At 44.5% G+C, this 57,671-nt stretch carries 40 protein-coding genes and 18 pseudogenes (1 of these 58 only partly in view); 24 read left to right on the top strand and 34 right to left on the bottom strand.

All coding sequences use genetic code 11. The features are described 5' to 3' along the window. Positions 1-559 precede the first annotated feature (559 nt). The 18 genes and pseudogenes from AC51G0_RS30345 to AC51G0_RS30260 all read right to left on the bottom strand — a co-directional run bounded on the left by AC51G0_RS30345 (position 560) and on the right by AC51G0_RS30260 (position 22,151). Positions 560-952 carry an NUDIX hydrolase gene (locus AC51G0_RS30345; protein WP_496304425.1) on the bottom strand — a complete coding sequence of 131 codons (393 nt, stop codon included), beginning with the start codon at positions 950-952 and terminating at the stop codon, positions 560-562. Between the two features lie 494 nt (positions 953-1,446). After that, positions 1,447-2,313: a replication initiation protein gene (locus AC51G0_RS30340; RefSeq protein ID WP_496304424.1), complete on the bottom strand. Its 867-nt coding sequence runs from the start codon at positions 2,311-2,313 to the stop codon at positions 1,447-1,449. A 9-nt stretch (positions 2,314-2,322) separates the two neighbouring features. Then, entirely contained in the window at positions 2,323-3,840 is a 1,518-nt protein-coding gene (locus AC51G0_RS30335) for a site-specific integrase (protein WP_496304423.1), read from the bottom strand. Then, positions 3,837-4,970: a tyrosine-type recombinase/integrase gene (locus tag AC51G0_RS30330; protein ID WP_496304422.1), complete on the bottom strand. Its 1,134-nt coding sequence runs from the start codon at positions 4,968-4,970 to the stop codon at positions 3,837-3,839. Before AC51G0_RS30330 ends, AC51G0_RS30335 begins: the two co-directional genes overlap by 4 nt. 958 nt (positions 4,971-5,928) lie before the next feature. After that, the gene (locus AC51G0_RS30325) at positions 5,929-6,444 is read right to left on the bottom strand and encodes a hypothetical protein (protein WP_496304421.1); all 516 of its coding nucleotides are present in this window, start codon (positions 6,442-6,444) and stop codon (positions 5,929-5,931) included. 237 nt (positions 6,445-6,681) lie between these two features. Beyond that, the gene (locus tag AC51G0_RS30320; RefSeq protein WP_496304420.1) at positions 6,682-6,924 is read right to left on the bottom strand and encodes a DUF8626 domain-containing protein; all 243 of its coding nucleotides are present in this window, start codon (positions 6,922-6,924) and stop codon (positions 6,682-6,684) included. Positions 6,925-6,942: 18 nt separating this feature from the next. Further along, positions 6,943-8,379: a DUF3560 domain-containing protein gene (locus AC51G0_RS30315; protein ID WP_496304419.1), complete on the bottom strand. Its 1,437-nt coding sequence runs from the start codon at positions 8,377-8,379 to the stop codon at positions 6,943-6,945. 833 nt (positions 8,380-9,212) lie between these two features. Beyond that, positions 9,213-9,389 (bottom strand): hypothetical protein, encoded by a 177-nt coding sequence (locus AC51G0_RS30310; protein ID WP_496304418.1) that lies wholly within the window; start codon positions 9,387-9,389, stop codon positions 9,213-9,215. A gap of 162 nt (positions 9,390-9,551) precedes the next feature. Then, positions 9,552-10,520, bottom strand: a complete 969-nt coding sequence (locus AC51G0_RS30305; RefSeq protein ID WP_496304417.1) for a hypothetical protein — start codon at positions 10,518-10,520, stop codon at positions 9,552-9,554. Further along, positions 10,520-11,773: a ParA family protein gene (locus AC51G0_RS30300; protein ID WP_496304416.1), complete on the bottom strand. Its 1,254-nt coding sequence runs from the start codon at positions 11,771-11,773 to the stop codon at positions 10,520-10,522. Before AC51G0_RS30300 ends, AC51G0_RS30305 begins: the two co-directional genes overlap by 1 nt. A gap of 781 nt (positions 11,774-12,554) precedes the next feature. Then, positions 12,555-12,962, bottom strand: coding sequence for an IS6 family transposase (locus AC51G0_RS30295; protein ID WP_496304415.1), 408 nt, complete (start codon positions 12,960-12,962; stop codon positions 12,555-12,557). A 151-nt stretch (positions 12,963-13,113) separates the two neighbouring features. Then, entirely contained in the window at positions 13,114-14,901 is a 1,788-nt protein-coding gene (locus AC51G0_RS30290) for a reverse transcriptase/maturase family protein (protein WP_496302168.1), read from the bottom strand. 558 nt (positions 14,902-15,459) lie between these two features. Continuing rightward, a pseudogene (gene ltrA / locus AC51G0_RS30285) lies at positions 15,460-16,985 on the bottom strand (group II intron reverse transcriptase/maturase). Between the two features lie 664 nt (positions 16,986-17,649). Beyond that, positions 17,650-17,895: pseudogene (locus AC51G0_RS30280) on the bottom strand (transposase domain-containing protein); the annotation flags it as partial. A 271-nt stretch (positions 17,896-18,166) separates the two neighbouring features. Next, positions 18,167-18,847 (bottom strand): annotated as a pseudogene (locus tag AC51G0_RS30275) (Gfo/Idh/MocA family protein); the annotation flags it as partial. 529 nt (positions 18,848-19,376) lie between these two features. After that, positions 19,377-19,774 (bottom strand): annotated as a pseudogene (locus tag AC51G0_RS30270) (H-NS family histone-like protein). A gap of 558 nt (positions 19,775-20,332) precedes the next feature. Further along, on the bottom strand, positions 20,333-21,676 hold the full coding sequence (locus tag AC51G0_RS30265; protein ID WP_496304414.1) for an IS4 family transposase: 1,344 nt from the start codon (positions 21,674-21,676) through the stop codon (positions 20,333-20,335). A 157-nt stretch (positions 21,677-21,833) separates the two neighbouring features. Beyond that, the gene (locus AC51G0_RS30260) at positions 21,834-22,151 is read right to left on the bottom strand and encodes a hypothetical protein (protein ID WP_496304413.1); all 318 of its coding nucleotides are present in this window, start codon (positions 22,149-22,151) and stop codon (positions 21,834-21,836) included. Positions 22,152-22,299: 148 nt separating this feature from the next. Here AC51G0_RS30260 and AC51G0_RS30255 point away from each other — a divergent pair, with 148 nt between their 5' ends. Together AC51G0_RS30255 and AC51G0_RS30250 are read left to right on the top strand one after the other, a co-directional pair. Next, on the top strand, positions 22,300-22,866 hold the full coding sequence (locus AC51G0_RS30255) for a TetR/AcrR family transcriptional regulator (protein WP_496304412.1): 567 nt from the start codon (positions 22,300-22,302) through the stop codon (positions 22,864-22,866). Positions 22,867-23,050: 184 nt separating this feature from the next. Next, positions 23,051-23,827, top strand: coding sequence for an IS110 family RNA-guided transposase (locus tag AC51G0_RS30250; protein ID WP_496304451.1), 777 nt, complete (start codon positions 23,051-23,053; stop codon positions 23,825-23,827). 470 nt (positions 23,828-24,297) lie between these two features. Here the strand turns inward: AC51G0_RS30250 and AC51G0_RS30245 are convergent, their stop codons facing one another. Next, positions 24,298-25,035: an IS6 family transposase gene (locus AC51G0_RS30245; protein WP_496304411.1), complete on the bottom strand. Its 738-nt coding sequence runs from the start codon at positions 25,033-25,035 to the stop codon at positions 24,298-24,300. Positions 25,036-25,089: 54 nt separating this feature from the next. Between AC51G0_RS30245 and AC51G0_RS30240 the strand changes: the two are divergent. Next, positions 25,090-26,039 (top strand): annotated as a pseudogene (locus tag AC51G0_RS30240) (IS91 family transposase); the annotation flags it as partial. Between the two features lie 247 nt (positions 26,040-26,286). On the opposite strand, the gene AC51G0_RS30235 reads toward AC51G0_RS30240, so the two are convergent. The 7 genes and pseudogenes from AC51G0_RS30235 to AC51G0_RS30205 all read right to left on the bottom strand — a co-directional run bounded on the left by AC51G0_RS30235 (position 26,287) and on the right by AC51G0_RS30205 (position 35,618). Continuing rightward, positions 26,287-27,204, bottom strand: coding sequence for an IS5 family transposase (locus AC51G0_RS30235; protein ID WP_496304405.1), 918 nt, complete (start codon positions 27,202-27,204; stop codon positions 26,287-26,289). A gap of 114 nt (positions 27,205-27,318) precedes the next feature. Beyond that, entirely contained in the window at positions 27,319-29,292 is a 1,974-nt protein-coding gene (locus tag AC51G0_RS30230) for a replication initiator protein RctB domain-containing protein (protein ID WP_496304410.1), read from the bottom strand. 496 nt (positions 29,293-29,788) lie between these two features. Beyond that, positions 29,789-30,004 carry a hypothetical protein gene (locus tag AC51G0_RS30225; RefSeq protein ID WP_496304409.1) on the bottom strand — a complete coding sequence of 72 codons (216 nt, stop codon included), beginning with the start codon at positions 30,002-30,004 and terminating at the stop codon, positions 29,789-29,791. Positions 30,005-30,953: 949 nt separating this feature from the next. Continuing rightward, positions 30,954-31,220: a transposase gene (locus AC51G0_RS30220; protein WP_496304408.1), complete on the bottom strand. Its 267-nt coding sequence runs from the start codon at positions 31,218-31,220 to the stop codon at positions 30,954-30,956. Positions 31,221-31,598: 378 nt separating this feature from the next. After that, on the bottom strand, positions 31,599-33,386 hold the full coding sequence (locus tag AC51G0_RS30215) for a reverse transcriptase/maturase family protein (RefSeq protein WP_496302168.1): 1,788 nt from the start codon (positions 33,384-33,386) through the stop codon (positions 31,599-31,601). 1,296 nt (positions 33,387-34,682) lie between these two features. After that, a pseudogene (locus AC51G0_RS30210) lies at positions 34,683-34,883 on the bottom strand (IS6 family transposase); the annotation flags it as partial. Between the two features lie 123 nt (positions 34,884-35,006). Continuing rightward, positions 35,007-35,618 (bottom strand): TetR/AcrR family transcriptional regulator, encoded by a 612-nt coding sequence (locus tag AC51G0_RS30205; protein WP_496304407.1) that lies wholly within the window; start codon positions 35,616-35,618, stop codon positions 35,007-35,009. Positions 35,619-35,764: 146 nt separating this feature from the next. Between AC51G0_RS30205 and AC51G0_RS30200 the strand changes: the two are divergent. Together AC51G0_RS30200 and AC51G0_RS30195 are read left to right on the top strand one after the other, a co-directional pair. Further along, positions 35,765-36,341, top strand: a pseudogene (locus AC51G0_RS30200) (IS6 family transposase). A gap of 88 nt (positions 36,342-36,429) precedes the next feature. Beyond that, a pseudogene (locus AC51G0_RS30195) lies at positions 36,430-37,016 on the top strand (IS3 family transposase); the annotation flags it as partial. A 64-nt stretch (positions 37,017-37,080) separates the two neighbouring features. Here AC51G0_RS30195 and AC51G0_RS30190 read toward each other — a convergent pair. After that, a complete protein-coding gene (locus AC51G0_RS30190; RefSeq protein ID WP_496304406.1) occupies positions 37,081-38,100 on the bottom strand; it encodes a replication initiation protein in 1,020 nt (339 codons plus the stop codon). 494 nt (positions 38,101-38,594) lie between these two features. On the opposite strand from AC51G0_RS30190, the pseudogene AC51G0_RS30185 reads away from it, so the two are divergent. Both AC51G0_RS30185 and AC51G0_RS30180 read left to right on the top strand, forming a co-directional pair. Continuing rightward, a pseudogene (locus AC51G0_RS30185) lies at positions 38,595-39,274 on the top strand (IS6 family transposase). Between the two features lie 452 nt (positions 39,275-39,726). After that, positions 39,727-40,594 (top strand): annotated as a pseudogene (locus AC51G0_RS30180) (cysteine hydrolase family protein). 70 nt (positions 40,595-40,664) lie between these two features. Here AC51G0_RS30180 and AC51G0_RS30175 read toward each other — a convergent pair. Continuing rightward, positions 40,665-41,582 (bottom strand): IS5 family transposase, encoded by a 918-nt coding sequence (locus AC51G0_RS30175; RefSeq protein ID WP_496304405.1) that lies wholly within the window; start codon positions 41,580-41,582, stop codon positions 40,665-40,667. 363 nt (positions 41,583-41,945) lie between these two features. On the opposite strand from AC51G0_RS30175, the pseudogene AC51G0_RS30170 reads away from it, so the two are divergent. The 3 genes and pseudogenes from AC51G0_RS30170 (at position 41,946) to AC51G0_RS30160 (ending at position 45,038) form a co-directional block, all read left to right on the top strand. Continuing rightward, a pseudogene (locus AC51G0_RS30170) lies at positions 41,946-42,680 on the top strand (IS6 family transposase). A 537-nt stretch (positions 42,681-43,217) separates the two neighbouring features. Further along, positions 43,218-43,901 (top strand): annotated as a pseudogene (locus AC51G0_RS30165) (IS1 family transposase). A gap of 222 nt (positions 43,902-44,123) precedes the next feature. Further along, positions 44,124-45,038 carry a LysR family transcriptional regulator gene (locus AC51G0_RS30160; protein WP_496304404.1) on the top strand — a complete coding sequence of 305 codons (915 nt, stop codon included), beginning with the start codon at positions 44,124-44,126 and terminating at the stop codon, positions 45,036-45,038. A 203-nt stretch (positions 45,039-45,241) separates the two neighbouring features. Here the strand turns inward: AC51G0_RS30160 and AC51G0_RS30155 are convergent. Further along, positions 45,242-45,562, bottom strand: a pseudogene (locus AC51G0_RS30155) (DDE-type integrase/transposase/recombinase); the annotation flags it as partial. Positions 45,563-45,737: 175 nt separating this feature from the next. On the opposite strand from AC51G0_RS30155, the gene istA reads away from it, so the two are divergent. Then, positions 45,738-47,279: an IS21 family transposase gene (gene istA / locus AC51G0_RS30150; RefSeq protein WP_496304403.1), complete on the top strand. Its 1,542-nt coding sequence runs from the start codon at positions 45,738-45,740 to the stop codon at positions 47,277-47,279. Between the two features lie 9 nt (positions 47,280-47,288). Beyond that, complete coding sequence (istB, locus tag AC51G0_RS30145; RefSeq protein ID WP_496304402.1) at positions 47,289-48,044, top strand: IS21-like element helper ATPase IstB; 756 nt, start codon at positions 47,289-47,291, stop codon at positions 48,042-48,044. 42 nt (positions 48,045-48,086) lie between these two features. Here the strand turns inward: istB and AC51G0_RS30140 are convergent, their stop codons facing one another. Continuing rightward, a complete protein-coding gene (locus tag AC51G0_RS30140) occupies positions 48,087-48,452 on the bottom strand; it encodes an IS6 family transposase (RefSeq protein ID WP_496304401.1) in 366 nt (121 codons plus the stop codon). Between the two features lie 473 nt (positions 48,453-48,925). Here AC51G0_RS30140 and AC51G0_RS30135 point away from each other — a divergent pair, with 473 nt between their 5' ends. Next, positions 48,926-49,129, top strand: a complete 204-nt coding sequence (locus AC51G0_RS30135; RefSeq protein WP_496304400.1) for a hypothetical protein — start codon at positions 48,926-48,928, stop codon at positions 49,127-49,129. Positions 49,130-49,551: 422 nt separating this feature from the next. On the opposite strand, the gene AC51G0_RS30130 is transcribed toward AC51G0_RS30135, so the two are convergent. From AC51G0_RS30130 to ohr, 4 genes are all read right to left on the bottom strand, one after another. Continuing rightward, the gene (locus AC51G0_RS30130) at positions 49,552-49,743 is read right to left on the bottom strand and encodes a transposase (protein WP_496304399.1); all 192 of its coding nucleotides are present in this window, start codon (positions 49,741-49,743) and stop codon (positions 49,552-49,554) included. A 309-nt stretch (positions 49,744-50,052) separates the two neighbouring features. After that, positions 50,053-50,955, bottom strand: coding sequence for a homocysteine S-methyltransferase family protein (locus tag AC51G0_RS30125; RefSeq protein WP_496304398.1), 903 nt, complete (start codon positions 50,953-50,955; stop codon positions 50,053-50,055). 278 nt (positions 50,956-51,233) lie between these two features. After that, positions 51,234-52,163: an NADP-dependent oxidoreductase gene (locus AC51G0_RS30120; RefSeq protein ID WP_496304397.1), complete on the bottom strand. Its 930-nt coding sequence runs from the start codon at positions 52,161-52,163 to the stop codon at positions 51,234-51,236. Between the two features lie 67 nt (positions 52,164-52,230). Next, on the bottom strand, positions 52,231-52,653 hold the full coding sequence (gene ohr, locus AC51G0_RS30115; protein ID WP_496304396.1) for an organic hydroperoxide reductase Ohr: 423 nt from the start codon (positions 52,651-52,653) through the stop codon (positions 52,231-52,233). A 130-nt stretch (positions 52,654-52,783) separates the two neighbouring features. Here ohr and ohrR point away from each other — a divergent pair, with 130 nt between their 5' ends. The 11 genes and pseudogenes from ohrR to AC51G0_RS30060 form a co-directional block, all read left to right on the top strand. Beyond that, positions 52,784-53,221 carry a transcriptional regulator OhrR gene (ohrR, locus tag AC51G0_RS30110; RefSeq protein ID WP_496304395.1) on the top strand — a complete coding sequence of 146 codons (438 nt, stop codon included), beginning with the start codon at positions 52,784-52,786 and terminating at the stop codon, positions 53,219-53,221. Positions 53,222-53,800: 579 nt separating this feature from the next. Next, entirely contained in the window at positions 53,801-54,097 is a 297-nt protein-coding gene (tnpA, locus tag AC51G0_RS30105; protein WP_496304394.1) for an IS66 family insertion sequence element accessory protein TnpA, read from the top strand. After that, complete coding sequence (gene tnpB, locus AC51G0_RS30100; RefSeq protein WP_496304393.1) at positions 54,094-54,444, top strand: IS66 family insertion sequence element accessory protein TnpB; 351 nt, start codon at positions 54,094-54,096, stop codon at positions 54,442-54,444. The genes tnpA and tnpB overlap by 4 nt, the downstream gene beginning before the upstream one ends. A 49-nt stretch (positions 54,445-54,493) precedes the next feature. Beyond that, positions 54,494-54,715, top strand: a complete 222-nt coding sequence (locus AC51G0_RS30095; RefSeq protein ID WP_496304392.1) for a hypothetical protein — start codon at positions 54,494-54,496, stop codon at positions 54,713-54,715. 147 nt (positions 54,716-54,862) lie between these two features. Then, positions 54,863-55,027 (top strand): annotated as a pseudogene (locus AC51G0_RS30090) (hypothetical protein); the annotation flags it as partial. Further along, a pseudogene (locus AC51G0_RS30085) lies at positions 54,948-55,534 on the top strand (IS66 family transposase). The pseudogenes AC51G0_RS30090 and AC51G0_RS30085, both read left to right, overlap by 80 nt. Beyond that, positions 55,498-55,719: pseudogene (locus AC51G0_RS30080) on the top strand (IS66 family transposase); the annotation flags it as partial. The pseudogenes AC51G0_RS30085 and AC51G0_RS30080, both read left to right, overlap by 37 nt. 23 nt (positions 55,720-55,742) lie before the next feature. Continuing rightward, positions 55,743-55,967, top strand: a pseudogene (locus AC51G0_RS30075) (DDE-type integrase/transposase/recombinase); the annotation flags it as partial. Positions 55,968-56,021: 54 nt separating this feature from the next. After that, positions 56,022-56,114: pseudogene (locus AC51G0_RS30070) on the top strand (IS6 family transposase); the annotation flags it as partial. Between the two features lie 234 nt (positions 56,115-56,348). Further along, positions 56,349-56,756, top strand: a complete 408-nt coding sequence (locus AC51G0_RS30065; protein ID WP_496304450.1) for a VOC family protein — start codon at positions 56,349-56,351, stop codon at positions 56,754-56,756. Between the two features lie 41 nt (positions 56,757-56,797). Then, positions 56,798-57,671 carry the 5' end (the start) of a pyridoxamine 5'-phosphate oxidase family protein gene (locus AC51G0_RS30060; protein WP_496304391.1) on the top strand. It continues 1,220 nt past the right edge of the window, so the window shows 874 of its 2,094 coding nt (coding positions 1-874); it begins with the start codon at positions 56,798-56,800; its stop codon lies beyond the right edge, outside the window.

Raw genomic sequence — 57,671 nt, 5'->3', positions numbered from 1 at the left:
GGCAACAGCATCAATCACCACGCACTCTACCGCTTAAGGATGTCCGGCTCTTGAACGAATATCATAACCATTTTGGAAAATAGTTAAAGTGAACGCCAGTTAACCTGCTGAATTACGTCCTAAATCAGAGTTTAATTGAACTCGAACAGCTCTTTTCTCAAAGAGCGAATCAGCGTCACAGAGCACAGCCGCAATAACCACATACAATGAAGTTAACGGGCAAAATTTACATGATGATGAGCTGAACGTTGGAGAAGTAGCAAGCTCGGAATAAAAATCGAGCGTGCTGCGAACAGAACCAGTCAATCTACCAGTTCGTGATACAAGACAAGCGTTCAGGTATATCGCCTGAGAAGATCGACTTCGTAGCTGCTAAGCACGACCCGCCGACCATAAATCGAATGCCATGTTGTCTGTGCACCTAGCGCCATAACGCCAAATTAAGTAGTGAGCAACGCCACCACCTTACCTAAAGCATTGTGCCGTAAACACTAAAGTTGATTCAAACCGAAAATGCCAAGCGTTGCGAATCTGCTTAAATTTATTGTTAGAACTGTACTCAAAGATAGCGACTAACCCGCTCTACTTCTTTCAGAGCAATACTGTCAGCAGCAATTCCGACTTGATTCGCATTCAATGAATACCACTTAACTTCGTCAGCCTCTTGAGCCGTAATATCTCCTGTCCAAGCGCTAACAATGAAATAATGGATCAACTGCAGTTCTTTCGTTGGGTGGTAAAGGGAGCATAAATATTTGTATTCAGTTGGAACAACATTGAGCTCTTCATTTAACTCGCGGAACAACGCCTGAACTTGAGTTTCACCATATTCAATATGACCACCAGGTAAAGTGATCAAACCGGGATCCGTTTCCTTTTGCTCACTGCGTTTTTCTAGCAGTACCTGTGAACCATTAAGCATGATAAAGGAAATACATTCATTTACTTCCATCTATATGTTCCCTTGAAAGTTCTAACATTTTATTCAACGAACTCACTTCGTATATCTTCTGTTTTCGGAAGATATACGAATGAAATATGCGAACTAAGTTCGTATATCTCACCATTTCCTTTTTTTAAAAGACCTACTTCGAAGGGGGTAAACTGAGTATGCAGAGAAAATGGCTGAAAAATGCCATACTACCGCCCTTGAGCACAACAGAGCTTACTCACTGTCTTTAAAAGCAGGCAATACTATCATCATATGCATGGTTTTTTTTATGGTAGCTCAAACTTCTACGAATCAAAGTGTAAATAAGTAAACAAATTGAAGTTTCCGATTCTGAAAAGTGAGTGACATTTCCGAGGCGGATTTATGAAGGGGGACACCTTAAACGTGAAGGCTCGGTCACTTGGCTATCAATCCACTATTCACCAGAAACCAAACGCTGCCCTTCTTACACATCTAAAAAGGGCTGTTATCTGATATGGTTGTTTAGTGCCAAATCAGAGCAAGCCAGCTTTCTTCTTCCTAAAATACGTTCTTCGACTAATCCCTAACTCCGCCCACGGCTCACCCAAGCTTGGCCGCCCTCCTCCTTTGCTCTTTCGTCCTTTCCTTGCCTGTGATTCCGAAAACTTCGCTGGGGTAAAATGCTTCATCGTCCATTTCGCAATGCTCATGGCGATCGATTTCACTTCTGAATACTGCATTGGCGTGTTGTACCCCATGTTAATCGCCTCACAGCGCGCTAAGACGACATCTTCCCATGATGCGGCATAGTCAGGACGCCAATAGTCTCTAATCGCCTTATACGCCCAATGACGAACAGTATCGAAGGTGTCACAGTTGCGCCCAAGTCCGCTCGCTGCCCTACCCGTTTTCGGGTGGTTGCGGATATCAACAAAATCCGCCAGATAATCGAGGCTGTAGCCTTCCTCCGTCCAGCACTCGGTTTGCCAATGGGGATGCAGGGGATTTTTCGTGAGCAACCCTGCATAGCTTTCATCGGCCTGTAACCGCTCCATGAATGCCGATTGAATCGCGGCGGCATAGCGTATCGGCTCAAGGTGCGCCGCTTCTGAGGTCGGAAACGGGATCAGCAGTTTGTAGCAGATATGCGCGTGACCGTTGCGGGGATTTTTCGCCGTCCAGTAGGGCGGCGGCAGGTGCGCGTCAGTCCATGCCAGTGTCGCTCCCGCGCGATCGATGTCAAACACCAAGTACGTCACCATGTTATGGCGATTAACCTGCACGTATCGGCGAGAAATGGCTGACAAGCGACCGCGAATGTACAGACTACCTAGTTCATCGGTGCAATACGGCTTATACGGCAAGCTCTCAATGAGTGCCGCTTTCGATGGCATGGCCATGACTGCGCCCTACCCGTGACCGCCCCCCTTATCAAGCAACTTGATACGGCTCCACGCCATAACCCCTAACTGGGCGTCTTTGGCCAAAGAGTGGTAATAACCGTGCTCCGCTTTGGGTAAGTAAATAACCAAGGAGGCATGCCGCTTGCTTTGGCGATATTGCCGGTGCTTGGCACTCAGTTGTTGGTGACGGGTAAAACTGTCCAGCTTTCTGTCATGCCGCGCGCCCTCACGCAATACCGCTAACGCCCATTCTTCCAGCGATTGGTTGTCGGCCTCCGCCCCTTGCCACAACGCCCGCAATTCTTCGTCAGTGAGCGTAATAGTTAATCGCTTGGTGGTCGCGCCCTGCTGGGGCGGTAACGTGGTCGGTGGCAGTGTTTTGGGTTTTTCATTGGTAACAATACGGCGGAAGGTATTGCCGACCTGCTCGGCGGCCTGCTCTACGGCCTTGTCGCTGACATGGGTATAACGCAATGTCATGGATAGCCGCTTATGACCAAGTAGTTTTGCGACCATCGGCAAGGTATGCCCGTCCATCACCGCATAGCTGGCGAAGGTATGGCGCAAGTCATGAATTCTAACATCGGCGATATCGGCCTTAATACGCAGTTTGACCCACAGGTTCGACACGGCGCGCACCGATGCGCCTTTTTTCATGGGAAAAACTTCACCGTCTTGGCTGCGAACATGGCGCGCCAGCACATCGACCGCCGCCTGGCCGATATGCACCATCCTTGCCCCTGTTTTACTGTCCGGCAAATGGATTTCATTGCCGTGAAGGTATTCCCCTTTCAAATGGGTGATTTCCGAGACCCGACACCCTGTGAGCATGAGCAGACGAAGAATGTCACAGCACTGAAACGCCACCTCACTGCGCGCCCCTTCCTCGTCGAGCACCGCCGATAAACGGTGCAGTTCCGGTATGCTTAAAAAACGGTTTAGTACCCGCCGTTTGTTGGGCTTGATGCCCATAGCCGGATTTATTGTGCAATGCCCCTGCATCACCGCCAGCTTGAATACCGATTGCAGCACCTCAAGGTTGCGGTTCGCCGCCCCCTTGGTTTGCTGGCTGACCGTATCAAACCACTGTTGCACCGCCGCATGGGTAATGGTGTGCAGCGGAAAACGGCCGAAGGTCGGTAACAGGCGCTTGTTCAATGCACTGCGTGACGTGGCCTGTGTGCCCGTTTTCCATTGCTCAAAAACCAGCGGGGTCCATGTATCACGGACAAACACATCAAAACGCGGCGAGGACGTCACGGGGGGCGTGTCTTTTTCTTCCCGCCATGTTTGGATTTGCTTGTGCGCCATGACACGCGCCTCTTTGGTGGTCAAGGCACTGACAGGCGCAATGAGCCGCGACCGCAAACGCCCGTCAACGGTCGCTTTCACCACGTACATGCGCCGTTTGTCAGGGTATACTTTGACCCCGAAACCTTTTAGCACGGTATCCCACGTGGTATAGGCACGCGATTTTGGCTGCATAGAGACAATGGCTTTCTTGGTAATGCGTAATCGGCTCATGACTGCATGCCCCCTGCAATCACATTGGCCACGTTGTTGGCGGCATTTTGAATATCCCCTTTGGCGAGGTGCGCATATTTCAGGGTGGTTTCAGGCAGCGTATGCCCCAACAGCCGCCCGATGGTCAGCAAACTCACTTTGTCTTGCAGGGCGATACTGGCATAGGTATGGCGCAGATCATGCAGCCGCACATCGGTTAACCGTGCCTCTTCCCGTACCTGATACCACACGGTCACTAAACGGGAATACTCGAAAGGCTCGCCGGATCGCTTGCCCGCAAACAGGTACACGCCGGATGAAGGCCAGTCGTCCAGCAACTCACGGACAAACGAAGACAGGAACACGGTTTTCGCCCCTGTCTTACTGTCATGCAGATACCAATGCCCTTGGCGATAGTGCATCCATTCCACGGTACGCACTTCATTGCACCGACACCCTGTGAGCATTAACAGGCGCAGTATCATCACCGCCGTGGGTGAGTCCGTCTGATGGGTATCGAGGGTCGCCCATAGGCGGCGTAATTCTTCGGGGGTTAAATACCGCTCACACGCGGCCAGCTTGTAACGCTTGAACGATTTGCACGGGTTGCTTTGTGGCTCTCGGTAGCCATACGCCTCGGCTTGCTGCATCATCACGGACAATAACGGCAACATCGTATTGGCCATGCCTTTGGTGGCTGACATTCCACTGAACCACTGTTCAACCTGCTGGCGGGTTAAGGTCGAGACATTGACCCTGCCCAATACGGGCTCAATGTGGTGTTCGAAGCCCCGACGGTTGTTTTTCAGGGTGGAAGGTTTCCAGTGGCGCGCATAACGGGGAAAGAATTCCTCGGCAAAGGCCGACAAGGTCAGCTCGGATAACCCTGCCTCTTTCTCCACCCCATAGCGTACTTTCTCAATCATGGCTTTCGCGGCAGCGCGCGCCTCACTGACTGACATATCTGCCGCATCACCAAGACGGTGCAACTGGCGCAACCCCTGATGCTGGAAACGGACGTTAAACACGCGCTTTCCTGATGGGTAGACCCGCAGGAAAAAAGCAGGGAATTTTTTATCGTAATACGCCTCCATTTTCTTCGACGGGGGCATGGTATCGACCATTTCTTGCTGTAATGTGACCTTTGGCATTATCGGCTCTCACGTGATAGCGTGGCATTTCACGCTGTCTCTGTACTGCTCTCGCGGATACTGAAACGCGGAAGACCACGGAAAAACACCGTGATAACGAAAGAACTAAACACCTTACTTTCAACCACTTACCCCACAAACAACAACCATCTCGATTTATCGAGATAGCGTGGTGTGTAGTGGACTCTAATTGTAATACTGACCTTGACCTGGTCGTCGTTCGTCTTTCTTTTGCTTTTGGGATTTTCTTGTTCAAGCCTGACAATCAGGCCGACTGATTGCCGCTTGAAATCAGGGTCATTGATGGTCATGGCCACGAGTGAGAAACACAACAGAGAGGGAGGAAAACAGCAGTAGAAAACCACAGGGTGACAACGTCACAATGCTAATTAACTTTTTCGAGAAAATAAAAAAAGGCCGCACAACGTGCAGCCTTTATAATAAGACAACTTTAACGATAACTTTATTTTATCAGTTCACCATAATGCGGCTATTGCCGCGGTTTATATTCAGCGAAAATGATGACAGTCGATAGATACCTTTAGACGAAACATAAAACGTCAACGCTGGTAAAATGTGATGGTAAGGTGAGTATATCCAGGCCCCACCATTAAACAATTCTACCGACCATGACAATGATAACGACAACGGACAAACCTTATTAAGTGATTTAGCAAGCTCGACCATTTCAGCATAATTAAAATATCGCTTTTCGCCAACGACCTGACAAACAACTCGACTCAATACCATGTCGCGTAATTGCTGTTTATCCTGTTCGCACTGAAAACAATATTGATGGTTCGCGGCCACCTTACGGCTAATCCTATTTTTTGCATTCAATAATGCACGTGCCTGACAACTCAATTTCACCTGATTAACTTTTGCATCATGAATGTGTTTTTTTAATGACAGCAAGTGTATTGACGTATTCATCATAACCTCACAAAAAATGACACAGTTAAACCAATGACTGCCTATAATTACATTCAGACGGTAACAATAAGGTGGTGAATGTTCTATCGGCTTCGGTCACAACCCAGAAATAGTTATTCTGATAACGATACGATGACAGAATTTTATCACCTTTAACTGTCGCGACATTATTTAACGCGGCATCATGAATACCGACGTTACCCCAATCACATGAAGCATGACGTGCAATAAACGACAGCGCACACTCTTGCATGTTATCAAATACCGTTAATGCACCAGTCGTAATCAACACGTTACCTAGTGAAAAGGGTTTTGGGTCAACCATTTCTACATAACAAATACAGTCACAATAAGTGCTCATGAATTTCTCAAAACAATTTTTATTATCACACAGACAAACACCGGTAAAATCATTACCTTTGATGGTGACATTTTTGATAATAACCTCATCGCGCAACACTATATATTGTTCGCCCTGGTGGTCTATGAATAACTTATGTGATGGTAATTGATCGCATTGACCTGAGATTAAATAGTTCATACGTTCGCCCCCGTTGCTTGCTGAAGCGACTGACAAAATCGCGTAAAATCTTGCCATGAACGTGTTTTACAATGAATTGATAACAGCAGGCTGTCAGCCAGTATAATTTTTTTCTTGCTGTTAGCTGTGTTATGAGTATTATTTGAATTTGTACGCATAGTTAATTCCCTTTAGTTTTGGCTTGTAGTGCATGCCACTTTCTAGCAGCAACTAGAAAGTGGCTCTCTTCATTGACAGTTATTCTTTATGACTTAATTTTTCAGCCAGTCTTTCAGCGGCGGCAATGGCGTTAGGGGTAATTTTTCTAACCCAAGCCGTACTATATCGAGACCACTTAAACCCGTTCGATTTAATCAGCGTGCGAACCTCTACCGAAGGCTTACCGCCAAACTTGAATTTGACTCGGCCATCTTCCTCATAAAGTGTCCATTCGAGCCCCTCAACGCTCCCTGTAGCCTCTAACGGCTTTTGGTTATGCAATGCCTCAAGTTCTTTGATTCATTCGCGTGTGGTGCGAATGGTGGCGTTATTGTTCTGTAAGGAGTAGCTAGCAAACCCAATCCGCCCGACGTGATCCGGTTTTAATAATTCTTGGGCTTGGCTGTCAGTGAAATGATGGGTATTAACCATGTACTCGACTTTGTCGGCGTCTGTCATATGCTTGGAGCGAATGACTTTGTTAACGGCCTTCATGGTCTCTTGTGATTGTTCTAGGTTAGCCAGTTTTTCTTTTAGTTTTTGTACGGCTTCGGGATCGTCTGAGGCGATGCCATTTGTCCCCACACTGGCGGCCCTGGCTCCCAATCTCTCCGCTTTATCCGCAGCGGCCACCGATTTACCCATATCATTGAAAATCCGCTCAGCATCCCGACGGGCGCGTTTTTCTGAGTGGTGGCCAACAAGGATAGGCTGACCGAATGGGATCATATCTGCCCGATCTTTAGAAGCTTGATAATACTGATTAGACTGTTGGACAGCTTTTTCTGCTCTCGCTTCTAAACGGTCTTTTTTAGCCTCGATGCGGCCTTGATAATCGCCCAGACTAACCACATTGCGTGTATTCTCAGGCTCTGGATCCGGATTTTTCCCCGCTTCTAACCAGGCGTAATAATCAGCGGAATAGGCACGGATAACGGTTTTAGTCTCGACAACGTCAACCGCTTCAACCGCCGCGACAGCTTTATAACCTTTAACGGCTAAATCAATGGTGAGTGTTGGAAAGTTAGCATCAATATCATGGCGTAACTCGTGACGTTCGCCATTGGCAAAGTGCATCATCACTTGAGTTTTGTAGTAACCGCCATCTCGTCCGATTTCTAGCGCGGCACGGCAGGCCCTCTCGTCATACTGCTCAAGTGTTAATACTTCGTCATCACTAAACGCGCCGGACTCGCTCCAAAGCACCTGTACTGATGTAATGACAACCTCTTCGGCGTTGGTCAGGTCGATATCATCCAAGGTAGCGAGTTGCACCGGTTCGTGCTTCTTGGGTTGGGGTTGGGGTTGGGGCTCGTATTCGCCACGGCGTAAATTTGGAAGTGCTTCAACAGGCGCAAATGACACGCGGATAGTGTCACAAAAATAATAGGGGCCTTCGATACGTAGCAGCTTAGGCTGGTCGTTATCGTCACACTCAAGGCGTACACACATATCATAATAATTGTTGTCGTTAGCCATCCATTCGTTGACACGCGCCACATCAATTTCAAATTCACCGTTAGAACGCGAACAGTCATCTAATCCCATGCTGTATGTTTCCATGGTGATGCGTGTGGCCATCGCCAGCAGTGATGCAATTTTTTTGGTGGCATTTTTGCGAATTTTGCCGCTCTTAAACCCTTTCATTTTTGTAGAGCCTGACTGCTCCAGCGGGGATACGCTGGTCGCTTCTGACGGGTTAGTGATTGTTGGGGTGTGGGTGTTTGAGTGTGTCATGGCGGACTCTCCTGCTTAGTGTGTTTTTCATTCCCGTTTCGCCTGACTGTCCGGCCTCTTGCCATCGTTCTGCTTCACAAGGGCGCGAAGCGTTCATATACCCTTGTGAATCAGGTTGTGGTGAGAGACGGTTAACAGGCAGTTGCGAGACGAGAGTGAACAAACACGCAGGAGAGCACCATGATGCACGAGGACAGACGCAGCCCTTACAAGCACTTAGCCGGTAGGAGTGAAAGTCTTTGTTCTGGATCTGGCTGTTGCTTTGGATTTTTGCTCTTTAGCCCTGACCGTTACCTTCTGGCGAAGACAACGTGTTGGCTGAGTTTCACTAGCGAGACAAGAGATGGAACAGCTCGCCGGGGAGCGTGTGAAATAGGGCAAAGACAGCTTGCTGGCTGAGGTTGCCCCGCAAGGGGGGCTTCTGCTTTAGCACCTTGAAAAATGCCACCGAAAAACAGATATATTACCCCTTTCATTCAAACCGTTGTAGAAGACCATTCGATAGCGACCCAATCACTCTATAACCCGCAATGAGTTGTCCGGCTGTTCTGTTACTTAGGTATACTGGCTACTCTGTTAACCCGGCACCAAACTTGTCTTTATATCGGCAGTGTCGCTGAGGATGATGGACTTGGCGACGTGTTTGATTGGTGCATACCTGCCGTCATGTTCGATTGTGACCTTGTCCTTTACCGCACCATAAGCCAGCCTTCGGACGCAACCAGTAAAATGTGTACGGGGAAGATCTATTGTTGATTGCTGACCATTTCCAGGAGATTGAGGATGACGATAAGGTATTTGGTGGCCTCCTGAGAAATTGTATCAATGATCTCTCATCGTCGACTAAAGGCTGATAAAGGACGGAGATCGCAGAGATCTTTACTTACCTTTTTGTCGATCAAGTCAATATTATCGAGGATACGGACTTTCTGGGTAAAGACGACGTCATACAATTTATCGGTGACTGTTTTAATTTGAGTGTTGCCACACATCTTCTCCAGTATATCCATTGCGTGTCAGTGAAGACTGCCACGATGATGAGAGCTTTGTCCCCCTGATATTCCCCCCTCACGGACACTGATTAGGCACGTCATAGTGGTGGCATAACGTCAGGCAAGGGTTTACTTCTCACCATAAAATAACGCTGCACAATGTGCAGCGTTGATACCCTCTTAAGACAGGACCTCAACAACTGCCTGTTTGATTTTAGCTTGCAGTGCTTCATCCAGGCCGGCAAGGTTGATAACGGCGCTCTTGCTATTCTTTTGCTTCCACTCGACTTTCTGTTTCGCGGTACTGCCATTCCATAGCGTCTCTGCTTCAACTTTCTTGCTTACCGAGCGTTTCTTAGCATTTAGCTGATTGAAACTGCGGTTTAGCAGATCAAAGCGCTCGTTGGTCGTGAGGCTGTCCGGGGCTGCACTGCCGGTATTCTCCAGGTATTTCTCATGTAATTTTTCAGGATCGACATTGTTTCCACTTATCGCATTATTAAGTGTGACCATTTTGTTCATCACGCGGGCACTGATCTCATTACTGCCCATTACCGACCAGAAAACAGGAGCCAGGGTGATGGCGTTGAGGTAGCGTGACATCAATGTCTTATCAACACTTTCGTCTTCAGCAAATTGGTTTTGCGTCAGCTCAGGGGTCTCTTTCCTTAATGTTTCCAGCTTGCTGGAGAAATAATAGCCCCAGTCGAGGTAGCTGAACGCCTTTCGCTTGTCTGACTGCAGGACGATAAATTCGGCATCTTTCGGGTCAATTTTGGTATCACTGACATCAATGCGAAGGGGAGTGTTGGCCATAGCCGCACAGGCCATTCGTCGTGAGCCGTCAACGACATATATCAGGCCATCTTCGCCAAGGTAGCCGATGGCATTAGTGATTTGGTTGCCGTTGGCAATTCCATCGTATATATCAGCCAGTTTCTCGCGGGTTAGCTCTTCCGGGCGGCGGATATTGCGGGGATCAACCCGAACATGCCTTTGGATCTCTTCACTGCTTTTATAGGTGTGAAGCCTTAGCATAATTTCTTTGCCTGACGGTAGCTTTATCCTGTTTGTTACAGGTTTCGCCTGGGGCTTTATCCCTGACGTTCCACGATTGATACCATTAAAGCCGGTAGCTTTTTTATTCATTAGTTAACCCGTCCGGAAATTTTCTTGATATTGGCCATGACTTCTTCATAAACAGCCCTTGTCGATACCACAGCATTGTCGTAGGCCAACGCAGAAGCATATTTGTTGTCGCGAGCTTCGGTTTTTTGGATATCAAAAATGCTACGGTTTAAATTATCCGCGGACAGAAACAGCTCAGATTGCTTGATCGAATTCGAGCACAAGTGTTCCACAAACGACCGGATAATCATGTTTGACGTCTGTTCGACCTGCGGGCTATTAGAATCCACATTGACTCGTAGGCACTTGAACATTTTCAACTTAGCACCACCACTCGGGAGCTGGCGGATACGATCCTTGATAAAGGTAATAAAGTTCTTTGTCGATAAGTAGTCCAACTTGTGCGGTGTGACTGGAAGCAACAGGAAGTCTGCTGCTTCAAGGGCTGACCAACAGATCGGGCTATCCTGTGGCGGAGTATCGATAAAGATAATGTCATACTGGGTTTTCAGGATTGGCAGGATAAAATTACGGAGCTCCTGTAACAGTTCTGCCTTGCCTTCTTCATCGAGCTCGGCGTAGATATCGCTGAAGACTTCATCTTCAGGAAAGGCTGAGAATACATCGAGGTTTGGCAAGTGCGTATTGAATGCCGCTCCCAGTACAACCTCCTCTTCCGTCAGGCCGTAGTTTTCTACATATTCGTTGAAAGACGGAGTGTATTTTCGCAATGCGATATCAGCGATCGTCAAGTAAATACCGTCGTCATCTTTAGGCTGTGCCTGCAGGCCTGCTGAGCCCTGTGGGTCAAGGTCAAGAATGCACACCCGAGCATTGAGGTTAAGATCCAATGCAGCGGCAGTCGCCAGTGACTTTGTGGTCGTCGACTTACCCGTCCCCCCTTTGTGGTTCTGGACAGAGATAACACTGGATGTGAAGTCGTCACTGTATTTGCGATGGCCCAGGTTATCGAGGATAACTTGTACATCGAATCGGTTATACAGAAAGGACTTACCTTGTTCGATAGGCTCACCAATCACCCCTTCTTCTTCCAGCGCCGCAACGCGCTTATTGAACGTCTTGGTTGATAGGTTTACGATTTCGCGGATCTTTGTTTTGTTTAATGAATGGTTGTAAATCAGACGGTCTACGCCCTCATCAAGTTCGCTGTCAGTTACATTGATACGAGATTTTTCATTGATTATGTCTTTCAAACGGACATCTTCATTTTTCATGCGAATAGCGCAGTCATCCAATGCTAGCAATACATCCATTTTTTATCATCCAGTCAACTAAAGAATACGTAATGCCATGACAATAATGGCATTTCCACGTTAAATCAATGGCTTTTGTGTTTTATTGTGGAGCTTTACTGTCATTGATTGACTGTAAGGGATGAATTAGCATTTTTTTGTTATTTCCTGTTTTTTTTATAACTTGTTGATTTTAAACCGTTGTACCCGTACAACACCATGCATGCGGATCCACATAGAGCGTTTCCCAAACAATGCACGGTGAGTTATTTATTTTTCATCCCGAGCTCAAGGCAAATAAGTTGGTGAGACTGAGTATACCCGCCCACTCACTACCTAATGGCGGTTTTAATGCAATGAACCAAAATAATATACAAGCAATCAAGGTGATCCTTTACACTCGGAGTTTTGGTTTGGAGTTCAGTGCGCTTGGTGGGTTCATCGTGGCGCACCTTATGGTTGTAATGTAATGAACCATCACACTCCATAACGTACCGCGAGGCTATGATTATGGTGAAAATCAAATCAGTCATTGATTGATGAGTGGGAGATAGAGTGATGATCATCGACTTACTTGGTATTGATATTGCGAAGAGTGTTTTTCAATTGCATGGCGTTGATTGTAATGGAAAAGCTGTTTTAAAAAAGCGATTATCAAGAGGTAAACTGGCTGAATATAGGCTCCGTTGCAAAGTTCAATGAAAGCCCGATGTCTCAGTAGTTTTGCGGCCTAAAAGGTGAAAGCCCCTTCGATTAGACGCATTTCGGCCAGAGGACCACAACCATATAGCCAGATATCAAATTACCCTTTTCTAAACATTCGCATTACTTCGAATCCTCTGATTGTGGCAAACGCTGTTTTCAGGGATTGAAACCCTCGAACAGGCTTGATAAGCCGCTTCAACTTTCCATGATCGGACTCTATCCGGTTGTTCAGATATTTGATCTGTCGTTGAACGGTACCTTCGGCGCACACCTTAATTTTCTTTAATGCCGCTAGTGCCGGTGTATACGATTTATCTTTATCGGTGTTGACTGTTTTCGGGTGGTCATGAGACTTGATACTGCGTAAGGCCTTACCCAGAAAGCACTTCGCCGCCTTTTGATTTCGAGTGCGAGAGAGATAAACATCGACAGTATGACCTTCTTTGGTAATAGCTCGATACAAGTACATCCAGGTACCACCTACTCGCAGTAGAGTAAGAGGCAAAGCGTAGTCGAACTATTTCTCTACCTCTCCTCTCCGAACCGTACGTGCAGTAGGGTAGGCAACCAGCGAGTTACCAACGACACTTTTCCAATTGCCCCCCACCGAACCCCGCGTGACCGATTTCCGTGTCACGAGGCTCTCCAGTAATTGATTACATTAGAGCTTTCCCATCATATCTACCCGTATGAATGTTTTGGTGGCAGCTTTCACAAACGACTAATGTTTTACGCCGACGCGCTGCCATTATTTTCATCCATTCGGGACGAACTTTGCAGCCCTTTTTCTCCAAGTCAGCCAGTTTGCGTATATGGTGTACTTCAACGCGATCTGTGGATTCACAGAGTTCACATTTTTGAGCTAATAAGCGCTCAACCACTTCACTTCTCTGGTTCCATATATTCACTATTACAGAGTCATTTAACGATGCCCATCTATTCCACTTTAAAGAGACCGCACCAAAGTGCGCCTTTAATGGTGGTTTATCTGGGCGAGGAACAACAACTTCTAATGCCTTGAAAGTTCCATTTTCAGTTTCCAGCGTTGTGCCGTACTTCTTGTAAATTTTAGGGCAAGTTGTTTTGTACTTCTTTGCCAGAGTCTTCACGAGTGACAACTCTGCATTCCTCTTTAAGTAACCCATAGTGTGGAGGTTGTATGCCATCTGATAGTATTGCACTATCCCGCAATACTCTGCTTGATACTGTCTAACAATACTGTACGGATGATCATTGACCCGTTGAGTTAAGTGAATCGCATTACCTCTGCGCCGGTATTTGGCACTTTGGTTTTTAACTACTGTTTTTGGCACCCGAAGACCTACACTACCGTTGATGTTGCGTTGACCTCTGTGGTCATGTTTTTCGTCAGCATGTAGGATGTGGATCTCATAACCTAAAAATTTTGCTCTTTCATTGCGCGCATGAGTGATTAAGGTTTTCTCGTCACTAAGCTGAAATTTCAGATCATGCTCTAAATAGTGAGCAATTTTTTGCTTGATTTCCATTGATTCGGATTTGGGACCACTTAGTCCCAACAACCAGTCATCCGCGTATCGGACATACCAAAGGCGTCGATAGTCTGGATCATTTGGATCTTTAGACGGCAATTTCTGAGCCTGTTGGTTCAGTGTTTTTGCCAGATCCCTATCACCATTTTTTCGAGCTTTGGATGCCGCCAGAGTGATGGCGCGATATTTTGGGTTTGTTTTTCTTCGTTGCCCACAGGTATATGCCGGTACGATTTGGTCTTCGATATATTGGTCCAGTTTTCCGAGAATGATATTTGAAAGTATCGGCCCAACCAGTGATCCTTGCGGTACACCGCTGAATGTGGCGTTGAACTTCCAATTCTCCAAATACCCCGCTTCCAACAGATTTTCGATTAGACGAATTAAACGATTATCGTGAATCTTTTCACGCAGAATATTCAATAATATGGCATGATCTATTGAATCATAGCAGGCGCTAATGTCTCCCTCGATAAACCATTTTGTTCCTCTGCCTTTCTGCATAACACGTCGTAATGCAGTATGACAGCCACGCCTTGGGCGAAAACCATGTGAACAATCAGAAAACTGTGGCTCGTAGTACGCTTCCAAAATTGATCGAATAACTTCTTGAAGTAATTTATCCGACCAACTTGGTAAACCTAACGGCCTAGATTTTCCATTCTTCTTTGGAATATAGACTCTTCTAACAGGTGTCCATCTATATCGTTCTTGCCTCAGAGTATCAATAATACAATCGATTTTCTCTAGAGACATTCCGTCTACTGTTTCTTCCGTACTACCCGAAGTCATGGCACCATCATTTCGATAGATTTTGCCATAGGCTTTTAGGTAAAAGTCCCGATTATACAGTAGCCGATATACCTTCTGTAACGGTAAGGCCTGTTGGCCACGCTTATGTATGATATCTAGTATTACTTCGGCGCTTCGCATCACGCGTACCTCATAATGCCTCTTTATCCAATTACCTGTTCCACTTTGCCCTGTAAACAGCTTTCCTGTTCTCCCCGGAGGGGCGTTACTCCCTCGACTACTATTGAAACTCCGTCACCATAGGGCTCTCGCCCGTTAGGCAATCCCGTGTTCCGTCACCAATAAACGTCTCTAGAATGACTTAGGTTCCCCACTCATAGCCTTAAATGAATTCATTATTCATCGTTTATCAACCAGAGGGTATCACCAGCGTAAGGTGAACTGATGACTGTTGATAACTTCGGCGTACAAGTGTGCTACCGAAGAGTGTGCGCACCACCACTGGCTATTAGGGTTCAGGCAGTTTAGCTTTAACCATATCATTCAGGCGTTGCAGGGCCACAACATACACACTTTCTGTTATTCCCCGCTTTACAAACATGCTCTTGTCCCTTCATTCTTTCGAATTCGGGTAAGTTGTTCACCTCGGAGACATTTCCTCTGACCTCCGGCCAACTTAGTTGGCTATTTATTTAGTGCGTACCACGGCGCACCCTTTCAGCGCATATGGCTCTCCGTTTAATCTTGGCCAACTGCCATTGCAACATCACTGTAGCGAGATGTGATAGTCTTTCTCACTTCTTCTCTAAGGTATGGATTCATTTCTGGTAAACGCCAACGAAATGGTAACTTACGGCTGTTCACAAGCCTGAGTAGCGATATGCCGCCAAACTAACCATTGTTAGTTTTACCAAATAAAACCCATGTTTTTGCCTTATGAGGCTCAGGGTGCTTTATCTATTTCATCATGAGTGACTTAATGGATGTACGGTATTTCCGAGTCAACCATTTAGCGAGTTTCCAGAAAACGATACGATCAATTTTGCTGTACACCATGGCTGTGAAGTCAGTATGACGATAGAATTGTGCCCAACCTTTGAGTTTACGATTGAGCTGCTCTACTTTATCAATCTTGCTACAGTTGTAATCTCCCGATAAAGCTTCGCTCAATGAATGAGCAAAGGCTTTAGCTTTGTCTTTTGGAATACCAGACACAACACGCATGCTGCCTTTCGGCCCTCGTTTTCGGATTATCCTGTGACCTAGAAAAAGAAAACCATCATTTACGTGAGTTACATGAGTTTTATCCATGTTTAGCGTAAGTTTTAGTTTGCCTTCCAAGAAATCACGGCATTCATCACGAATCGCTTCAGCTTGCTGTTTACTACCTTTGACTATCACTATAAAGTCATCGGCATAGCGGCAATATAAAACTGCGGGTTTCCATTGCCTGTTTTCTTTTAGGGCAATATTACACCTGTCTTGAATGGTACGATTCCAGTACCAGCGATCTTTACGCGCTTTCTTGCTGAGGTATCACTTGTTCAAGTACTGGTCGAACTCATTAGCATGATATTCGACAGCAGTGGAGAGATGACGCCTCCTTGGGGAACGCCTTCACTGGTTGCACAAAATAGATTACGATCAACATGACCCGCTTTAACAAACCGCCAAAGCAGTTCGTTAAAACGTTGGCAGTTAATACGTTTACGCACACATTTCATCAACATACGGTGATGGACAGTATCAAAAAAGCTCGATAGGTCGCCTTCAACGATCCACCGACCTTTCGAGAGGCCTTTCGATTCTGTCAGCTGTATTTTAACCGTTCGGATAGCATGATGAACACTGCGCTCAGGCCTGAAGCCATAGGAGAAAGAGTGAAAATCATTTTCCCATATAGGCTCCATGGCCATAAGCATAGCGCGCTGTACTATTCTGTCTTGCAGGGTTGGGATACCAAGAGGACGCTGTTTGCCGTTTGCTTTGGGGATATAAATTCTTCTTGCAGGCATAGGTTGATAGTTGCCTGACAGTAAATCATTTCTGATCTTATATAGGTGCTCATCAAATTTAGCCTGGAATTGAATCTTGGTTATCCCGTCTACACCTGGCGTTTTTGCTCCTTTAGAAGAGAGTGTTATTTCAGCTGCTGTGTAAAGCCATTGAGGGTGACTGATCAGTCGCAGCAATCGATTTACTCGCCGAGTTTTATCGGTTGCTGTCCATATTGCTAATTTGCGTTGTTTTTCACTGATTATCAAAGGCCTTCACCTTGTTAAGGTCAGGTAATTTGCATCCGCAAATCAATAAAACTGCGCCCCTTCGCCATGTAATGGGCTTTCCCCATCTCAGACTACTACGAACGCTCCGCCAGCTTGCCTGTCATTTGGGTCATGCTCCTTTAACATCCAGAACAAGCCTTCCCCGGTTTACCTATCTGAACTCAAACATACTGGGGTGGATGCCGCTCGCAATCTTTAACCTTATCGTACTGTAAGGTGATGACGCTCAAACGCTGAATTGTGTTAGCACGTTTTCCCCTTGGTAAGCACATAAATTGCTTTCCAAGTCGGTAATATAGCCCATACGTGTAGCCTTCCTCCTGCGTCATACTGCCTGATAACTCGTGTAGACAGTGGCGACGATTCAGCCCATAGATACAGATTAATCGGTTCATGTTCTTTATCCGTCCAATACTTAGTCTAGAGAAGCATCTTGGCTTAACGAATTCGTCTCACTTCCCGTTGTCAGCGGGTTACATCACCTTACCAGCATACGGTAAGTCACTGCCGCTCAGACTCATCTGTCTGCACAACCAGACATAGCCACAAACACAAATTAGCTCCTGCTGTCGTGCTTGAGTATTACAGATAGACTCGTGGTTCAATTTAGCTTTCCTTGCTAGCCCTGAACTCCGGGCACACCGTAGGTCTCGTCAAGCTGCCACGACGAGTCGGCCCGGACGAATTGATAATGCCGCCGCAGCTTCCTGTGCAAGATAGGCGAGAACTGAACAAACCATCGGTAGAGCGTAGAGCGATGCACGGAGATCCCTCGCTCGACCAGCATATCACTGAGGTTGGCGTAGCTCATCGGGGTAGAGCCATACCAACGAATACTCCAGAGAATGATTTCAGGGGCAAAATGTTTCCATTTGAATTCGTTGGCCATTTAACGTTTTCTCAGCTCTGCCTATATCACATCCGTTCTGTGTCTCGCTTAGAGGTAGTTTTTGCAACAACCCCGCTTGAACCATGATGTTTGTTTGCCCAGCAGGCTCCGCCAACCTGACCACTTGAGCGACCATGTCGATATTGAGCATGAGACCAAAGCGCCCGCCAACAAAATACCCCACCGAGCAAGAGGGATGCGCCTACACCCGACAAACCACCGCTTTAATGCCTGAGTCTCCTAAACGAAATGCTACGCCAAAGCAATAGAACTAAAGCGAGTGAGAAATGCCTTGGGAAGATTCTGAAAATACATCACGATATCTAGCGTCGATACTTTCGTAGACCATTTCTCCATTTATATACATTCGGTTGGTAGCATGGTCCAATTCTATTTTGACACCAGTCTCGTCCCAGAATGTACTTCGAGCGATAAAGACATTTTCATTTGCTTCCCAATCTATAAGAAATTCTCCTTGGATGTTATTAATCACTAATTCAATATCAGCCCGCGTTTCAATCTCCATATCAAAACAACTTGAAAGCTTGGCATTTCGTATCTTATAGGAAGATAGTTCAGTAGGTGTGATGATCTGACGCATTACACTCAGGGCGTTTGGTGCCCAGTCCAACCACACTCCGCCAATATTTTTCCGAAAGTTCCAGGGTTTGCCCACACCCAAATGCTCGCTACTCTCAAATCGAAATTTTGATATTTGTGCGAATGAAGATAAATTCTCCTTCAGATATTGGACTTCTGGAAAAAATTGAAAATGATAAGAAACAACAAAAGTTGCTGAACTATTTTGGGTGGCCCGCATGATTGGTTCACACTCAGGCATACCCACGGCCATTGGCTTTTCACAAAGAACATGCTTATTTGCTTTAAGAGCATCCAGTGCGATTGGTATGTGAAGATGATTAGGTGTGCACAGAACAACCACGTCTATTTCAGGGCTATTAGGATGTCCCGATAATCAGTTGTCTGTAAAATATCGGCCTTATTGCCAAATCTCGCTGTCAGTTCATCGAGGTTGAGATCACACACAGCGCTCTATACAAACTTATCCTAAAAATTAATCGCATTTATATGTGCGGCAGCAATATCTGCTGTTGCACCTACGATACCTACTTTGTATTTATGCATTTGCGAATGATCCCCAGATGGTCAGTTAGAAGTGGCCCCCAATGGTTGGGCACATAAGCTAATTCCTTAAGTGGTTGATCCAGCTCATGCTGGCGTATCTCTACCTGCCGAAGTAGGCTTCATCAGGGGTGAGGTCATTGAGTCCTTGATGGTAAACAAAAAAATGTAGCCCCAGGCCTGGCTTTCATGCGGCCTTTATCGTATCTGGCCGTTACCACTCAGTGTGATAGGAAGAAAAAAGCCGCGTGTGTAGCGCGGCTTTGAATTAGCTATTGAGAGACATACAGTTAAGTATGAAGTCAGATAATAACTAATTTATCATTAATGCTCTATGATTAGATAAGATAATCGTCTAAGGTGGTGCCATCATCAGAGCCTTTTTTAGAGCTCTAGGTGTACGGCCTTGACCTGTCCATGTCTTTTCTTCACCGTTTTCATCGGTGAACTTATATTTTGCTGGTCGCGCTTCGCGAGGTTTCTTGGGGGCTTTAGCCGTCGTTGCTAAAAACTCCTCTGAGTCAATACCGTCAGACAGTAGCATTTGACGATATACTTTTAGTTTTTCTTCATGCTCTTTATTTGCTGCTTTAGCTTGTTCTTCTTCTGCTGTGCGCTCATTGACTACCTGAGTCAGCTTCTCCAACGCCTCTTGTAGCTACTCCTGTGTCATAAACTTACGAGCAAAAACGCGCAAGCTGCGAAGGTTCATTAATAGTTGTATAGCGTCTGTCATTATTTCTGTTTTTACTCGATTGAATGAAACTGTATTTTACAATACAAGATACCTTTTATATAACATTTAACGTGCCACATTTTGTATGATTGGTAAAAAATACAAGAAAGCGCTTTCTTTGTGTGTTACATTAAATAGTAGGAATGTATTTGGCCTCCACAGCCACCATAATGACCTAGCTAAGCATCTTTTGGTGGTTTTAGGGCAAGCCGCTTCCTTGCGGCTTTTTTTGTTACAAATTAACCGTAATAAATACTTAGCGTACTTGCGTTTTACGCTGTATATTTATAGGTGATTTTTTCACTATAGAGTTCTTGTGGGTTGTTTCTATTGGACCCGTTTATTTGTTCGGTCGCTTCTGGCGGTTTTTTTGTGCCTGTACCTTAGAGGTGCCGTGTTACATGGTAACGCCAATTAGAAGTAGGTTTAACGTAACAGGTACTTAACGTACTGCGTTTTTGGTGCCGAAGTGACACTTCTTACTGGCAAAGTGGCTGGACCTTTAAAAATGGGATAAACAACTGCAGTAAAAAAACAAAGAAAAGGCCATCTAAACGATCAATGCCGCCCAGATAAGCACTTGCATTTATATCTGAGTGGATAACGGCTAGGTACATGTAGCACCGAACGTGGAAACGTTCGGTGTTTTCTTTTTTTCGGCAAAATGAAATGTTTTATATCCTCACGCATTCGCTGCAGCTTCTTTGGTAAGTTACCATCAGGTAACACTGCCAGTACTCTCAATTGAGTATCGATCAAGCTGATTGCCGCTGTGAAGCTAATTCTTGTTGGCTCAACTTTTGCGTCCCGTGCAATTGAAACCATTTCCAAGCGTATTAAATTGTAGGCTAGTAAAGCTCCCCACAGCTCTTGCTTGACTCCTTCTGGGAAGCGGCTCCGTAAAGTCACATGACTTTGAAGTTGCGTCTGCTTTAGCTCTCCAAAACCTTCCTCAATTTCCCAACGCAGCCAGTAAACCGAAAATAGTTGCTCCATTGGATATTTGTCCTTATCCAACAATGAAGTGATGAAGCCTTTTATCTCTCCTTTCGGGTGTTGGTAGCTTACCAAGCGAGCCTGCCATGTATTCGGCAAAGTGGGATTTTTGGCTCTAGCCTGTGGAGATATGGGCATCTCAATCAATAAGTCATTATCACTGTAACAGTCGATAACTTCGTATCGAAGCCCTGACTTTACCGGAGTTAACCAATGTGAATTACAACCAAATTGTTGCCAACTAAGTAGTAATTCTGCGGAAAAATAACAGCGGTCAAATAATGTCAGAGAGTCATCTGGAATATCCATCAAAAGCCGTTGAGCCAAACTAATTTCCCCCACATCACAGCCATCAAAAGCAGCCCCCAGAAGCATTCTTGTCGTGGTAGACATCAGCCCTACCATGCGTAATTGAGGGTATGGTTTGAAAGTTTTCGAAATGAATCCAAAAGTGTCTGCGTTTTCAGGAAAATCTTGACACCGAAAAACGGTACCATCAACAGCGAGGATATGTAGTCCAAGAGGGGCTTTTCGGGATAATGTCTGCTCCATCCAGGCTACGCTGGAGGTCTTGAATAAATAAGACATCGGCGCTTCATCAAGACGTTTTCGACAGTCGGTCAGAACACTCGGTGCAACATGAGACCAGGTATTGGTTCCCGTTGATTGCAATGCAAGATCCATTGAGCCGCAGACTTCTTTGATAGATTGATTACGCATCAGTCCCATGAGGATTACAAGCCAAACAGCTTGTTGAGCTGGCAACCGGGGCCGTCGGATACTGACTTTGTCTGTTGCAAAAAGGGATTGCTCTATCCAATCAGCATCAAGTGAATTCATAACTGAATCAAATGAACCACTTTTTTCTACAGACTCAAAGGCCAATTCAAGCTCTTGCGCAAACATAAAAAAATCCCTAACCAACAAGTGATTAGGGATTATCTATCAGCCATAGGATCGTTCAAGTCCTCTTAAACGATCGGCATTAATCTAAACGATGGTCTTTTCCATATCTTATCGGGACAAATTTGACCTTTATTCCTAGCCCAAAATGTTGATTTTTTTAGTGGCTATGTGAAAGGAAAATATTACGTGATGCAACCTTTTCGCCCATATCAATGGCCTCAACTTTTACACTACGGCTTGCGTTGAGTGACAGTGGAATGAAAACACGACCACGTTTATCTGTAGAAAATGATACCCCATTGAGCTGTGGTACATTTTCAACCTTAATATCGAGGCCTGACACAGGGCGTGAGAGCTCGGTCGCTTTAACATACACTCCATTTGCCGAGTCGATCAATTTTAGTTGAACGCCAGCCATTGTAGGCAAAGAAGCAACAAGAAGCAGTGTGGATAGAGCAATAGTTTTAATCATCATGGAGATATCCTTTTTTGCGCCAACTAAACGAAACTGTTTCGTTTTGATATTTTGAATGATAGCAGCCAAACTGGCGCTGTCAAGCTTTTAAAACTAATTAGTTTCGATTATTATTGAGGAAGGGTAATACTTAAGTCAGGGGGCTAACATGAGCCGTAAAGAGGTTAATAGGCAAAAAGCCATTGATGCGACATTAGCTTTGTGTCTGAAACACAGCTTTCACGGTACCAGTATGGACTCCATTACTGCGGCAACAGGGATGTCTAAAGCAACGATTTATCGGCATTTTGATTCCAAAGAAAAGCTCATTGCTGAAGCCTTGGAGTTTTATCGCCAGCAATCGACTGAAGTTTTAACGACATTGTTCCAGGATCCAGCTTTATCATTACAGGAAAAGCTGTCAGCCCGATTTGTTATGCTAAAAGAGTCATTTGATAGCCAGGAGTTTCAAGGTTGCTACTTTCAAAAAGCACATAATGAATATTGTAATGAGGATCCAGCTATTTCTGGGGTTTGTTCTCTATACAAGATTGAACGGACTCAGATGATCGCGGAGCTGTTGCTCGCACATGATATTGTCAATGCAAAGGAAAAAGCAAAAAGGGCTGAGCTGGTCTTCAATGGACTATTGGCTTCGCTGCTTGTGAACTCTGATCGTTCACTCATTGATCTTGCCCAGCAGATGTACTTTGAGCAGTTGGAAATTGCCTCATAAGGAAAGCCGCTTACTGATGCATTATTTGATGTGTCTTCGATTGTTTTAGCCACGATGGTTAGTCAGCCATCATTTCTTTCATTGGGCTTAATGTAATGAACCATCCCACTCCATGACGTACCGCGAGGCTATGATTATGGTGAAAATCAAATCAGTCATTGATTGATGAGTGGGAGATAGAGTGATGATCATCGACTTACTTGGTATTGATATTGCGAAGCGTGTTTTTCAATTGCATGGCGTTGATTGTAATGAAAAAGCTGTTTTAAAAAAGCGATTATCAAGAGACAAACTGGCTGAATATATCGCTAACACTCCGCCATGCCCGATCATCATGGAATCTTGTGGAGGAGCCAATTATTGGGCTCGGGTTTTCCAACGGTCTGGCCATACAGTGAAACTCATTAGCCCTCAGTTCGTAAAACCGTTTGTTAAAACAAACAAGAATGATGCTAACGATGCACAACCCATCGCAGAGGCGGCCAATAGACCGTCAATGAATTTTGTTCCCATCAAGCAAATCGAGCAGCAAGATATACAGTCTCTGCATCGAATTAGAAGCCGGTTAGTTAGAAACAGAACGGCATTGATTAACGAGATCAGAGGGCTCAATTTGGAGTATGGAATAGCTATTACAACGGGGGCAACAAAGGTCAAAGCAGAACTATGCTTAGTGATTGCCAATGAGAGAAATGAACTGACGGTATCGTCTCGCGAATTCATGAGTGATCTCTACAATGAGCTAGTCGAGATCGAAGGCAAGTTGAAACAGTTAGAGAAGAAGATCAAACAGATTTGTAGGCAGAATGAAGCCTGTCAGCGAATAATGAAAATACCTGGTGTGGGTGAATTAACAGCAATGATTGCCGTAGTTCCTAATTCAGACGTATTTAGGAATGGCAGACACATGCCTGCGAACCTTGCTCATTCATGGTGCCAGAGCAGCCTTGTCGCAGTGTAAAAACCTGGACAACGAATATGGCCGCTGGTTAACACAGAAGAAATGTACGCTTAGCTTTAATAAAGCGGCGGTTGCCTTGGCGAATAAGAATGCCAGGATCATCTGGTCCATTCTGAGTACGGAAAAAGAATTTGATTTTAACAATCAAAAAGTGGCTGCCTGATACACAATATTGCGTAGCTTAGCATCAACCTAACAGTAAGCATTTCAATAAGTTTGCGTGAGTTAATTTTAGATGATGAAAGATAGGTCATACCTGCTCTTCTAAAACCTGCTTTGCAACACGGCCGTTAGAGGCCATGGGCTTGATGAGGCAGAAGAGTACGGATTTACATCAGGACACAAGTTTCACTTAGATGCCGAATATATGACTGCAACTTAGATCTATACCTGCATCACTAAAAATAACGTGCAAATAGATGTTGCAAAAAATGGATATAAGTAGATTTACCCTGGGTTTTGATAAATCATCAGGCAAAAACGCGCTCGACATTGAAGACACGATTCATGAAGGCAGATCTCTCCCGTACCAATGTCTTCCGTTCATCGGTTCGTAACCAGAAATCAAACTGGCCTTTGTTCAGCATCCGCAGTGACTCAAACCCATGCATTGTTGCGTTGGCCCATTTGTTGACTTTAAAAACCCCGGTGGCCTCAATCAGTTTCTTGATAGGGGCATGATCGGATTCAATACGGTTATTGAGGTATTTGATTTGGCGATGTTGGACGTCAGTACGCAGTCGGCCATCGCGTTTCAGCTCGCTGATGGCATTGGCATAGAAGGCATGCTTATCCGTATTCAGTGTCTTCGGATGACGTTCATGACGGTAACGCTTCAGGCAGCGACGAAGGAACTGATAGGCTGCATAGTTATCTCTTTTCGGTGAAAGGCGGAAGTCTATGGTTCGTCCCTGCTTATCGATGGCCCGGTAGAAGTAACACCACTTTCCTTTGACCTTAACGTAGGTCTCGTCAAGCTGCCACGACGAGTCGGCCCGGACGAATTGATAATGCCGCCGCAACTTCCTGTGCAAGATAGGCGAGAACTGAACAAACCATCGGTAGAGCGTAGAGCGATGCACGGAGATCCCTCGCTCGGCCAACATATCACTGAGGTTGACGTAGCTCATCGGGGTAGAGCCATACCAACGAATACTCCAGAGAATGATTTCAGGGGCAAAATGTTTCCATTTGAATTCGTTGGTCATTTAACGGTTCTCAGCTCTGCCTATATCACACCAGTCTCTCGCTGCAACAAGCCCATAGCGGAGCAACAACATGTACTCCCGGCCTGTGAGTGGCAGCATATTACCTTTACGATGCCGGATAAGTTATGGCCGGTCTTTCAATCCAACCGATGGTTACTCAACCGTTTATTTTCCTGTGCCAGTCAGACACTCATAGTCTGAGCAAAAAAACTGGGACTGGAGATAGGGATTTTCAGTGTCCTTCACACCTATGGCCGCCGGCTTAATTGGCATCCCCACATTCATCTGTCGGTAACCCGTGGCGGTCTCTGCCAGCAATATAACGTGTGGCGTTCAATCTTCTTCAAAAAGAAGGTGGCAGAGCGTTACTGGCGTCTGGCAGTGATAACGTTGTTGCGCCATTTCTATGGTCAGCTGGATTTATCCGACCCGGCTTATGCGCACATCAGAGACTACAGGGAGTGGTGCCAATTTCTGGAGAGCCAGTTCCAGCGCCGTTGGAAAGTCCACTTTGCGAAGAAAACAAAACATTTTCGGCAGACCGTAATTACCTGGGCCGCTACCTGAAACGTCCGCCGATAGCCGCATCGCGGCTGCGGCATTACAGCGGCGGCACTATCACCTTCAGGTAGTTAGATCACCGTACTCAGCGACATAAGTCGCTCGTTCTCAGCCAGGAGGAAATGATCCGGCGATATATCAGCCATATTCCCTCACGGCACTTTAAGATGATCCGGTACTCTGGTTTTCTGTCAAACCGCAAACGGGGCCAGTTATTGCCGGCAGTGTATGATGTTTTGGGCACTAAAACGAAGAAGAAGCCGATAAAACCGGGCTTTGCTTCGCTCATGAAGGGGTTCACCAATGTGGATCCATATGAATGTATCTTATGTGGCGGACGCCTGGTGTTTGAAAGTGTAGAAGCGGGTTATCGTCCAGAAGAATTAATGCAGCACAGGAGTTCAAAGTTAGAAAAGGAGCGATGGTTATTGGGCGCTCATTAGGATAGCTGCGTCCAAAATTCGGAAACGGCCTGAGAATCGCTCACCAATCAACCATTCGTAAACTATCGCTGCATTGATATTGTCTGAAACAGTGCCCAATTCACGGCCTGTTTAAAGAAATATTACATCTGAAATTGGATTCAGCGTCCTAACCATCAAGATTACTTGGGAGAGGGTGTCTATATAATAGGTTGGCGTTGTTGATCAAATCAGGCTCTATGCAGATTTAGCTCTAATTGGCTGCATGCTAAGCAATAGCTTTTCTTTCAGGCATACCTAGTCTTATGACTTTGTTTATAGCTTTGACATTGGCTAGGGCTTTACCAACTTGACCGTTGTAACTACGGAGCGTCAACGTACCGTTGGTTAGTCCTTTGTATCTCGACATGGCGGTTTCTGAGAGCGATCTAAAATGATACCCAGACTCGACTTTCCATTGAGCTAGGTTATTAGCTTTCAACGCCGATACTGCATCGTTTCTCGGATGACCATCTTCCCAATATCCTGCATTTTTTCTCGGTGGGATAAGAGGAATTATCCCTTTATGCTGTAAGACCTTATGACATTCTTTGGTATCGTAAGCACCATCACCAGACACTTCTCGAATTTTTCGGCGTAGTGGATTGAGTAATGTAGGAAGCACTTCACTATCACCAACATTCACTAAGCTAACTTCTACGCCTATGATTTCATGCGTATCAACATCAACGGCCAGGTGGAGCTTTCGCCAAGTTCTACGTTTCTCATTACCATGTTTTCGGACTTTCCATTCACCTTCACCGAACACTTTCAGGCCTGTGGAATCGATAGCAATATGTCGAACAGGCCCTTTTGATGGGTTGCGATATTTCACCTCGACAGTCTTAGCTCGTTTGCTGATATAGGTGTAATCAGGCGAGTTAAGTGGCACATTCATAAGCTTGAAAATGGAATTGATAAAACCTTGAAGAGCACGCAGTGGAAGAGAAAAAATCCCTTTAATCATTAAGGCAGTTTCAATAGCGGTATCCGTATACTGAAACCCACGACCACGCTTGCCGTGATGTTTGGTGCATCTCCAAGAGTCGATAGCAGAGTCATCAACCCAGAATGTAATTGAACCGCGTTGTTCCAACGCTTTGTTGTACTGTTTCCAGTTTGTGATTTTGTTCTTCGACTTACCCATTGCTGACACCTAAATCACCTGTGATAGATGATCTGATCACTGAATAGCAAAAGAGTTCACTGATTTAGTCAACAACGCCTAATAGGTTCATTACATTAAAGCCAAAAATCAGTTTTATTGAAGTATAACTTTTGCTACTTTCTTCGCTAGCTTTGGTATCAATACTTCATCATTTGTGCTTTGGTAAGTTACTAACATCTCACGATCTGCTTTACGACGAGTGAAATAATCAACAACATCGGCTAAGCTCCAATCCTGTGAATAGCCAGATAATTCATTGCAAAGACTACCGACCGTATCCAAGTTAATATCAACCCCATTCTGTGAAATAGGGGAGGTATCATTTCTTAGCTGTAAGATGTAACTCAACACTTTTGAATGGGGTACTGCCGTCTGCCTTTGGACGGTAACAATTTGTGCGAGTTCCGCGCAATCCTCATCACGATTGTAGTGTGTTAGCGTAAAGTTAGTCACCGTAGACAGGCGAACTGTTGTCACGAACTTTCGTTTAGTAACATTGATACCATCAATCGATCTAATTCGCTCTTCGCTACTTTTAATTACGGGATCTTGTTGAAGTTGCTGAATACGAGCAACAGGACTAAGCACGTTTTCAATTGTCGGTGCGGTTTGTTTTTCACTGGTGATGTTTAGCGCCGCTAACATTTCCTTATTATCTAGATAAACAGACAGCATCCCTTCATTGAAATCAATTGCTAACTTGTAGCCAAACAAATTAGCCCGAATCCAACCTTCAGCAATCTCGACATTACAATGCTTCGCTGCTTTCTTATCCTTAAATCCTGTTTGCAAGTCTTTTCGGAACTGTTGATATGAGACGTTACGGGCAATTAAACGGTGAATAGTTGTCAGATCCTGAGAGAATGCATTACTAACAGTGTGTTTTGCCTTGATCATGTTTCTGAAGAACAGATACATCAGGAAAAGAGTAGGATGAATAGCAAGGCTTGCCTGCGGAAATGAGTATAGGGTCTTATCCGACATTAACGATGCGAAAAAGTTTTCTGGCCACCTAACTATGTAGGCCGTTGCATTGTCGATATAGTTATTATCAACAATCTGAGCTTCACGATCAGACAGGGGAGTTGCTTCGAGAATCGAATAACGTTCAGTTGCAAACATCTTGTGCATTTCATTTTTGATTTCAATGTCTTTCAGGCTATTGAAATCGTAGACCGTATCTCGCAATGCATTTACGCTCGCTCGGATCTTGTCATATGCAGACTTGGATCGTGAAACTTTTCTTAGCTTTAGGATATCGCTGATATGAATCGGGGTTTTATTCTCTGGTTTTTTGTTTTCACGGATATAAAAATGCTCATTAGACTCATGATAGGCATGAGTTAAGCTGGTTATCGCGTAGAATGTTTGTAAATCTTCTGTGTTGACGATTCGGCTCGAACTTTTCGCCACAGCTGGTACTTCTCGAACTGTACCTGCATCATCTAACAATTTAACGAAACCAGCTATTTTTGCAGTCTGTTCTTTGTTAAAAGCAAGTAGCTGCTCAAAGGGATAATTACTTTGATGCCGAACAACGACAGCAGATTCAGCCTGCGGGCTTTCCCAAAAACCATACTGACGGAGTGTTTTCTCTTTAGAGTAACGTTGCTTCAGACCATTGGCTCTGTTCTCAGCGACTGTGATCATGGCTTTTTTAGCTTCAACTACATTGACAGTCTCTACTTGTTGAAGTAAATACATCGACACTCGCCCTTTTGGGCTATCGATAAAGCGAAAATCAAGTTCGCATAGAATATTTTTATCTTTCAGCTTATTGATGTTATATCGAACGCTTCTGATGTTCTGTTTTGTAAGATCACATAGATCCTTTACAGAGATCACGCTGTTACTATCTTTGATGTGATAACCATCAACGATAGCCTCGATGAATTTCAATTCCGTAGCCTGAAATGCACAGCTAAGCTCAAAATGCTCTAATTTTAGTTTAAAATCATCAGGGTAGAAGAATAGGCTGCCATCTTTGGCCGTTCGAGAATCAATCGTTATCATCGTTCGTGGTGTAAGTTGACTTGTCTTTGGATTATGTGTTTTTTGAAAAAACAAGTAAAGATCTATTTATTGTTTATTAGATCAAGGAGCTACTCATTAGAGCGACTTTTTTTAATTAATATTTATAACTTTTTCATTATATATTATTTATTCTATTTTATATTAACCCAAGGATAAGTTTAAATAGAGCTTTATAATCAACCGGTTATCTTTTTTCCTATCCAACAACCAAACACCAAAGTCCCAAAGACCATACACCTAAATCTCAATAACCGATCATCGAGATCCCTAAGACCAATCACCCAAACCCAAAAAAACAAACACTGAGGTCCCAAAGACAACACAACGAGGTTTAACATGTTATCCACAGCTTACTTTTTGACAAGTTGATTTTTACCGCCGCGTTTCGATCACAAAGTTGTTTAATAACCCACCATTTTACAGTTGTTGAACTAATTAATCTAACCAAAGACCAAACACCGAGGTTGGCTACTTCTCTGTATCCCAAAAACCAAACACCGAGGTTGGTCACATCTCAGTACCCCAAAGACTAAACACCGAGGCTGGTCACTTCTCTATATCCCAAAGACCAAACACCGAGGTTGGCTACTTCTCTGTATCCCAAAGTCCAAACACCAAAGTTGGCCACTTCTCTAAATCCCAAAGACCAAACACCAAAGTTGGCCACTTCTCTATATCCCAAAGACCAAACACCGAGGTTGGCTACTTCTCTGTATCCCAAAAACCAAACACCGAGGTTGGTCACATCTCAGTACCCCAAAGACTAAACACCGAGGCTGGTCACTTCTCTATATTTTAAAGACCAAACACCGAGGAGGTGTATATGACAGTGTTAAACTGGATGAAAAACAAACAGGCACAGCCCTTTAGCTAGTTTTTTAGTTAGTCAACGGGGGGAGATGAGATGGTAAATTGTGCTTCATCGTGTATGTACAGATACTATTTTTTGTCTTTGGGATACATATATGACAAAAATGAAATAGATGTTCATGGTGTGAGAATTTCTGTCCCATTTAGTCATTGGATATCTACATGAATAGCTTGTGCATCGAACGTGATAGGGTGTTGGCGAGCCAGTAGGCTGATGAAGTTTGGGTTCACGGTGTAAACGAGGTCACAATTTTCTGTCTTTGGAACTAATCATACGGTTTGGTCGAGAAGTTAGTGTTCATGGTGACAGGAAAAAAGCACATTTATGTCTTTGGGTTGTTTATGAAAGTGTCAGAGAGGGGGGCTATGAACCATTCCACTTCAGACGTACCGCGAGGCTATGACTATGGTAAAAATCAAATCAGCTATTGATTGATGAGTGGGAGATAGAGTGATGATCATCGACATATTTGGTATTGGGACCTATTGCAAAAAATGGATATGAGCAGATTTACCCTTGATGGTTAGGAAATTCAATGTGAGCTAACCATCAAGGTAGACTGCATGGGTCATGACGGTTAGCGATAAAATGATAACGAGTCGTCGAAAAGCGCATACGAACCATCAATGACCGCTTACCTTTATTCCAAAAGTAAGCGGTGCCTCGTTTTTGGATAGATCTACCCTACATTCGTGAATCCATTCATCAAGGTCGCAAAAGTCAGTGCCTGCGCCGGCTCCACGTCCATTTTTAATGCTTTGTAGACCAACGGAAATTTTTCTCCACACCGTCAATTCGACAAGAAACTATAGTAAGGGAGCATTTAAAAATACTTCTCGGGGATATGATCGTTGATACGTAGGACCATAACTTCTTGCGTCAGCGAGTCTGTTTCATATTGTTTGGTTCGGTGGTTAAAAAAAACAAACGTAATATCTTTCCCATCGTAATGTTCAAGCTGGGACGCCGCTATCGGTGGCCGTTTTAGATAGCGACCGAGGTAGTTCACGGTTTGCTTTGCGTGTTTGGTTTTCTTCACAAAAAACACTCGCAGTAGCGGTGATAAAGCGAGTCTAAATACCGGCTCCATTCCTGTAAATCACGAATTTGATTGGCCACCGCCTCTGGCAATATCAACTGGCAATATCAACTGGCTGTATTACTGGCGTAATACAGCCAGGATCTTGTTAAAGAAGGCACTAACTGCTTTCTCGTCATGGTGATCACACAACAAAAAATCAATGATGCAACAGTATTTATCAAAGTCCGGAAATAATACTTCCTCTGACCTTTGACGTTAAGTAGAGTAAGAGACAGAGCGTAGTCGAACTATTTCTCTACCTCTCCTCACCGAACCGCACGTGCAGTAGGGTAGGCAACCAGCGAGTTACCAACGACACTTTTCCAATTGCCCCCCACCGAACCCCGCGTGACCGATTTCCGTGTCACGAGGCTCTCCAGTAATTGATTACATTAGAGCTTTCCCATCATATCTACCCGTATGAATGTTTTGGTGGCAGCTTTCACAAACGACTAATGTTTTACGCCGACGCGCTGCCATTATTTTCATCCATTCGGGACGAACTTTGCAGCCCTTTTTCTCCAAGTCAGCCAGTTTGCGTATATGGTGTACTTCAACGCGATCTGTGGATTCACAGAGTTCACATTTTTGAGCTAATAAGCGCTCAACCACTTCACTTCTCTGGTTCCATATATTCACTATTACAGAGTCATTTAACGATGCCCATCTATTCCACTTTAAAGAGACCGCACCAAAGTGCGCCTTTAATGGTGGTTTATCTGGGCGAGGAACAACAACTTCTAATGCCTTGAAAGTTCCATTTTCAGTTTCCAGCGTTGTGCCGTACTTCTTGTAAATTTTAGGGCAAGTTGTTTTGTACTTCTTTGCCAGAGTCTTCACGAGTGACAACTCTGCATTCCTCTTTAAGTAACCCATAGTGTGGAGGTTGTATGCCATCTGATAGTATTGCACTATCCCGCAATACTCTGCTTGATACTGTCTAACAATACTGTACGGATGATCATTGACCCGTTGAGTTAAGTGAATCGCATTACCTCTGCGCCGGTATTTGGCACTTTGGTTTTTAACTACTGTTTTTGGCACCCGAAGACCTACACTACCGTTGATGTTGCGTTGACCTCTGTGGTCATGTTTTTCGTCAGCATGTAGGATGTGGATCTCATAACCTAAAAATTTTGCTCTTTCATTGCGCGCATGAGTGATTAAGGTTTTCTCGTCACTAAGCTGAAATTTCAGATCATGCTCTAAATAGTGAGCAATTTTTTGCTTGATTTCCATTGATTCGGATTTGGGACCACTTAGTCCCAACAACCAGTCATCCGCGTATCGGACATACCAAAGGCGTCGATAGTCTGGATCATTTGGATCTTTAGACGGCAATTTCTGAGCCTGTTGGTTCAGTGTTTTTGCCAGATCCCTATCACCATTTTTTCGAGCTTTGGATGCCGCCAGAGTGATGGCGCGATATTTTGGGTTTGTTTTTCTTCGTTGCCCACAGGTATATGCCGGTACGATTTGGTCTTCGATATATTGGTCCAGTTTTCCGAGAATGATATTTGAAAGTATCGGCCCAACCAGTGATCCTTGCGGTACACCGCTGAATGTGGCGTTGAACTTCCAATTCTCCAAATACCCCGCTTCCAACAGATTTTCGATTAGACGAATTAAACGATTATCGTGAATCTTTTCACGCAGAATATTCAATAATATGGCATGATCTATTGAATCATAGCAGGCGCTAATGTCTCCCTCGATAAACCATTTTGTTCCTCTGCCTTTCTGCATAACACGTCGTAATGCAGTATGACAGCCACGCCTTGGGCGAAAACCATGTGAACAATCAGAAAACTGTGGCTCGTAGTACGCTTCCAAAATTGATCGAATAACTTCTTGAAGTAATTTATCCGACCAACTTGGTAAACCTAACGGCCTAGATTTTCCATTCTTCTTTGGAATATAGACTCTTCTAACAGGTGTCCATCTATATCGTTCTTGCCTCAGAGTATCAATAATACAATCGATTTTCTCTAGAGACATTCCGTCTACTGTTTCTTCCGTACTACCCGAAGTCATGGCACCATCATTTCGATAGATTTTGCCATAGGCTTTTAGGTAAAAGTCCCGATTATACAGTAGCCGATATACCTTCTGTAACGGTAAGGCCTGTTGGCCACGCTTATGTATGATATCTAGTATTACTTCGGCGCTTCGCATCACGCGTACCTCATAATGCCTCTTTATCCAATTACCTGTTCCACTTTGCCCTGTAAACAGCTTTCCTGTTCTCCCCGGAGGGGCGTTACTCCCTCGACTACTATTGAAACTCCGTCACCATAGGGCTCTCGCCCGTTAGGCAATCCCGTGTTCCGTCACCAATAAACGTCTCTAGAATGACTTAGGTTCCCCACTCATAGCCTTAAATGAATTCATTATTCATCGTTTATCAACCAGAGGGTATCACCAGCGTAAGGTGAACTGATGACTGTTGATAACTTCGGCGTACAAGTGTGCTACCGAAGAGTGTGCGCACCACCACTGGCTATTAGGGTTCAGGCAGTTTAGCTTTAACCATATCATTCAGGCGTTGCAGGGCCACAACATACACACTTTCTGTTATTCCCCGCTTTACAAACATGCTCTTGTCCCTTCATTCTTTCGAATTCGGGTAAGTTGTTCACCTCGGAGACATTTCCTCTGACCTCCGGCCAACTTAGTTGGCTATTTATTTAGTGCGTACCACGGCGCACCCTTTCAGCACATACGGCTCTCCACTTAACCGTGGCCAACGGCCATCGCAATATCAGTGTAACTAGACATCGAAGTCCATATTGTTAATTCATGTTGCATTTCGCTGATTATCAGAGGTCTTCACCTCATTAAGGTCAGGTGATCTGCTCACATAAATCGGTTAAGCTGCGCCCCTTCGCCATGTAATGGGCTTTCCCCGTCTCAGACTACTACAAGCGCTCCGCCAACCTGTTTGTCGGTCATGCCCCTTAACATCCAAATAGGCCCCGGTTTACCTATCTGAACTCAAACATATTGGGTGGATACCGATCGCAGTCTTTAACCTTATCGTTCGGTAAGGTGATAATGCCTAAACGTAGAATTGTGGTATTACGTTTAACCGTTATTGAGCACTTACATTTTCCTCAACAAGTCGGTATCTCTTTATAAACTGTGAGATACAGCATTATACCGCCTGTTAATTCGTGTAGGCAGTGGCGACGATTCAGCCCATAGATACGAGTTAATCGGTTCATGTTCTTTATCCGTCCAATACTTAGTCTTGAAAAGCATCTTGGCTTAACAAATTCGCCTCACTTTCCGTTGTCAGCGGGTTACATCACCTTACCAGCATACGGTAAGTCACTGCCGCTCAGACTTATATGCCTGCACAACCAGACATAGCCACAAACACAAATTAGCTCCTGCTACCGCGCTTGTGTATTTCAGATAGACTCGTGGTTCATTTAAGCTTCCATGCTAGCCCTGAACTCCGGGTACACTGTAGGTTTCATCCATCCGCCACGAAGACGTGGCAGGCTTTTTTCTTTGATGTGCCCGGTACTCCAGTAACGGGGCGTACTTGATGACCCACCGATTGAAGGTTGAGTGATCAACATGGATACCTCGTTTAACCATGATCTCTTCGATTTCACGATAACTCCGCTTATAAGTAAGGTAGTAACGAACCGTCAGAAGAATGATGTCGGAAGGAAAGTGTCAGGCTGAAAAATGGATGGCCATGCGATTACATTGAGTGGAAAGCTTCGGTGGTCATAACTCATAGAGTGACTGTACGACAAAATCGCCTTACGCAATTACAAAGCATCAAGTAACTTTTTGACAAGCTTTTAAAAGCAATGTATCGGCGCTTATCTTAGCAAGTTCTGGTGCATGCATATAACCAGTAGTGTGAGCATTGACGATGGCTCCATCTGCTAGTATCGCAAGTTGTTGTGCAACTAAGGTTGTGTCCTGCAATTTCAACTCTGCAAGCAATGTTTCGATAAACTGAATAACACGTTTTTTATGGTTAGAGCATTCCACGTGTATAGGATCGTCTTGGTTTGGAAATTCAGCAGAAGCATTAATGAACATACAACCGGAAAACTCATTTGACTGGATCCACTCTGTCATGGCGTCAAAAAAAGCCAATATTTTAGATAGTTTTGGTTCTCCAGTTTGTATTGGAGTTAGCCTTGAAACAGAACTACACAGCATTTTCATAAACTCGATATCACGCTGTTGCAAAGTTGCAATGACAAGCTCTTCCTTGGATGAGAAGTGGTTGTACAAGGTTCGCTTAGCTACTCCTGATGTAGCTAATATTAAATCAATTCCTGTCGCTCTAAATCCATGTTGATAAAACAACTTTTGAGCGGTTCCCACAAGATGTTCTCGTTTACTTTTTATCATAAAAATCTTATTGGTTTCAACCATAAAGCTAGATATTACCAACTTGTGTAGCATTAATCCACATACTGTATTAGCTCTGATTTAGAATTGAGAAACATACTTAATTTGGTTCTGTCGCAAGCTGGAGCTGTACGTTATGATCTCCGTCACCACACACTACTTCTCGTACAATAACCATCAATTTTTCAGGCCGCCACTTTCCGTCAGACATCATCCTTCAATTGGTTCAGTACTATCTCACTTACAAATTGAGTTACCGTGAAATTGACGAAATCTATGCAGAACGAGGTATCCATGTTGATCATTCAACTTTAAACCGCTGGGTGATAAAATATGTGCCATTGTTAGAACATCGAGCTCGAAAAAAGAAGAAACCAATAGCTTCTTCGTGGCGGATGGACGAAACCTATACCAACGAAAAAGGCCAGTAGAAATATTACTATCAAGCCGATGATAAATATGGTTATGTGATTGATTTTCTGCTGCGTGATAAGCGAGATGAAAAGGCAGCGAGGCCTTTTTTCAAAAGGCCATCGCCAACATGGACTTCCTGAAAAGGTGGTGATTGATGGAAGCCATTCCAACGCATCAGCACTGCACAATATCAACATTGGGTTTTGGCATAGCGGACGCATGCTGCGTTTTATTGAGCTCCTTTCAATTAAGTATCTGAACAATATTGTTGAGCAAAGCCACCGCAGAGTAAAAGTTAAAATGAACCAGGCACTAGGCTGGAAATCTGACTAAGAAGTAAAGGTTATATTAGCTGGTGTAGAACTGTGGGCTATGATTAAAAGTGGACAGATAGACGATATCAGACAGCATGAAAAGGTAGAGCCTAGTTGCAAAAGCCGCGTGTAAATTTAAGGCCACAACAGATAGTAAGCATTTCTAACCCGTTGCGCCTAACCTTCTGGAACAAGATTTTACTGCTGATGCACCGAATCAGAAGTGAGCTGGCGATATCACCGATTTGATGACAAGTGAGGGCTGGCTTTATTTTGCTGTAATTATTGACTTGTGCTCTCGACGGGTAGTCGGCTGGTCGATGGATAACCGTATGACAACAAATTCAGTCGGAGATGCGTTAAAGGTGGCACTGTTCCGTCGAGGACTGCCTGAAGAGGTCATCGTCCACAGTGATCGTGGCAGCCAATACTGTTCAAAAAGTTACCGCGAGATAACCAACTCTCATAATTCAAACAAAGTATGAGTCGAAGAGGAAATTGCTGGGATACTTGTGTAGAAAGTTTCTTCCACTCGCTAAAAGTTGAAGCTATCCAATACAAACCAATTATGATCAAAGAAATGATGCGGCAAACGGTATTTGAATATATTGAGGTTGATTACAACCGAACAAGAAGGCACAGTGCTCTTGGGTATCTAAGCCCCGTAGTATTTGAACAGAAGAATGTCGCTTAACCTGGTGTCAAATCTTGTTGGGGCAGATCACCCTTTTATCTTCATTTTGTTACAACCTAAAAACTCATTCTGTCGCGTTTTCTGCCTCTTTAAAGCGAGAAAAAAATTCAAGGGTCATTTCAAATCCTTCTACACCCAATTGAGGCATATGAATCTTTAGGTTATCGAGCTCCACCTTGCTCGGTAAGAAAGTGTTATTCACAAGGTCAGTATGAGTTCTCACTGCTGCTTCAAGTGTTGACTCAAAATCAGCTGGCGTAGGCTTCGCTTTTGGTTTTGACTTCCAACTAAAAAGAAACTTAATGCCTACGACTTTTCGACCTTCCTTGACATAAGCGAATCCCTCATTTTTTTTAGTTTTTTCATCACTATGGAAAATAATATCGCTCTCTGTTTCAGAAATTTCTTTGATCGCAGGCTTAATAATCCTCTTAATGAAATTTCCTGTAACAGCATATGTCTTCTTTTTAAGCTCTGCTTTCTCGTCAAGCAAGCCAAACAGGCCATGCAGCTCACTAATTGACTGTGCATGTAGTATCGTTCCAGGTGACTTAAATCTACATAAGATCGAATAAAGGCGCTTGGAAGAGTCGAGCTTTAATTGACGAAATTCCTTGTGAGGAATCAAGCTATGACCACGGCTAACGCCAATGTATGCCTTTGCTAATTGGTGATTTGGCGATATTGTCAGAATACCGTTTTTGTACCGTACCCGGGAAAACAGAGGAATAAAGTCAAACTCTTTTTTAGTTTTGTAGCCGATTTTCTTGCCTGATAAACCTTCGCAAGGTGTTGCGAGAACTGTGGCCAGGTGTCGTTTCTCAAGTCCAAACCAATCGCATAAAATATCTGCATGAAATTCGTACTGTGGAATTTTAGAAATTTCTCCTTTTTCCAGAAATTCTTCCCAGTTCTCTTTGTGGTATGCAGAGAGAAACAGCGCAAACACATCATGCTGAACAGGTGTAAGTGATAACTGAGAGAAGACAAGCTCATGAGATTTCTTGAAAAACTCTTTGTGAATTTCGCTCATATCAGTGTTAGCAATTATGTTATCCGCTTTGATCTCTAACTCATCACTCATTATTCCACCTGAACTATTACGTTTTTATGTTCTAACTATAACTAGTTGCTGTCCCACTACAATAGTAAATAGTAATATTCACATTAAACCCATCATTAAACAACAGTAGGTAGTAATAATTAAAGCGAATATCGTGATTCAGAACAGGAAAACGTATCAATTAGAAGTGAACAGCAGAATCAACGAGCTGTGTGAATAACTACAACAGTAACTAGTAATATTTAGAACAGTAAGACGATCTAATAGCAACAGCAATGCGTCATAGTTAGAACAGTAAGGCGTTATAGTTAGAACAGTAAGGAGTAACAGTTAGGATTATAAGCTACTGATTTGAAAAAAAAACGCTGATTTTATAGATCTTTATAGATTTTTATATAAATCTATAAGATATATTATATTAGCGGTGAATATGTGGATAACTCAAACACCGAGCAAACTTCCCGCATGCAAATCACTCTTCAGGCCTCCGGCTTTTCAGACCTTGAACTCACCCGGTGGCCCTTAATTTTATTAACAAACAATTTCCTTCTACCACTATTTTGATGGTAGTCCGATGGTATGTTGCCTACAAGCTCAGCTACCGAGATATCGAGATATCGAGAAGTTATTAGTAGCACGCAGAGTTCAGGTTTCAGGTAGATCATGCAACGATTAATTACTAGGTGTTAGAGTATGCCCCTCAGTTGGAAGTTGCCTTCCGTAACGGTAAGAAACGGACAGTTTCCAGTTCGTGGCGAATGGATGAGACATACATCAAGGTCAAAGACCAATGGAAATACCTCTATTGTGCTATCAATAAATTCGGTGACACCATCGACTTTATGCTTGCTGAAAAGCGGGACAAAAACGCAACCAGACGCTTTTTTACTAAGGCGGTAGGGCAACATGGCCTACCTAGGTGGTGTTCGACAAGAGCGGTAGTAACGCCGCCGCGCTAGAAACCCTGAACTAGCAGATTTGACTATGTGACATCATCAGATAATTTATTGAAGTGTTCCAGGTGAAGTACCTCAACAATATCGTGGAGCAAAGCCACCGACCGATGAAATGGATGATGCGTACCGTGGTGGAATTCAAATCCATTAAAGGGGCAGAGGCAAGTATCGCAGGGGTTGAATTGTGGCAGATTCTTCGAAAAGGTCAGATGAAAAATGCGAAAAACATGCCGGTTTAGGAGCAATTTTACTCCCTAGCGACCGAACTGTATCTGGGGGAAGGTGTTTCTACACCCTAACTTCAATATGCGACAGAACCAGCCAGAGCAACCCTCGTTGGCGTGGAACCATGGTCGATGATTAAAAATGGGCAGCTCGACAACCCTGATGGTTTATTTGTTTGGGATGAATTTTACGTACTTGCAGCCTAATTGCATCCGGAAATCAATACGTTTGTACTTTAGCGTAACTTTGCGACACAACCCATTTAACTGAGTATTATTTACATGTTTCATCAAAGCCTTGTTTTAACATTATTTCAATAACTGTAATTGTCTTTTTCATATTTAACCGATTATTTCTGATAATAATTGATATAACGTTTGTGAGAGAGAGGTTTTTAAGTCAGTTGTATCCGTCAACAGCCTTTACTCATAATCAGAGAAGGTTTATATCAGGAAAGGAAAAATCTATGTCCGATCAAGATCATAAAGATGGTTGCTGTGCAACGAAGGAACAAGTTGACCAGGCGCGCCGGCGTTTACTGAAAACGTCCGGTGCAGTGGCCGCTGTTGGTGTTGCTGGTGCTGCATTTGCGCCACAAGCTGCCGCTGCAACTGATAAAGCCAAAAATAAGTATGCAGATCCGAAAACCCCCGGCCTTCCCCAGCTGGACATGGAAATTGATTTTGACCGAACTGCACTTGTTGTTACTGATCCGCAAGTTGATTTTTTGTCAGAAAAAGGTGTTACTTGGGGGGGTTGTTGGTGAAAGTGTGACCGAACAAGGTACTGTTGGTAACATTGAACGCTTGTTTGAAGCTGCCAAGACGGCGGATCTTCCAGTCTTTATTTCACCACACTACTACTACCCGCACGATCACCAATGGAAGTTTGAGGGTGTGCTAGAAAAAACCATGCATAACATTGGCATGTTTGATCGTCTGGGCGCCCTGACGCTCGAAGGCTTCGAAGGCTTCGAAGGCTCCGGTGCCGATTGGATGCCGCAGTACAAGAAGTACATCAACGACGGCAAGACTGTCATTTGCTCCCCCCACAAAGTCTATAGCCCGGCCCAAAACGATCTCAATCTGCAACTAAGAAAGCGCGGTATTGACAAGGTGATTCTGGCCGGTATGTCGGCAAACCTTTGTACCCAAGCGCATCTCTATGAATTGCTTGAGCTCGGCTATGAAGTCGCTGTCGTTCGTGATGCGACTGCCGGCGCCAAGGTTCCCGAAGGGGATGGCTACCAGGCTGCGATCATCAACTTCCGTATGGTTGCTAATGCTGTTTGGTGGACCGATGATGCTGTCAATCGAATGACTGCGAAGGTATAAAAGATCCGGTGTAAACGGCGTTGTTGATCAAATCAGGCTCTATGCAGATTTAGCTCTAATTGGCTGCATGCTAAGCAATAGCTTTTCTTTCAGGCATACCTAGTCTTATGACTTTGTTTATAGCTTTGACATTGGCTAGGGCTTTACCAACTTGACCGTTGTAACTACGGAGCGTCAACGTACCGTTGGTTAGTCCTTTGTATCTCGACATGGCGGTTTCTGAGAGCGATCTAAAATGATACCCAGACTCGACTTTCCATTGAGCTAGGTTATTAGCTTTCAACGCCGATACTGCATCGTTTCTCGGATGACCATCTTCCCAATATCCTGCATTTTTTCTCGGTGGGATAAGAGGAATTATCCCTTTATGCTGTAAGACCTTATGACATTCTTTGGTATCGTAAGCACCATCACCAGACACTTCTCGAATTTTTCGGCGTAGTGGATTGAGTAATGTAGGAAGCACTTCACTATCACCAACATTCACTAAGCTAACTTCTACGCCTATGATTTCATGCGTATCAACATCAACGGCCAGGTGGAGCTTTCGCCAAGTTCTACGTTTCTCATTACCATGTTTTCGGACTTTCCATTCACCTTCACCGAACACTTTCAGGCCTGTGGAATCGATAGCAATATGTCGAACAGGCCCTTTTGATGGGTTGCGATATTTCACCTCGACAGTCTTAGCTCGTTTGCTGATATAGGTGTAATCAGGCGAGTTAAGTGGCACATTCATAAGCTTGAAAATGGAATTGATAAAACCTTGAAGAGCACGCAGTGGAAGAGAAAAAATCCCTTTAATCATTAAGGCAGTTTCAATAGCGGTATCCGTATACTGAAACCCACGACCACGCTTGCCGTGATGTTTGGTGCATCTCCAAGAGTCGATAGCAGAGTCATCAACCCAGAATGTAATTGAACCGCGTTGTTCCAACGCTTTGTTGTACTGTTTCCAGTTTGTGATTTTGTTCTTCGACTTACCCATTGCTGACACCTAAATCACCTGTGATAGATGATCTGAACACTGAATAGCAAAAGAGTTCACTGATTTAGTCAACAACGCCGGTGTAAACTGCTGTTATTTGAAAATCTTCGGACGCGGACAATATGTCCAATATAAATCAAAAGAGTAGGTGAGGTTAAGTGAGCGCTTGGCTTCATGTTTTTCCGAACTTTTGTTAAAAGGCAACAATAGCCCACATTAAAATTAATTCATCATGGGTAAACCCCCGGCTATACCGGGGATACTCGCATAGGTTTTACCTTTACCGCGGTAAAGGTGGCTTTGTTGCAAAAAAATCAGCCCAAACTCAAAATTCAATTATGTCTCTTCTGATCCAGTGGCTCAATGACCAATCCCGCATTCAAATGGAAACACTTTGCCCCTGAAATTGTTTTTTGGTGCCTGTGCTGGTATGGGTCAACACCAATGAGTTACGCCAACCTCAGTGACATGCTGGCAGAGCGAGGGGATTCAGTTAACCGTTCGACCATCTATTAATGGTTTATTGAATATGCTCCGGCACTACGTAAAAAGTTACGTTGCTATCAGTGCGTTCAATCTGATTCATCGTGGCAGATCGATGAGACCTACGTCAAAGTGAAAGGCAAATGGCACTACCTTTACCTAGCCATCAATAAGCAGGGAGAGGCGCTGAACTTCTATTTATCCCACAAACGGAATAAAGAGGCTGCATATCAGTTCTTTAGCCGGTGTCTGAGATACTATGATGTAGACACTCAGCCTAATTTGAATACCGACAAACATTCCTCATATGCCAATGCAATTGCCCGTCTGAAGAAAGGGGGACGATTGCGGGTTGATGTCGAGCAACGGCAAGTGAAGTACCTCAACAATGGCACTGAGTCCGATCATGCTCCGATTAAGAAACTTATCGAGGCCACCGGTGGCTTTAAAATACGAAAATACGCCTGGTCAACGTTGCAAGGATTTGAGTCATTGCAAATGTTGAACAAAGGCCAGCTTGATTTCTGGTTACGTCGTCATGAATGGAAAACTCTGGTGCGGGAAAGATCTGCATCTATGAACCGTTTGTTCAATGTTGAGGTTGTTTACCGGTAATCATTGAACCTACCTCTGAGTGTATCGGTTTTATCTGATTATTTGCAACAGACTCGTATGCATGTAGAAAATTACCCAGTTTTAAGTGAAAAAAATGCACTGGAGTTATCTGAACCTGGTAAGTTAGAATTCTCCCTTAAAGTCGACCATGTACATTTCATTGTCATCGAAATGAAAAAAGAACAATGATAATTTTGTAGTACTTTTAAGGTTGTAATGTAATGAACCATTGTGGATCCGCTCCTCATCCTGCCTGTTATCTAGGATGTCATCGGACTGTCAGATATCAATTTACCCCCGGTTTTTGAGGGCCTGGTTGTAGTCTGAATGGTTGGTTAGCCGATAGGCATGCTTCCTAAAATGATGGCGTTTGGGGTTGTTGTGTTTGTAAGGCGTTTGTTATCAGGCCAACCAATTTCAATAAGATGGCCATGATAACGGAATTCAGAAACAACACCATAATTGGGTCATGACGCCAAGTTGTTGATTTAAATTATGGTTTAGTCATTTTTCGAGTTGTCAGGTGATATTCTAGCGATGCTAGAAGCTTCTTGTCGTTACTGTTCTCAGACCAAATCAGTTCGCAAACATGGGACTGGAGCAGACAAAGCGCAACCCTATCGCTGCCTTGATTACCGAAAATTATTCCAACTTCAACGTCTATCATCCTGGTGTGAAAGAACAAATTGTAGATATGGCGATGAATAACGTTGGGCTACATGATATTGTCAGAGTACTTAAAGTTGAGTTTAATACCGTACTGAGAACACTAAGAAACTCGAAGCAAGGAAAATGACGTCAGTCCCATTCAGTAATGCTGAAATCGAGCTTATCTGTGAAGTCGACGAGCAATGGTCATTTGTTCAGAACAAGGAGAAACAACGTTGGCTTTGGGATGCTTGGGAGCCAAGGTTTAAGAGGATAATCACCCATACTTTTGCTCGTCACAATGAAGAAACATTTCGGGCTCTATTGAAGCTCCTAAAGCCATTTACAATGAATTTCTTCTGTACGGATGACTTCAGAATTTACTCTTCAAACCTTCCAGCAGATAAGCATATTACAGGGAAGTTATTTACCTAACGTATAGAATGACAGAACCTCACATTGAGAACACGATTAAAGTGGCTCAATCGCAAAACCATTGGTTTCTCTAAATCAGAAGATATGCATGACAATGTAATAGACACATTTATTGAGCGTGAGTTCTACAGATGCTAGTTCAACCAGTTGGCGTCACTATCCATAATTGAGTATTATTTGCGCGCTTCAACAAAGCCTATTAATGGTGATAAGATCATAAATTCCGTGTCAACTTAATTGAATGCTGGGTTTATGGGGCTTACGAAACATATAATCGCATAAAGATATATAATATTTGATTTTTGGAATAATCTAGTACCAAGATAGTAAAAATAAAGTTGGCAATATTAGTAGGGAAAAATGGATAAACTAGAAATGATGCGGGTTTTCATAGAAGCGGCAGAGTGTCAGAGCTTTGTGGAAGCCGGCCACAAGCTTAATTTGTCAGCGCCCACTGTGACCCGCTCGATAGCCCAGCTTGAACATAACCTTGGCATTCGTCTCTTCAACCGAACCACCCGTCGTGTTCGCCTGACTGACTCCGGTGCACGCTACTATGGAGATGCCAAACGAATCCTAGAAGAGGTCGAGCAAGCCGAGGCGACCGCGGCAGGCATCCACACCGAACCCAAAGGGGTATTGTCTGTAACCGCACCGGTAATGTTTGGACAAAAGTACATCATTCCCATTATGGCAGAATATCTACAACAAAACCCATCAGTGAATGTGAAGGCAGTATTTTACGATCGGGTTGGGAACATTCTCGATGAAGGGTTGGACGTAGCCATACGCATTGGCTATTTGAAAGATTCGAGCCTGTTTACCACCCAGGTTGGTAACATCCAACGGGTCCTTTGTGGCTCACCTGATTATTTCGACAAACACGGCATACCGAAATATCCATCCGAGCTCGTTGACCATAAAATTATCCTGTCCTCCACGGTTGAGCCCTCGACAACTTGGCAGTTTGAATCACCAAGCGGCAAACTGGCCGTGAAGGTTTCCCCGCACCTGCATTGCAATCAGAACGGTGCTGCCATTTGTGCAGCCAAGGGTGGGTTGGGTATTACATGCCTGATGTCTTACCAGGTCGGTGAAGAATTTCAAAACGGGTCATTAATACGTATTTTACAGGACTACGAAAGCAAACCGCTACCCATTAATGTTATCCATCTGGAAGGACGACAGGCTAATGCCAAGATCAGAAGATTTGTCGATTTGGCGGTCGAGCAGCTGCGGGCCAATCCATTTATCAATCACTCACGGTTTTGTTGAAATGCTCAGGTAATGCTTGATTTTTGTTCACTTATCATGACCAATCGATTTATACAGGTTGGCTGTTTAATATTTCCTAATATCAATTAATAATATGGTTTTTTCTTCATTTAAAAAGATGTTAGTTGGTATTCCAATACCAGATAATAGGGTTGCGTCGTAAAGTTATGTTGAAGTACAAATGCACTGATCTTCAGATACAATTAGGTTGCTAGCGCGTAAAACTGCTCCCAAACAAATAAGCCTTCAGGGTTGTCGAGCTGCTCATTTTTAATCATCGACCACAGTTCTATACCAGCTAATGTGGCCTTTGTTCCTTCGTCAGATTTCCACCCCAGTGCCTGGTTCATTTTACCTTTCACTCTGCGGTGGCTTTGCTCAACAATCTTGTTCAGATACTTATTTGAAAGGGTTTCAATTAGACTCAGCATGTGCCCGCTATGCCAAAGTTCAACGTTGATATTGTGCAATGCTAATGCGTTGGAATGACTGCCATCAATCACCACCTTTTCAGGTAATCCATGTTAGCCGATGGCCTTTTCATCCCGTATTCCGGCCTATGCTGAACACTCATTCCGGTTCAATGTGAACACTTTTACCCACATTTCCGGAATCACTGTTCACGTTCCTCCGGAATCCCATTCAACGTATTGATCTTCAACTTATTTGGTAACCTGTTTCCTTTTTTGGAGCAGGACTATGCCAGCAAAGAGGATTGCAATGCGTAAAATTCGAGACGTACTAAGGCTGAAACTGGACGCAAAGTTGTCTATCCGACAAATCAGCGCCAGCACGAAAGTCAGCGTTGGCGCCATCCAGAAGCTGCTCCATAAAACTGAGGCCCTGAATCTGAGTTGGCCACTCCCTGATTCATTAACTGATGAGCAACTGGCAAAGTTGTTTTACCCGGCTGCCGACACAAAGGCATCCGCTCGGTACCAAATACCCGATTGGGCTGCTGTACATCAGGAGCTGAAACGCAAAGGGATGACGAAACAACTGCTGTGGGAGGAATATACCCAGCAATATCCCAATCGCTGCTACAGCTACTCTCAGTACTGTGACCGTTACCTTCACTGGAATAAGCAGCAGAAACGTTCAATGAGGCAGCTGCACAAGGCTGGGGAAAAATGTTTTATCGACTACTGCGGCCAGACTGTTCCCATCGTCAGCCACAGTACCGGTGAAATCCGTCATGCCCAGGTGTTCGTCGCTGTTCTGGGGGCATCGAACTATACCTATGCTGAAGCGACAGAATCACAGTCATTGCCAGACTGGCTGCAAAGCCATGTGCGGACGTTCGAGTTCTTCGGCGGCACGCCGGAGATGCTTATCCCCGATAACCTGCGAAGTGGTGTCAGTAAAGCCTGCCGTTACGATCCGGAACTCAATCCCAGTTACCAGCAGCTGGCAGAGCATTACCAACTGGCAGTCATGCCTGCACGTCCTTATAAGCCCAAAGACAAAGCAAAGGCGGAGGTGGGCGTGCAAATAGTCGAACGCTGGATCCTGGCACGGCTACGTCATCACAGCTTCTTCTCGTTGGCTGAAGTGAACCAATGTATCTGTGCATTGCTTGAAGAGCTGAACCTAAAACCTTTTAAGCAGTTGCCGGGAAATCGTAAAGAAGCCTTCGATAAGTTAGATCGCCCAGCACTCAAATCCTTACCTCTCCATCCTTATCGTTATGTCGCCATCAAAAAGGTAAAAGTTAACATCGACTATCACATCCAGTATGAGCAGCATCACTACTCAGTCCCGCATCAGTATGTGGGTGAGAAACTGGAACTGCACGCCGGTGATCAATTAGTCCAGCTCTATTATCGACAACAGCTCATTGCTTCCCATCCCCGCAAGCGCTATCCCGGTATGACGACAGATGAAGCTCACATGCCTAAGCGCCATCAGAAACATCAGCAATGGACACCTGGGCGCCTGAAACAATGGGCTAGTTCTATCGGGCCCGATACGCTGAAATGGGTGAGCCAGCGTATGGAAGAAAAAGCACACCCAGAGCAGGCTTATCGCCTGTGCCTGGGACTGCTCAGCCTGAGCCGTCAATACCCTGCACAAAGACTTAATGGCAGTTGCAAGATAGCCAATCAGGAAGGACTGGCGAAGCTCAAGCAAATTAAGTCAATCCTAGCCAGCAACCGTGATCAGTTACCCGAGCCGGAGGAAGGAACCACACGCTTATCTCAAGATCATGAAAATATCCGCGGGCCGCATACCTTCCACTAGGAGAATGAGATGACACAACAAACTCTGACCCGATTAAGAGAACTGAAACTCAGTGGGATGGCTGCAGCACTGGAACGACAGCAAGATCAGCCTGGTACGTATGGAGAACTGTCGTTTATCGAGCGGCTCAGCCTGTTGGTTGAACAAGAGCAGTCAGTCCGTGAGCAACGCAAGTATGACAGGCTGATCCGACAAGCAAACTTCAAATTAAATGCCACGGTGCAGGAAGTAGACTACCAGCATCCGCGGAATATTGAGCGCTCCCGGATCGCCAGGTTAGCGCAACGCGACTGGCTTAACCAAGCGCAGAACCTTCTAATCACAGGGCCCTGTGGCAGTGGAAAGACTTATCTCGGATGTGCACTTGGGCAAAACGCTTGCCTACAGGGATACAGCGTACGTTATTACCGAACGTCAAGATTACTGCTAGCACTGACCCAGTCGAAAGCCGATGGCACGTATCACAAGCTACTGGTTCAACTGGCGAAGATAAGCTTGTTGATCTTGGATGACTGGGGGCTAGAGCCATTAAAAGCGGCTCACCGAAATGATCTGATGGAAATCATGGATGATCGTTATGGACAGACGTCAACGATGCTAATCAGTCAGTTACCGACTGATCAATGGTACACGCAGATAGGCGATAACACGTTGGCAGACGCCATCCTAGATCGTCTTATGCACAATGCTCACAGGCTACAACTGAAAGGAGAATCTATGAGAAAGAAGCTGGGAACGTTGACGGAAGATGAACACTTAAGCTAAAAATTACTCTTGGTGATGCGTTGAAAAATCAAGTGTTCACGTTCAGCCAGAATAAGTGTTCAACTTCGCCGGAATACGCACCCGCTTATCACGCAGGAGATAATCAATCACATCACCATATTTATCAACGGCTCGATAGTAGTATTTCCATTGGCCTTTTACGTTGGTATAGGTTTCGTCCATCCACCACGAAGAAGCAACTGACTTCTTCATTTTGCGAGCTCGATGCTCCAGCAATGGCGCATACTTAATCACCCAACGGTTCAATGTTGAGTGATCGATATTGATGCCTTGTTCTGCATAGATTTCATCAATATTACGGCAGCTGAGTTTATAAGAAACGTAATAGCTAACAACCTGGAGGATGATGTCTGACGGAAAGTGGCGGCCCGAAGAATTGATCGTCACTGTGAGGGAAGTTGTGAGTGGTGACGGAGATCATAACTTACTGCTCCAGCTTGCGCCAGAGTCGTAAGTGCGGCATGAATTTTGCTTAAATAAATATAATAGTAATGCCGTGGCAATGAATGGCCGCTCTATATAGGTTATATGATATGACGTTTTTAAGAAAAATTTGCGGTGTAATGACTAAAGAAGAAAAACAATTAAAGAAGCAAAGGGCCTTAAAAGTAAAATTGCTCTTTGCTATGTCACAATCAGTTGATCGAATTTTTCAATATTAACGCTCTGCTTATAAATATTGCCGAAGTACCTGTGGCGTTAAGTTAAAACGAACACATTCGTGCAATACCCAGAGACAAGAAAGGCCACCTAAAGGATCATTCTGTGATTCTAACTACGGGGGTTACGATGAATCGATAAAGGACAAGCGTGATCGTGTCACATCAAAGACATGTGAAAATATTAGCTAATGTGATTATATGATTAGTAATAACGATAAAGTTAAAAACCAAAATGGCGTTTCTGGGACTGTTATCAAAACAATTTGGAACTTAGATGCGCCTTATCAAGTTATAGACGAATTTGGTCATTACCATACAGACATCAAATGTGATGGTAGTTCTGATAACAACAATGCTGTTTGGATCCGTATTTCTAATAATCTATTATCTATTGCAGTATAACCAATATTTCGGTTGTGTCGCACAACTCATTACTGGTTTCGGGATGTCCCGGCTTTGTTGCAGCACTAAATCTACGTGCTTTTAATGCGGTTAGGCGACCCGGTAGCTATTGGGCATCACGAGTTGAGTAAAGTAGTTTAAAACAGAACAACCAAGTAACATTTCCTTTGACTGATTTTCAAGCTCGCTGCTGTGTAACGTATTGCCTACTATCTTCTTGTAACGTTGCATGGCCGTTTCTGAGATATTCCTTTTTCCGTATTGATGGACTGACATAGCGCCCCGACAACCTGGTCATCCATGGTGTTTTTATCAGTGAGGAATGCGCTCTGAATAAAGTGCGCCTTTCGCCAGCTGCGTTTTGCATTAACCTTATGTTTTTCCTGGTGCCATTCATCCCTCCCGAACCGTTTGAGCCCCATTTAATCAATGGCAATCGCTGCAATGTTGTCGTCTGGCCTTTCATACTTTCTAAAGCGTGGCGCCGTGAGATTGAGCTGCTTCAGCCGCTTTGATAATAACGTATAATCAGGGCATTGAAGGTTGTCCATGTCGAGCTTCTTCAGTAGATTTTCAATCAACCCCTGAGCTTGTCGTAGAGGAAGTATATACACCAATCGGAGTAATGGCAGGCTTCGATGGTACTGTCAGGATACTTAACGGAAGAGCAGTTAAACAGAGCAGATGATAATAACGACAAACTACAACACTAACGAGCAAGCAAAAGAGCCATTATAAATCATGCTGTTATCGATTATTTACTGGTTATACAGACTCATGTAAGCGGAGAAAAGCCTCTGAGTTAATTTGTGGATTGCTAATATTCGATGTTCAGAAACACATTTTTGTCCATCATCGAGTCAGCCAGTTCTGTGCTGACTCATCTCTGTACCAATACGATCGCCGGGATTGTTAGCCCAAAGTTAAGCTTCTTCAAAGCTGTCTTTCCATGTTGCTAATGCCTCAATATGGCTTGGTTCAATACCACAGCATCCACCAATGATGCTGGCACCTAGTTGATGCCATAGTTTGGCAAACTCAAGGTACTCTTGTGGTGAAAAATTTCGAAGTTCCTGGATGGTGTCATTCGCTTGGTGACCAGACTTAATCGGTGTGAAATTGTTCGCAAATACACCGATAGTCAGTGCCTTGTTAGTGCACTCAAGAACTTGGTTCACATCCTTAATTGCTTGCTCAACCACCTCTGGAATCGAACAATTAAAGAAAATACCCGCCACACTGGTTTTCAATAGTACATTAACAGCATTGGTAACCAGCTCCCCTGAGCGAAGACGTGATTGCTGGTCAACCTCATCCATCAAGGTAAAAGAGATATAAGAAGGTTTATTTGTGTTCGCAAAAACCTTTGAGATCACCTTGGCTTCCGCGAGACTAGCTACTGTCTCGGCAAGCCAGATATCAACGTGCTTGTCTTGGGCATTAAACAAAGTCGAGCTGATCTCATAAGCTCTTTCTACTTCAAACAAGTCAGGGCAATATGAGCCAAAGGCAGGAGGAATAGAGCCTGCAACCAATATCTTTTGTTGAGATTCCGTGACAACATCACGAGCAATCTTAGCCGCTCTTTCTGCAAGCTCTGCCCCTTGCTCAGCATACAGTTCTTCTCCTAGATGGAAAGGCACACAGGCATAGCTATTGACTGTGATAATCTGTGCGCCAGCCTCTACAAAGCCCTGGTGAGCTTGCTTCACATGTTGCGGAGATTCTATCAGCGCTTGGGCGCTCCAAAGTGGTTGAGAAAAAGGAGCACCAATACGTTTTAGTTCGCGCCCCATACCACCATCCAAAATTGTAAGAATTACCATTTAGACTTCCATACTGCTAAATATCTATAGGTTTATTCAATCATAATATGCAATAAGTTAAAGTGAGAATTTCTCATCATCAATATAAATATATTTCATCCAAGGGATATAACTGAATATTTGCGCTCATGAAATAGGGCAGCGTTTAGTGACTAGAAAGAACATAGACTCTCGCTATGGTTTGGATGGTTCATTACATTACCCCCAATAAAAATACCCAAGTCATATTAAGCAACTTGGGTAAAAGACATAACCTTACGGAGCCTATCGAAATCGTTTTAGCTGACGTCGATAGCAATCTTACCGCGAGTACGGCCTGATTGGCTTTTTTGGTGTGCTTCAGCAATCTTTTCTAATGGGAAACGATGCTCAACCAATGGACGAAGTTGGTCAGATTCGACGAGCTTATTGAGTTCAGTCAGTATACGGCTACTTGGTTCAATGAAGACGAATGCGGCTTGTACGTTGTGCTCTTTTGCCGTTTCTTCACTTGGTGGCTCGACGACTGAAACCATCATGCCTTCTGGCTTAAGCAGAGACCAAGACGATTGTTGTACGTCTCCACCCATGGTATCAAGCACTACATCTACTGGTGCAATTTGCTCACCTAATGGTGCTTTTGCGTAATCAATCGCTTCATCAGTACCAAACTGAGTCAGAAGTTCCAGATTAGCTGAAGATGCGGTTGCAACGACGGTCGCGCCTTTTGCTTTTGCTATTTGAATAGCTAGGTGACCTACACCACCTGCACCAGCATGGATAAGCACGCGTTGACCCGCTTGAATATTAGCGACATCCACAAGACACTGCCACGCGGTAATGCCTGCGAGTGGTATGGTTGCAGCTTGTGCGAAGTCTAGCTTAGTTGATTTCAGCACGGCTTCGTCTGCTTTTACGGCGATGAAATCGGCATAACTGCCATCACGCGCAATATTTGGTCGGCTAAATACCTCATCACCCACTGAGAATTGATCAACGTTTTCACCCACTTGGGTCACGATACCTGCAACGTCCCAGCCCAATGTAACAGGCAGCTCGTATGGAATGAAATCTTTTAAATAGCCCTCACGGATCTTCCAATCAACAGGGTTTATTGCGGCGGCCTTTACTTGAATGAGAATATCGTCCACATTGATTGTCGGTTTATCGATCTGCTCTAACGTTAATGTGTCAGTGCCGCCATATTGGTGAATTCTTACTGCGCGCATAAATTATCCTGTGTTTTTTAACGTATCTGTGGCGATTCTGCCTAGTTTGTTGTCCTTAACCTTGAGACTAAAGCGCTTGTCCGTTAACCGACAGTTTCACATCAATATTGCCGCGAACCGCATTTGAGTATGGGCAGACTTGGTGAGCAGTTTTCACAATTGTAACGGCTTGTTCTTGTTCTAAATCTAGTTCAATTGATAAAGAAACAGTCAAAGCAAAACCGCCGCTTTCATTTGGGCCAATGCCGACGATTGCGGTTGTTGGTGCCGATGCGATTTTAACTTTCATTTCTTTGGCTACATGAAGTAGAGCATTTGAGAAACACGCAGAATAACCAGCAGCAAACAACTGTTCAGGGTTTGTTGCAGCACCTGAACCCCCCATTTCTTTAGGGTAGCTCAACGCAACTGAGAGTAAATTATCATCAGTAGAAACTTGGCCATTACGACCTGCAGTAGCGGTTGCAGAAGTTGTGTAGAGTGTAGTCATTGTATTATCCCTTGCTTTGATTGTGTAAAACTAAATTACGCACAACTTGATTTGAGGGGGTTAACTTACTTGATAAAATCTAAGTGCGCAAGTATATTGCGCACAATTAAATTTAATTGGTGAGGTGACCATGAGTAGCCAGGATGAATATCTAAAGTTAGATAATCAGGTTTGTTTTGCGCTTTATAGTGCTTCGAATGCAATGGGTAGAGCTTACCAACCTTTACTGAAAGCGCTTGATCTTACTTATTTACAGTACATTGTGATGATGGTGCTTTGGGAGCAAGGAGGGATAAATGTAAAAGCTTTGGGGGCAAAAACACATTTGGATTCCGGCACTTTGACGCCATTGCTTAAGCGTTTGGAAGCGAAAGACTATGTGCGCCGAACTCGTAGTGTTGAAGATGAGCGAGTTCGGGTCATCACATTAACATCTGCAGGGATTGAACTGAAAGATCAGGCGCACAAAGTGCCAGTAGAAATGTTTTGTCTATCCAAGATGAATAAAGAAGAGCTTACATTATTAAAAACACTGTGTGAGCAATTGCTTGGTAACTTAACGAAGTAAGTGGCTATGCTCGGTTTAAATGTTGAAAAGATTCAATTGCAGTAAAATAGACCATAAAATCAATTGGTTGATGTTCTGATTGATTGTGCTGTTCAAACCATCGGAACCAGCCTAAATAGTGAAGATATTTTGTTTCCACGCCATGAAAGCGCGCTAGCCAGCCCTTTAACCGCGGCTTTGTTGAATCGCTCAGATAACGCTCAATTATTCCATTAACACTGAGTTCAGTTATCATAGCCAGACTTTCATTCCGGTTAGCTGTTTAACAAATGCCTTACAAACACAATGACGCCATGCGCCATCATTTCAAGAAACATACCTACGCATTAAATAACTATAGTGAGTACAACCAGGCTCTCAGGCAATGCGGGCGGTTCGACATTTGGATATCCGAAGATATATTGAATAACTGGCAACATGACGATTGCGTTTATGACGGTACCTGCTCTTCAGTTAAGTATCCTGACAGCACCATCGAAGCCTGCCATTACATCCGATTGGTGGTAAGCGTCGAATTAAACCCACATATCCCTATCACAAGATCTCGTTCATAGTTTTCTCAACAACAAAGGAGGAACTATGAACCAACCTGAAAAACGGAAATATTGGACGAGCGTCATTGAAAAACAAACAGTAAGCGGACTTTCTATTCCTGCTTTTTGCAAGGCGAACGACCTTAGTTATCCGACTTTTCATTACTGGCTGAAGAAGCTAACAGAGCAAGGCGACGAATCGCAACACGCGCACACCATTGTGATTAATGATGATATAGGCACTGATACTGACGCTTTGCATTTCCCTAATGGTATTAAGGCGGAGCTGCCTGCGAACCTAACCCAGGCACAAATCAAAACCTGGTTGCAGGTACTGCAATGATCCCCAGCGGCGCTATTTATCTCGTCTCAGGCGTTACAGATATGCGTAAGTCTATCGATGGCCTCTCAATCATTGTCGCTGATGTACTGGAAATGGATCCGCTCAGTGAAGCATGGTTCATTTTCTGCAATCGTGGTCGTGACAAACTCAAAATCTTGCAGTGGGATACCAACGGGTTTTGGCTTCATTACCGCCGCCTCGAGAAAGGAAAATTCAGTTGGCCCAGACACCCGCAAGATACCCTGGCAATGGAAATTACCGCTTGCCAGCTACGGTGGTTGCTTGATGGCTTAAACTGGCAAAATGCAGTAGCGCACCAACCATTGTCAAGTCTGAAAATATCATAAAATAGCCAGTGAAACTGGTTAAAGGAGCTGTTTTTACTATACTTTTTGTATGCAAAAGGAACTTGAGAAGCCCACGGGCATCACCCCAGAAATCCAAGCCTACATTGATAGTTTGGTTCAAAATGTCAGCCAAGAATACGAAACCCGCATTACTGAGATATGGGAGCAATTTCGGCTGACTCAAGCCAAGCGGTTCTTGCCGCAAAGTGAGAAGTTCCCCGCTCAAGGTTGTTTGTTCAATGAGGCAGAATCGCTGATAGATAACGAATAACTTGACGACGAGTCGGAAATGGAAACCGTCACCTACACGCGTAAACGCGGTCGCAAGCCCATCACCCCAGATTTACCGCGAGAGGTTATCGAATACGATTTGCCTGAGGGTGAGAAAACCAGCCCATGCAGCTAGGGTGAACTCCATCACATCGGTGTCGAGACTTCAGAGCAGCTTGAAATCATCCCCAAGCAAGTGAAAGTCCTGCGCCACGAACTTAGCGAACTGGATGATAAAAACAGCCGCATTACTCTCTCCGGTTTATCAGGCTATGCACAAAACACTCCTGAAGGAGCGCGTGGTTCATGGTGATGAAACAACATTGCAGGTGCTCAAGGAGCCGAACCGAAAAGCGCAAGCAAAATCCTACCTGTAGGCATACTCCAGCCCAGAGCAGAGTCAAACACCGGTGGTGTTGTTCGAATACCAACCGTGCCGTGCGCATACTTACCCCAAAAAATTTCTTGAGGGGTATGATGGCACTATCATGACCGATGACTATGCCGCGTGGCGCATGCCAGGCGTAAGTTCAACGATGCTCTCAACTTAAGTCCCAAGAAAGCGGGTCGCCCTAAACAAGCGCTGAGTTATATCCAAAAGCTGTATGCCATCGAAAAAAGGCTGAAAGACAAGCCTGCGCCAGAAAGGTACACGGTACGTCAAAAAGAAAGCATCCCCATACTCAACGCGCTCAAAGTCTGGCTTGAAAAAGCCGCTTCACAACTGCTTCCTGAAAACCCGATGGGAAAGGCGTCAATTATACGCTCAAGCAATAGGCCGACCTTGAAAAGTACGTCGAGGATGGTGATTACCCGATAGACAATAACCGTGTCGAGCGAGATATCCGTCTGGTGGCGACCGGCCGGAAAGCCTGGTTGTTCGCGGATACCCAAAGTGGGGCGAATGCCAGTGCGACCCTGTTCAGTATTATACTGAGTTGCCGGGCAAATGGCGTTGAACCCTACGCCTATCTGCGTCACGTCCTGACAGAATTACCTCAACGTGGTGAAGGCTGATGGGGAAGATACTTAACTTTATTGAAGTCCTTCAAATTAAGTATCTGAACAATATTGTAGAGCAAAGCCACCGCAGAGTGAAAGGTAAGATGCATCAGTGCCTGGGATGGAAATCAGATGAAGGGGCAAAAGCCACACTCGCTGGCGTGGAGCTGTGATCGATGATTAAAAATGGACAGCTCGACAACCCTGAAGGCTTATCTGTTTGGGAGCAGTTTTACGCGCTAGCAGTCTAATTGTATCTGAAAGTCAATGTATTTGTACTTCAACATAACTTTGCGACACAACCTTTTTGGCTTCGTCATGATGAACATAAAGACATTGTGCGGGAGATATCCGCCTTTTTAAATTGTCTCTTCAATGTTGAGGTTGTTTACCAGTAATCATTAAATCCATCACTAGGGGTAGAGTTGTCTTACCTGATTAGTAGCAACAACCCCCTTCTAAGAAGGTGGATCTTTAACTAAATTAGTCTAGAGTTATTGGTGATTTGCAAAGATTACTAAGTGATATCTATTATTTCTGTAAATCAGAATGATAGATGTCTTTTTGTTAGCTTTACTTCATCCGCAAGTACTGGTCAGTTTTTCAACGATTGTGAGGAATCTGCAATGACAATGAGTAACGCTATAACCCGTGGTGCCCATCATATCGGTTTGACCGTACCCAATTTATCTGCCACTAGCGCCTTTTTTCTGGAAACGCTGGGCTTCCAGCAAGTTGGAGAAGTTCCTGATTATCCCGCAGTGTTTCTGTCCGACGGTACCACAATGATAACACTGTGGCAGGCTGATGATCCGGCAAATGCGGTCGCATTTGATCGTAAAAATGTGATTGGGCTGCATCACTTTGCCCTGCTTGTTGAAAATCATACTGCCTTGGATAACCTGCACGATAAGTTGAAACATACCGCGAATGTAGAAATTGAGTTTGCCCCCGAATCTTTAGGCGGTGGCGATGTCAAACACATGATGTGTTATATGCCTGGTGGCATCCGCATCGAGTTTCTTTCTCTAAGCGCTTAACGTCGACGCAGCCTTCTCTGCACCAAGCCAGGCTACTGATTATGAATGAACAAACATCCGTTTCACCATTTCATCATGGGGAGCGTGAACTTCAAACGCGCGCCGGTGTTCGAGATCGGTTAGAAGATATGGGTCAGCGTTTTATTCGGGAGTGGCTCCCCGACCAGCATCGGGAATTTTACGAGCATCTACCCTATCTCCTGATCGGCTCGGTGGATAAAAAAGGGCGCCCCTGGGCATCCATTTTAGTGGGACAGCCTGGTTTTATTCAGTCACCCGATGAATATACGTTAGACTTACGCACAGACCGCGTTATTGGCGATCCACTCAATGACAACCTGATGCAGGGGGCTGCCATCGGCATCCTCGGGATCGATTACGCTGCACGTCGCCGTAATCGCTTGACCGCCAAGGTGGAAGGCTTTGAGAATAACCACATCCGGATCAAAGCCATACAAACTTTTGGCAACTGTCCGCAATATATACAGGCACGCATTGCGCGACTTCCGAAGAGTTTCTCCTCCTTGCGGGAAAAACACTCCACGCATGCTCTACAACAATTGAATGAACGAACCAAGGATATTATAACCAAGGCCGATCATTTCTTCATCGCGACCCATTTTGCGGACGATCAGGGCAAGGCATCTCGTGGCGCAGACATATCCCATAGGGGCGGCCGACCGGGATTTGTCCATATTGATGATGATCGCACTTTCACGTTTCCGGATTTCACAGGAAACTTTCACTTTAATACCCTTGGTAATATTGCTTTGAACCCAAAGGCAGGGTTACTGTTCATCGATTTTGAGCGAGGAAACCTCCTGTACCTGACGTGTAGCGCAGAAATCATTTGGGACAGCGAGGAAAAACGTGCGTTCGACGGTGCGGAGCGGTTAGTTACCTTCACCCTTGATG

The sequence above is a fragment of the Photobacterium sp. HL06 genome (genome assembly GCF_059552575.1).
The sequence above is the reverse complement of the archived record's forward strand: the minus strand, read 5'-3'. Positions and strand labels throughout refer to the sequence as shown.

Excerpts from the sequence above, each read along its gene's own strand:
- AC51G0_RS30310 (WP_496304418.1), bottom strand. The coding sequence starts at position 9,389 with ATGGATATACTGGAGAAGATGTGTGGCAACACTCAAATTAAAACAGTC.
- AC51G0_RS30235 (WP_496304405.1), bottom strand. The coding sequence starts at position 27,204 with ATGGGTAAGTCGAAGAACAAAATCACAAACTGGAAACAGTACAACAAA.
- AC51G0_RS30315 (WP_496304419.1), bottom strand. The coding sequence starts at position 8,379 with ATGACACACTCAAACACCCACACCCCAACAATCACTAACCCGTCAGAA.
- ohr (WP_496304396.1), bottom strand. The coding sequence starts at position 52,653 with ATGACTACACTCTACACAACTTCTGCAACCGCTACTGCAGGTCGTAAT.
- istB (WP_496304402.1), top strand. The coding sequence starts at position 47,289 with ATGACACAACAAACTCTGACCCGATTAAGAGAACTGAAACTCAGTGGG.
- AC51G0_RS30065 (WP_496304450.1), top strand. The coding sequence starts at position 56,349 with ATGAGTAACGCTATAACCCGTGGTGCCCATCATATCGGTTTGACCGTA.
- AC51G0_RS30120 (WP_496304397.1), bottom strand. The coding sequence starts at position 52,163 with ATGCGCGCAGTAAGAATTCACCAATATGGCGGCACTGACACATTAACG.
- tnpA (WP_496304394.1), top strand. The coding sequence starts at position 53,801 with ATGAACCAACCTGAAAAACGGAAATATTGGACGAGCGTCATTGAAAAA.
- AC51G0_RS30265 (WP_496304414.1), bottom strand. The coding sequence starts at position 21,676 with ATGTTTGCGCAAGAGCTTGAATTGGCCTTTGAGTCTGTAGAAAAAAGT.
- AC51G0_RS30335 (WP_496304423.1), bottom strand. The coding sequence starts at position 3,840 with ATGAGCCGATTACGCATTACCAAGAAAGCCATTGTCTCTATGCAGCCA.
- AC51G0_RS30300 (WP_496304416.1), bottom strand. The coding sequence starts at position 11,773 with ATGGATGTATTGCTAGCATTGGATGACTGCGCTATTCGCATGAAAAAT.
- AC51G0_RS30325 (WP_496304421.1), bottom strand. The coding sequence starts at position 6,444 with ATGAACTATTTAATCTCAGGTCAATGCGATCAATTACCATCACATAAG.
- AC51G0_RS30190 (WP_496304406.1), bottom strand. The coding sequence starts at position 38,100 with ATGAGTGATGAGTTAGAGATCAAAGCGGATAACATAATTGCTAACACT.
- tnpB (WP_496304393.1), top strand. The coding sequence starts at position 54,094 with ATGATCCCCAGCGGCGCTATTTATCTCGTCTCAGGCGTTACAGATATG.
- AC51G0_RS30345 (WP_496304425.1), bottom strand. The coding sequence starts at position 952 with ATGGAAGTAAATGAATGTATTTCCTTTATCATGCTTAATGGTTCACAG.
- AC51G0_RS30260 (WP_496304413.1), bottom strand. The coding sequence starts at position 22,151 with ATGATGATTAAAACTATTGCTCTATCCACACTGCTTCTTGTTGCTTCT.
- AC51G0_RS30215 (WP_496302168.1), bottom strand. The coding sequence starts at position 33,386 with ATGCGAAGCGCCGAAGTAATACTAGATATCATACATAAGCGTGGCCAA.
- AC51G0_RS30220 (WP_496304408.1), bottom strand. The coding sequence starts at position 31,220 with ATGGAGCCGGTATTTAGACTCGCTTTATCACCGCTACTGCGAGTGTTT.
- AC51G0_RS30135 (WP_496304400.1), top strand. The coding sequence starts at position 48,926 with ATGATTAGTAATAACGATAAAGTTAAAAACCAAAATGGCGTTTCTGGG.
- AC51G0_RS30125 (WP_496304398.1), bottom strand. The coding sequence starts at position 50,955 with ATGGTAATTCTTACAATTTTGGATGGTGGTATGGGGCGCGAACTAAAA.
- AC51G0_RS30340 (WP_496304424.1), bottom strand. The coding sequence starts at position 2,313 with ATGGCCATGCCATCGAAAGCGGCACTCATTGAGAGCTTGCCGTATAAG.
- AC51G0_RS30330 (WP_496304422.1), bottom strand. The coding sequence starts at position 4,970 with ATGCCAAAGGTCACATTACAGCAAGAAATGGTCGATACCATGCCCCCG.
- AC51G0_RS30255 (WP_496304412.1), top strand. The coding sequence starts at position 22,300 with ATGAGCCGTAAAGAGGTTAATAGGCAAAAAGCCATTGATGCGACATTA.
- AC51G0_RS30305 (WP_496304417.1), bottom strand. The coding sequence starts at position 10,520 with ATGAATAAAAAAGCTACCGGCTTTAATGGTATCAATCGTGGAACGTCA.
- AC51G0_RS30205 (WP_496304407.1), bottom strand. The coding sequence starts at position 35,618 with ATGGTTGAAACCAATAAGATTTTTATGATAAAAAGTAAACGAGAACAT.
- istA (WP_496304403.1), top strand. The coding sequence starts at position 45,738 with ATGCCAGCAAAGAGGATTGCAATGCGTAAAATTCGAGACGTACTAAGG.
- AC51G0_RS30245 (WP_496304411.1), bottom strand. The coding sequence starts at position 25,035 with ATGACCAACGAATTCAAATGGAAACATTTTGCCCCTGAAATCATTCTC.
- AC51G0_RS30175 (WP_496304405.1), bottom strand. The coding sequence starts at position 41,582 with ATGGGTAAGTCGAAGAACAAAATCACAAACTGGAAACAGTACAACAAA.
- AC51G0_RS30290 (WP_496302168.1), bottom strand. The coding sequence starts at position 14,901 with ATGCGAAGCGCCGAAGTAATACTAGATATCATACATAAGCGTGGCCAA.
- AC51G0_RS30250 (WP_496304451.1), top strand. The coding sequence starts at position 23,051 with ATGATCATCGACTTACTTGGTATTGATATTGCGAAGCGTGTTTTTCAA.
- AC51G0_RS30095 (WP_496304392.1), top strand. The coding sequence starts at position 54,494 with ATGCAAAAGGAACTTGAGAAGCCCACGGGCATCACCCCAGAAATCCAA.
- AC51G0_RS30160 (WP_496304404.1), top strand. The coding sequence starts at position 44,124 with ATGGATAAACTAGAAATGATGCGGGTTTTCATAGAAGCGGCAGAGTGT.
- ohrR (WP_496304395.1), top strand. The coding sequence starts at position 52,784 with ATGAGTAGCCAGGATGAATATCTAAAGTTAGATAATCAGGTTTGTTTT.